The sequence below is a fragment of the Pseudomonas thivervalensis genome (assembly GCF_001269655.1).
GTDB classification, from domain to species: domain Bacteria; phylum Pseudomonadota; class Gammaproteobacteria; order Pseudomonadales; family Pseudomonadaceae; genus Aquipseudomonas; species Aquipseudomonas thivervalensis.
This window is the reverse complement of record NZ_LHVE01000009.1, coordinates 1-56,762: the sequence shown is the minus strand read 5'-3', so window position 1 is coordinate 56,762 and position 56,762 is coordinate 1. Positions and strand designations below refer to the sequence as shown.

The following is a 56,762-nucleotide window of genomic DNA, read 5'->3' as shown; positions in this document are numbered from 1 at the left end:
CTCACTCCGAAGCGGCAGTGGCTGGCTGCGCGAGACGCTGCAGCCCGGTGAAACCGGCAACGATCAGGCTGCCGTCGGCGGCCTCGATCACACTTGAAACAGGTTTGCCCAAGGGCGTTCCCAATGGCAGCAGCGCCGCCCCGGTCTGCTCGCTGTTGCGAAACAGCATGCCGCCCTGGTTGACCAGCAGCAGTTGGCCGTCGGCCAAACGGGTGGCGTCGTTGAAAGAGACGGGTACGTGAACCGACAGACGCTGGAAACGTGCGCCAGCGTCGTGGGAGACAAAGGCATTACCCTTCAGGCCGGCGACCACCAGCGCGCCATCGGCACGGCTCTGCAGGGTGAAGAAGCTGCCTTCGTAAGGGCTATCCAACTGACTGAACGAAACCGCGTCGTCGTCCGAGCGCGCCAGGTAACCCTGCTCGCCAGCCAGGAACCAACGCGTGCCCTGGCGACTGATGGCGTACAGGTGCAAGCCGTTCGGATTGGCGATATGCCCCATCAGCGAGTGCCAGGTGGCACCGCCATCGGTGGTCTGCAGCGCCAAACCGTAGGCACCGACGATCAGCCCGCGGTGCGCGTCGACGAATTCCAGTGCAAGAAAGGGTTTGTCTGGACCATCGGCGACCAGACGCTCGGCATTTTGTACCCGGATCAGGGCGGCATCCGGCTCGGCGGCGGTGGCCTGGTCAGTCTTGGCAGCGTCCAGCTCCAGCTGTGCCACGCGCGCGCCGTCGAGCTGCAGCGTCCAATGCTCACCACCATCCAGCGTCGCCAGCACCACGCCTGCGTGGCCGACCGCCCAACCTTTTTGCGCATCCACGAACCGCACGGCCGTCAGGCTGACCGAAATCGGTACCCAAGCCTGGTGCCAGCTTTGCCCGTTGTCGTCGGAGAACAGCACCAGGCCGCGCTCACCCACGGCCACCAGGCGTGTGCCGGCACGCGCCAGGTCGATCAATACGCCGTTCTGCGCAGCCGGTACCCGCATGGCCGGGGTATTGAGCGGCACGCCCACCGCAGCCGACCCGGCCAGACACTCGCTCGTGGCGAAGGGCAAATACAAGGCCAACAGCAACGCGCTCGCCTGACTGATTCTGTTCATGATCTACCTCGGACAAACACTCGTATCCCAAGGGCAGACCGGCAGGCCTGCCCTTCACTCTCGGCTCAGGTCTAACGCACGCCACGCCCCGCCATCGCCGCGGGCGAGAACTCCGAGGACTTGTAGCGCTCGACCGCGCGATACTGATCCGGCAACCCGGCATAGAGGTTCTGGATAAACCACGCACCGGAGGTCAGGTCATAAAAACCTGAAGAGAGTTGCACCAGCCCAGGCAGGTCGGGCAATACGGAAGGCAGCGACCAGAGGGTCTTGGCCAGTTGGCCGCTGGCATCCCAACGGTCGCCGAGCAGGGCTTGCCAAGTGTCTTCATCGAGGTAGTAACGCCCCTTGGGCAACTGGTGGCGCTTGCCGGCGGCCACCGTCGATTCGAGCACCCAGACGCGGTGCAATTCCCAGCGCACGTAGTCCGGGTTCAGATGGTGCTTGCCCAGCAGGTCCTGCGGCTGGGCAGCGTTTTGCACCTTGTTGGTGTTGTAGGGGACATACATCTCCTGCTTGCCCACCAGTTTCCAGTCGAACCGGTCCGTGCGACCACCCCACACACTCAACTCATCGAAGGACATGACCCCGGCGGTGGACGGCGTCGGCGTATCGCAGCAAGCGTTGGGCAGCGTGCGTACCCGGCGTTGACCGCTCAGGTAGACATGGGCCTGGGATTTGTCACCGTTGATGTTTTCACGCCCCAGGATCTGCTCGCCGGCACGAATCGCCGGGCCGAGATTGACAAAGTGCACCTGCCAGTAGTCGCCCGAATAGTTCTCAGGGCCGCCCTCCTGGAAGTAGTAGGGCATTTCCTGGGTCAACAGGCCGTCGCTGGTCATCACCTGGTTGCCGTCAGCGGTCATCAGATAGTGGCGAAAGTGCCCCGCCACCGAAGTGCCGCGCCAGTTCAGCACATGGTTCCAGATGGCTTCGGTACCATTCTGTGGAATCGGGAACGGGATCCCGCCATAGGCACCGTCGGGGATCAGTCCGGCGCTGCTGTCGACCAGTTTGGCGCGGGTCGCATTCTTGAACGTGTTGTCATAGACCCATTGCGGCGCGGCCGCCGTGCGCCGGGTCGGATAGACATCGATGCGATAGGTGTCCGGAAAACGCTTGAACAGCTCCTTGGTGCCGTCGCTGAGTTTGTCGGCGTACTTGGCCAGGTTCTGGGCGGTGATGCTGTACAAGGGTTTGTCCGCAGCAAATGGATCGCTGCGTTTGCCGCCCGGGACGTAACCTGGATCAACCTTGGTGTAGCCACCGTCCCAGGCCGGAATACTGCCGTCGGCATTGCCGGCTTTCTCGGCACCGAAGGGCGTCAGGGTCTTGCCCAGCGCGGCCGCTTGTTCGGCGCTGGCGGCCAAGGCCATCGGCGCGGCAGCGGCCAGCAGGGTTAAGCACAAGGCCTTTAGAGTGAACTGAATGGTCATGCGCAAATCCTCTTAGAACGTGGTCTTGACGGAGAAAGCCAGGTAATCCCGATCCTTCAGCGACTGCTTGTAATTGAACTGGTTGGCGGCGTTGAGGCTGGTGTCCTCGGGACCGTAGAAGTGGGTGTAGGTCAGCCCCACGGTCACTTGGTCCAGATAGGTGGCAGAGACGCCGATGTTCATGTCCCCGCCCCGGTCGGGCCCGAACCCGCTGATCACAGCCGACTTGCCCATGGGGAAATAGCTGATGCCCAGCGGCAGACTGATATCCACGCCCGGGAAGAACTGGCGATAAGTGGGCGTGTACACCAACTTCAAACCCAGGCCGTCATCGGTGGCATTAGGATCCAGGGCGGCGCGATTCTTGGTCACGGCGAGCAGGCGGTTCCAGGCGATCTCCCCTACCAGGCTGGCTTCATTGGCGACGAAGGAAGGGCCCAGCGATGCCAGGACGTTGAGGTTGACGTGGGCCGTGCGCCCAACGGCGTACAGGGCGTCATCGTTGTTGTCCGCTTCGACGCCCGGCAGGACGGTCTGGGCGTTGGACACCAGCGGCATGTTCCAGCGCATCGATGCCTCGCCGGCAAAGCTGTACTCGTCCACGGAGGTCGCGAAACTGGCGCCCAGGACCCGGATGTCTTCCGGGTAGACCCAGGAATATTCGCCGACTTGCCCGGTACTGAAGTTCGGCCCGGTGGCATTCGGTTTCAGATACAACGTGGGCGTTTTCTCGTGATATTGGAGTGCGTACAGGCCGTAATCCGTCGTCCCGGTGTTGTACTTGAGCTGCAGGCCGCCCTGGCCTGAACTCCTGGCTTTCTTGTCCTTGCCATGGAAAAACGCAGCCGGGCTGTTGGCATTACCGCCGAGGAAATCCGGGAACGGCCCGCCGGTGATCAGCCGTTCATTGCCGTCGCCGATGGTATCGCTGGTGGAGAAATAGCTACCGGCGCCCGGCAAGCGGGTGGCTTCCCACTCCAACTGGTAGAAGGCGCCCAATGACACATCGTCGGTTAGTTGGTAGGCGGTCGAGAGCTGGTTGACCGGCCGGGTGATTTCCTTGAATTGGGTGTTGGGCACCGATTGCGCCTTGACCACGTCCACCGGCGCCATGGCTCCGGCAATGCCGTTGCCGCCGAAGAACAGGCTCTCGCCCCAGATCAGGCCGTGGCGCCCGGCGCGAACCGACAAGGTACGGTCGGCCAGCTCACCGTTCCAGTAGACGAACGCATCCAACAGTTCACCGTCACCGCCGTGCAGTTGACGGGTATCACTGGTGAACTCGTTGAAACCCACCGAACGCTGGTTGGCACTGGCCGCGTCGTTGTTGTCGTTGCGGTCCTGGTAGACAGTGTCGTACCAGGCCGCACCGCTCAGACGGGCACCGAAGTTGTGAAAACCGATGTCCAGTTCGGAAAGAATATCCAGGCGATTGGAGATCAGGCCCTTGCCGAAGTTGTGATCACCATCATTCTGGTTCAGCGCCGTCTGCCCCTCGCTAAGCTTGCTGCTGGGCTCCTTCAGGCGCCAGGCCGCGCTGTACTTCAGCGTGTTGTCCCAGCGCAAGCTGAGATCGGGATTGCCGGTGTCGATCTGAAAGGCCTGGGCAGCCGAAGCGCCAAGCCCCAGGCTGGCCGCAAGGGTCAGGGTGAAGGGGACGCGCCGCGACGCAGCGAACTTGCGAGTAGCCATCGAAGTAACCCTCTTTATTGTTGTTGTATGTCAGCTCTTCTGGTGAAACGGCGCCCGCAGTCGAACCGGGCCAAGCTTGCACAGGCATGAAGCATCCATGGGAGAGCGAATTCAGTTTTGCCGGCGCCTCAGATAGGCGCTGCCGTGACGTCGAGCATCCGCCTGACCAGGCCGATCCGGTCGAAGCTGCTGTCGTGGGCCATTTCCTTGTCACCGGCCAGCACCGAGCTGTCGCTGATGAATTTGCAGCGCTCATAACGGCGCGCCATAAAGCGTTGGAGCTGCTGTTCGACGCTGCCGCCGGCGATCAACTCTTCGCCAAGCACGACAGCATCTTCAATGGCCATGCCGGCCCCTTGGCCCAAGTGCGGCGTCGTGGCATGCACCGCGTCGCCAATCAACACGACACGGCCGCGGTACCAGGGCTCGCTGACGAACACCACCTCCAGCGGCTTGTAGACCACCTGGTCGCTGTCGGTTATTTGCTCGCGCAGTTCGCCGATCAGCCCGGTGAAACCACTCAGGCGCTGGCGCATCTGGGTCGCCAGCGTGGCGGCCTCCATCCTGGGATTGGCGGGTTCATGGGAGGTCACGAACAGGTACATCTGGTCACGGCCCAGCGGCACCAGCCCGGCATTGCCGGCGGGTCCCTGGAAGGTGGCCAGATGATCGATTCCAGCGGCACGAGGAAAGTTGTAGCGCCACACCGATTGGCCGGTGAAGCGCGGCAGGTACTGCTCGCCAAACAGCAGACCGCGCAGGTGGGAGTACAGGCCATCGGCGCCGACGACCAGGTCGTAGCGACCGCGACTGGCATCGGTGAACAGCACATCAACACCCTCGCCCACCTGCTCCAGCGACTCGACACTCAGGCCCAGACGAACCGAGACGCCAAGGGCAGCAACGGTTTCGCTGAGGACTTGATGCAGGGCCAGGCGCGAGATGCCGACGTTGGCTGGATACTCGGGCCCCGCCAGGCGCTGGCCGGGAATTCTCGCCAGTTGTTCACCGGCGGTGGTATTGATGGTCACATCCTCGAACGCGTAGGCGGCATCCAAATAGCCGTCCAACACACCCAGCTTGGCCATCTCACGGACGACGTTACTCTGCTGGATGATGCCAACGCCATAGACTGTCCACTGCGTCTTGAGCTCGACAAGATCGACTTCGATGTCCTGGCGACGCAAAGCGATTGCCGCACATAGACCACCGATACCACCACCGACGATAAGCACCTTTTTCACTGCGTTCATGCTCGTCTCACTCTTATTCTTGTTATTCACGCTAGCGTTCTGCCGGAGCGATCCCAGGCTTCACCACCGGCTGTGTCTGCACGCATTCGCTACCGCGTTGTGTTCACTTTCTCGGCAAAGCAGGCGTTTGACTAATCGCATGTAGGGATACGATGTATCAGCTACCGCGATACGTTAATCAGGATGCATACGCCTCCAACTGATCCGCTTCGAGCACCAGCCAATCGGCCTCTGCATGCCATTGCAATGCGCTCAGGCTGTCCCCCAGGCACGGCCCGTAGACGCACAGACCACTGTCCGGAAGGAACCGGGCACCATGGGCGTAACAGACGATCTGGCGGCCATCGACGCTGAGAAAACGATCCTTGCGGTACTCCAGGCGCACCTCCAGGTGCGGACAGCTGTTGCGATAGACCCGCACTTCGCCGTCATGGCGCAGGGCGAACACACTGTCCTTCCCCGTGCCCAGGGGATCGAACCCGCGGGCCTGCCCTTCCACCAGTTCATCCAGGCGACAGAGCACCAGGGCCTCGTGACTCATGGACAACCTCCACACTCAGGCCTGCTTGGGCGGCGGGCCGCTCGGGAACCACTTTTCCCGGGAGGTGAACAGGAACAATTGCGAGTTATCCGCCGACAACGGCGCCTGGCGCGCTTGCCAAGCGTCATCGTGCTTGTCCATATCGGCGTCGTATTCGATGTGGCAACCCAACGGGCTGTTGAAATACCAGAACCAGTTGGAACCGAAGAGGTGACGGCCCGGCCCCCAGAAGCTGGTCCAGCCTTGCTGCTCGAAGCGACGTCCGGCCAGCAGGACTTCCGTGCCGCTGCCCATGTGAAAGGTGAAATGCTCGCAACCCTTCATGTGTGGCGGCGTCTGGATCATGAACAGGCAGTGATGGTCATCGGAACCGGCCGGCCGCATGAACGGGCCCGCGCCGACAAAGGTGTCGGTGGTCACGAAGCCCAGGCGCTGGTAAAAAACCTCGGCCTTGGCTGCATCCGGCACGAAATACACCACGTGGGACAGGGTACGCGGCAAAGCCTGCATATCGGGGCTGATGCCCGGCTGGTTGACCGGCCGCTGGGGGACATGGCCCGGTGCGTTGGTCAAGTCGGCGGGCGCGCTGTACGCACGCCGCACGCTGATCTGGAAACCAATGGCAAAGCCCATATCGTCCACGCTGTGCACGGAACCATCGGCACCGCGGGTCACCGGGCGGTCGCGCCCCAACTCATCGGCGATGGCCTCGAGGTCAGCCACGCCGGCCACGCCATAAACGGTTTCCCGAATCGAGGGAGCAGGCCCGATGGCCACCGGCAAACGAGCATCGTCTGCATGACGGATAATCACCGCCGTGCCGTCGAGGGCTTCAAAACGACCGCCCTCGCTGTCGACATCGACAGGGCGCAGGCCGTAGTCACGCAGGCAATGCGTACAGGCTTGAATATCGTCGACGCCAAAAATCAAGGCATCAAGGCCAATGATGTTCATTGAGTTACCACTCCATTGTAATTATTCAGCGCAGGCCAGCACCCCGCTTACGGGAACCGTGCCAGGCGGAGCGCTGCCGAGGCGGGTCTTGAAGTCGATGAAGCGTCACGCCAACCGACTGTGGGCCGATACTGAAGGGGCAAAAACTCACTGACTAATCGCTTGTCGGGATGCGACCTATCGGCAAATGCGATACCTGGCTGCGCGGCGCAACTGACATGGAAAATCGAACCAGGCGTCGTTCGATTCATCCATTCACGGGACTTGACGCCGCGATAGGAAGACCGGAAGGTATTTACAAAATAAATACAAAAGTCGAGACCGCCATGCGTTTTAACCACCTGGATCTCAACCTCCTCGTGGCGCTGGATGTGTTACTGGAAGAGCAGAACATCACCCGCGCCGCCGAACGCCTGCACATGACCCAATCCGCCACCAGCGGCGTGCTGGGCAGGCTGCGCCTCTACTTCGAAGACGAACTGCTGGCGCAGGTCGGGCGCAAGATGCAGCCCACGCCCTATGCCCGCGAACTGGCGGCCCCCGTGCGCCAGGTGCTGCTGACGATCCAGTCCTCGATCACCGCCAAACCGGTGTTCGACCCCGCCACCAGCAAGCGCCATTTTCGCCTGATCACTTCGGACTATCTGATCAGCGTCCTGTTTGCCCGGGTAATCCAGAAGATCTCCCTGGAAGCCCCGCACATCACCTTCGAACTGCTGGGCCCCGGCGACACGACCACCGAGATGCTGATGCGCGGCGAGGCCGACATGATGATCGTGCCTGAGCGCTACCTCATCGAAGGCCACCCATCCCAATTGCTGTTCGAAGAAGAACACGTTTGCGTGGTGTGGGACGGCAACACCCAGGTGGGCGACAGCATCACCCTCGATCAGTACATCGAGATGGGCCATGTCTCGGTGATTTTTGGCCGCAACCGGCAACTGAGCGTCGAAGAGTGGTTGATGAGCCAATACGGCTTCACGCGTCGCATGGAAGTGGTGACCCATGACTTCAACACCCTGCCGCAGTTGATTGTCGGCACCCAACGTGTCGCCACCATGCTCCAGCGCATGGCCAGGCTCTACGCCAACTACCTGCCGCTGCGCATCTTGCAGCCTCCGGTGAAAATCCCGGTGATGCGTGAGTTCATGCTCTGGCACCGAACCATGGAAGGAGATCCGATGCACCGTTGGCTGCGGGCGAAAATCAGTCAGATCATCAACGAGCTGGAGCAGTAGTCGCTCCCGCTGCTCGGCGGCGAGCCAGGATTCATGCGCGCGCCGAGACTCAAGCCAATGGCGCATATGCGCCCTATCGCCGTTCGCAATACCTCCCATCCTGACTCGCGATTGGCCAAACAATGGGCCTCCCCTTAGCCTGCTTCGAACCGTCAGGTCTGGCGTACCCCGCTCCGGATTTGGCCGCCTGCCTTTGCTTGCACAAGGACAATAACAATCATGTTTCGCTACTTCCCGACCAACTACGTGTGGAATCTTTCCGTCGACCTGGCCATTGAAATGGGCGCCCGCATCGGCGAAATCGAGGAAATGTGCGCGCCGCTGCAAGAAGCCGCCAAACAGCCGGATGCCGCCGGCAGCAAAGCCTTCCGTGAAACCTGGGCGAACATGGCCGACAAGCTGTGCGGCCTGGCGGAAGAAGACGAAGGCAAGGGTCGACTGTTGTCTGCCGGTGAAAAATACAACCGCGCCGCGACCTATTACCTGAGCTGCGAACGCCTGCAGGCCCACGGTGCACCGGGCCGCACGGAGCTGTACCAGCGCTTTCTGCACACCTTCCAACGGAGTATCGAACTGGCACGGGAAAATTGCGAGCGCGTTGAAATCCCTTACGAAGGCAAACACCTTTCCGGTCTGCTGGTCCGTGCCGAAGGCGTCAGCGGTCCAGCGCCGATCCTGGTGCAGGTCAATGGACTGGATTCCACCAAAGAAATGAAATACCGCGTCGGCCTGCCCGCCTGGCTGGCCAAACGTGGCGTGTCATCGTTGATCATCGACCAACCCGGGACGGGCGAAGCGCTCCGGCTACATAATCTGACTGCGCGTTTCGACAGTGAGCATTGGGCCAGCCGCGTGGTGGATTGGCTGGAAATCCACGACGATGTCGACGCCAAACGCATCGGCCTGGAAGGTGTGTCGCTTGGAGGCTACTACTGCCCGCGCGCGGTAGCCTTCGAGCCACGCTTCGCGTGCGGCGTCGTGTGGGGGGCCAACCATGATTGGCGTGATGTACAGAAACGTCGAATGGAAAAGGAAGGCAGCTTCCCGGTGCCGCATTATTGGTCGCATGTGTCTTGGGTCTGGGGTGCCAAGGACACGGACGAGTTCATGACCATCGCCGAGAACGTTCATCTGGACGGCATCCTGGACCGCATCAAGGTGCCCTTCCTGGTCACCCACGGAGAAAAGGATTCGCAGATTCCATTGAAGTGGGCCCACCGCACTTACGAACAGTTGGTCAACAGCCCCAAACGCGAACTGAAAATCTTCACCGAACGTGAGGGCGGCGTGCAGCATTCGAGCTTCGACAACAGTATCAATGCCGGCCAGTACATCGCCGACTGGGTGGCTGAGGTACTCGGTGGTCGTACTGCATGACTATTCGTTTCAAACTTGAGCAAACGCTCGTTGCGGAAAAGAAACGTACGGAGCTGCTCATCGTTGCGGAAATGCTTCTGTGCCGGGCAGCGCCTATCGCTCTGGAATCGATGACCCGCCACTACCGTTAAAAAAGCTTCCCCGTCTGGCCTGCCGCAAAATCTTCGCAACGGCCAGCTGGGGAAGCACACAGCATGATGGGACAGCTATCGAGTGGATAGATACGACTATCTCGGTTGCTCAGTCACAAAGATCACATCCAAGCACTCCCTTCAGCGCAGCCTGATCAGTGTTTTGATCTGAGCGATCTCCCGCTCAAAGATCATGCTTTTGTTGGCTTGATCACCACGAGACCGCGCCGACTCATTAATCCGTAGTAAGCGCATGCTGGAAACAGCAGACCAACAACCCACGCCAAATCGATCCCTTGCAGGGCGGAGGCGATGGGGCCGACGTAAAGGGAAGTATTCATGAATGGAATTTCTAGCACGATGGTCGCGAGGAACACCCCGATAGCGATCCAGTTCACCCGACCGTAAATGCCCGAGGGGTCAAAGATATCGGCAATCTTGTATACGCCTTTGCGTAGCGCGTAGTAGTCGACCAGGTTTATTGCCGTCCATGGGATGAGAAAGTAGCTCATGAAAAAGATGAAATTCAGAAAAAACTGAATGAAGTCATCCTGGGCCATGGTGCATAACGCAGTGGCAACGGCACAGATAATTAGCATAAAGCTGGCGCGCACCTTCGCAGTGACCTTGAGCGCAGCAAAGGGCTCGATAACGGTAACCGTCGACATAAAGGCTCCATAGAGGTTGAACACGTTGATAGCGATCTGACCATAGAGCACGAATGCCACGGCCAGCAAACTCCCACCCCCTAGAACGCTAAGCAAATGAAGGCCAACATTATCTGAAAAACCTGTGACGCCCTTGGTCAATATCGCCCCCAGCAGCATCATCCAACTTCCACCAATGACCGTCCCCGTATAGCTGTACCAGAAGACCTGGCGCGCGGAAGTATGGGTAGGCAAATAGCGAGAATAGTCAGCCACATAAGGGGCATAGGACAATTGCCAAGTCACCGCAATGCTCACTGAAGCGAGGAAGCTCGCCAAGTTGAAGCCCTGCGTCGTCCATTGTTGCGCATCTATTGGCAGCGCAAGGGCGAACAGGGTCGCGATCCCGAAAAAAACAACCGAAACCAACGACAGCATTTTTTGCAGGCGGTGGATGAGCTTGTAGCCAAACAGGGCTACCAGAAAGCAGAGCAAACCAAGCAGCACAATGTTTGCCTCACTGCTGAGGGGGCTTGAGGCGGCGACTGCTTGGGTGGCCAACAACGTATTACTGACAAAAAACCCTAAGTAAATGAGCATTACGAACAGCAGCGGAACAATGGCTCCAAATACCCCAAACTGCGCACGGCTCTGGATCATCTGCGGGATGCCCAACCTCGGCCCCTGTGCAGAATGCGAAGCCATGAATACCGCGCCGATTAGGGAGCCGAGCAGGATCGACAAAGCGCTCCAGAACAGGTTCAGCCCCAGGCTGACCGGCAGCACCCCGGCCGCAACCGTGGTGATGTTGGCGTTGGCCCCAAACCACACGAAGAACAGAGAACGGGGTTCGCCGTGACGTTCGGTTTCTGGAATGAAATCGATGCTTCTTTTTTCTACGTTCATCATGCTCTCCGCTCTGTCTTGGCAACGAGGCAATTTTCCAGGCGCGCGATAGCTTGCATAAACTCTTCTGGCTGGAAGGCAAGGTGGTCTGGCTCCATCGTGCGAAGTGAAGGTGCTGGCTCGCCCGCCCAGCGCCGCAACAGCTGTTCGGTAGAGAGCATGTCCAGTCCGTAAAGCCAGTTGGAGACAATAAACAAGGCCGAGTAATGGGCTGCGGTAGTCGTAGCCGTACAAGCGTCGGCCACGAGGCTCAAGTGGAAGTCGTACTGATAGGCATCGAACAGACTACTCATCACGCAGACGTCAGTCAGTACGCCCATCACCACGAGATGCTTGATGCCGCGCTCCCTCAGCATCGGAGTCAGCCGAGTGCCGTGGAAGGCACTGTAGCGTTGCTTATCAATGACAACGTCACCGGTTTGTGGGGCTAACGCGTCGATGATCTCTATGGCAGATGTACCTGCGCGATAGCTGGTCGGTTTGCCCTCGGCATCTACGGGCTCGCCCAGCGCCAAGCCGAGACCTTGGGCATCGTTGACATGACGGGTGTAGAACAGAGGGATGTTGTTTTTTCGAGCGCAATCAACCAGCGCTGTTGCGTTTTCAATGACGTGATCGAACCGCTCCAGAGGGAAGCCGTCTTCTTTCTGAAGGTCGATCACGAGCAAAGCCGTGTCTTGGGTCATCAGGTTTCTTCCAATTGCGAAGCACCAGGCGATAGCTGTGAGGCTCGCTGGCAACTAACGAATTCTCAGGCGCAGGCACCGCAATCGCGGGCTACGGAAGGTGCGAGAAAGATTCTCGAGGAAGGGCTACCCGACTATTTGCCAAAAACCGTTTTGCTTGGCGGCAACGCAGGAGGGAAGACGCTGCAGGGTCACGTGCGAAGGCGCAACCGATCGGCGTAGAAAGTTCTTCATGGCTCCGCACGGAAATAACGTTGTCCAGCCAAGCAGGCTGATGCGCGTTATGCCGGGTCGAAATGCGGAACTGACCATGACGTAGACTCTTGGGGTTAGTTCCGTCAGGCAAGCAATATGCACGCCATAGTATCGGAAGGCTCGGAAAGCGGCCGAATAGAGCGATCTCAGGAATCATCGTGATGTCTTATGGCATTCAGTATGCCGTAACACCGCGCTACGGAACGTAGCACGCAACGCCGAAGTGCACCTTTCTGAAACTCCCGTTGCAAGTGGGCAGCTTTGGCCAATTCTGTTCCCAGGCGTTTTGCCAGGCGCCTAGCATTACGCTCCATCCGCCGATAATGTTTTCACGGGACGGCGCGGCAAAAGTCGAAGAAAGACTTTTCTTTGGACGAAAAAAAATGGACCTCTTTTCAGAGGTCCATTTTTAAATACTTGGAGCGGGAAACGAGACTCGTATCTGGTGTCCGACTCGTTGAAATTTAAGGGGTTTCCGTTATTCCTGAAGCAGGAATGGACTTAATTCTGGACTCGTTTCCAGCAGGCATCAAGAGCAACGTGAACGTCCCCTCATAGGCGCGTTAGCGATCTGCGTGATCAACGCGCCAACGCCATCCAATAAAAAAGCCCGAGCTGATTCGTCCCGTAGCTGCCCCTGATCTATTTTGCTGGTCACGTTGCCGATCACGATCTGCGGATAGACAACGTGCACCGCCTGGATCGCCCTGAGCGTTTCATTGAGCTGTTGATGCGCGCGCACCCCACCCGTGAACGCCGGCGAGGCAGTGAAACTCAATACCGGACAGCCCAGCAGCGCCGATTTACCATGAGGACGAGACAACCAGTCCAGTGCATTTTTCAACACGCCGGACATACCGTGGTTGTACTCCGGCGAGCCGATCAATACCCCATCGGCCGCCGCCACGGCGGCGCGCAAGGCGATCACAGCCTGGGGTGCATGAGCGCCATCGTCATCCTCATTATACGGCGGGATACTGTCCAAGCCATGGAGCGTCAACCGGACATGCCCAGGCAATCGTTCGGCCACCGTGCGCAGGATCGCTGTATGCGCCGACTGCCGACGCAGGCTGCCGGACAAGCCCAGGATGTTTATCGTTGCAGTCATTTAGATACTCACAGTCTGTGGCTTGGGCTTGAGGAGAAAATGCGCGAGCGCGGGCACCAGGATCAATGCCCCCACCATGTTCCAGACGAACATGAAGCCCAGCAAAATGCCCATGTCGGCCTGGAACTTGATCGGCGACAGCACCCAGGTGGTCACAGCCACTCCCAAGGTTATCCCGGTCATCACCACCACCTTGCCGGTGGACAACAGCGCCAGGTAATAGGCATCCGACAGGCTTGAACCATTGCGCAGGTTGGCAAGTGTCACGCTGAGAATGTAGAGCGCGTAATCCACGCCGATTCCCACCCCCAGTGCAATCACTGGAAGGGTCGCCACCTTGACACCGATGTTGAGCCCCACCATCAAGGCTTCGCACAGCACGGAGGTGAGCATCAACGGCAACACCGTACAGACCACGGCTCGCCAGGACCTGAACGTGATGAAGCACAGGGCAATGACCGCCGCGTACACCATGAACAACATCTGCACGTTCGAACGCTTCACAACGATGTTGGTGGCCGCCTCGATACCGGCGTTACCCGCCGCGTTCAGGAACTGAATCTGATCGCTGTCATGGCTGGCCGCAAACTGTTCGACCGTCTGCACCACTCGGGTGAGCGTATCGGCCTTATGGTCCGTCAGGTAGACATACACGGTCAGCAGGTCGCAGTTCTGGTTGAACAACTCTCGCGGTGCGCGAGTGATGATCGCGTTCAATAGCCCCTGGTTACGCGGGATCTCATACCAGGTCATGCTGCCTTCGTTCATGCCGGCGGCGGCCTGTTTGCTCAACGCAGCCAGGGAAGTGGTAGAGACCACACCCGGCAACTGTTGCAACTGCGCTTCCAGTGCATCCACCGTTACCAACGTCTGGTAATTGGCGCAGAAGTACTGCGGGGTCTTGACCATCACCACGTACTTGTCGCTACTGGCGGAGAAGTTGCTGACCATGAAGCGGTTGTCGGTATTGTAGCGAGACTCGGGACGCAACTCCGGCGCTCCTGGATTCAAGTCGCCAATCTTGACGTGAAGACTGATGGCAAAGCCCGCCGCCCCCAGCACCACACCAATGAGGATCGCGCCGGTGGCCCATTTGCGTTCGGTGAAGCGATCCAGGAAGGCCCAGAACGGATGCCGTGCGTGATGGGCGTCCAGCCGGGAAAACCGATCGTTGGCCGCTTCTCGTTGCGCCGCCACTTTGCTCACGCCGGTGTATGACAACAGGATAGGTAGCAGGATCAGGTTAGTAAAAATCAGCGTCAGCACACCAACCGTCGCGGTAACGGCCAGGTCCTGGATCACCGGGATTTTGATGATCATCAACACCGCAAAACCCACGGCATCCGCCACCAGCGCCATCAACCCGGTCAAAAACAACCGGCGAAAGGTGAAGCGCGCCGCCACCAGTTTGTCGGCACCGCGCCCGATGTCTTGCATGATGCCGTTCATTTTCTGGGCGCCATGGCTCAAGCCGATGGCAAACACCAGGAACGGCACCAGAATGGAATACGGATCCAGGTCGAACCCCAGGGTCGGCAGCAAGCCCAGCAGCCAGACCACCGCAATGATCGAGCACAGCAGCACCAGCACCGTGCTGCGCACACAACGGGTGTACCAGAACAACACTAGCCCGCAGATCACCAGGGTCGCGGCGAAGAACAGCTGCATCTGCCGCATGCCGTCCATCAAGTCCCCCACGACCTTGGCGAAACCGGTGATGTGAATCTGGATGCTCTGGTTTTCGTACTTGGCTCGGATCTGTTCGAGTCGGTTTGACAGGGCGTTGTAATCCAGTGGGGTACCGTCATCCGAGGTACTTTCCTGAAGCGGCAAAAGCACAATGCTGGACTTGAAATTGGAGGCCACGAGCCGCCCCACCTCGCCCGACCGTTCGATGTTCTGCTGCACCTGTTCCAGGCTGTTGGCTGAACCATCGTAATCGTCCGGGATGACAGGACCGCCATCGAAACCCTCCTCGGTCACGCCGATCCAGCGCGTGGCCGGCGTCCACAGGGACTTCATATAGGAGCGGTCGACACCGGGAAGCAAAAATACTTCGTCGTTGATCTTCTTGACCGTTTCCAGGTATTCGGCACTGAAAATACTGCCCTGCCTGGCCTCGATCGCAATCCGCAAGGTGTTGCCGCCCTCCCCCAACTGACTGCGGTTTTGCAGATAGTTCTGCACATAGGGGTGATCCGTGGGGATCATTTTCTCGAAGGCGGCATTGAGCTTAAGACTCAGCGCCTGATAGCCGAGCACCAGGCTGAGTAGCACACAGATACCCAATACGATGCTGCGATGATTGAACAACAGCCGCTCGACCAGGGTCCCGGAAGCAGGATCAAAGGCAGGTGATGCAAGTGCAGCCGAGTGTTCGGCAGAGTGCGTAAAACTGTTCATTGTGGCGGCTCCGACGATTCCACTTTTATGGCGGACGACAGCATGCCGCGCGTGCTGCTGATGATCAGGTCACCGTTCGCCGCTTGCGTCATGCCCGTGAAGTAACGAGGTTGAGGTATCTGCAGGACAGTGGCTTGTGTGTCTCCATCGGCAAAACGCAACACCCGGCCCGACTCGTCCGCCAGCAGGACCGAGCCATCATCCAGGCGCAAGCCGCTGGTCAACGTCACCGGCTGCAAGGTGTCGAGACGCTTCCAGGTCTCGCCACGATCCCGGGACTCGAAGGCCTTGCCACGCAGTCCGAACGCCAGAATCGAATGATTGTCGGTCGGCGCAAGACCGAAGATCGTGCCCTCATAAGGGGGCGTCAACGCCTCGAAGGTCTGGCCTGTATCGCTGGAACGCAGCAACGTCCCTTGCTCGCCAGCCATGAAGACATCGGTTCCTATCTTTGCAATGCCATAGAGATGCAACCCGTTTGGATTATCGACATGGGCACGAATGGACTGCCAACTGAGCCCGCCGTCATGGGTGACGAAAGCCAAGCCATAGGCCCCCACCACCCAACCGTTTCGCGCATCCAGGAAAAGCAGGTCGAGCAAAGGTTTATCCGGCCCTTCATCCACCAACTGCTGAGCCTGGGACAGACGCTCCGAGGCCTGGTCATCGGTGTCGAGCTCGGCTTGCTTCAGTTCGATGTCGGCGGCCTGGACACCGTCGAGCTGTTTAGCCCAGGTCAATCCGCCATCCTGGCTGTGCAGAACAGTTCCAGCATGCCCGACTGCCCAGCCCTGTCTGTCATCGATGAAACGCACCTTGACCAACGTCACGCTGACCGGCGAGTCGACTTGCTGCCAGGTCGCCCCGTCGTCATCCGAAACAATGATGAAACCTCTCTCGCCCACAGCCACCAACCGCTGCCCAGCCCGAGCAACACTGAGCATGACCGATTGTGTTGCCATCGCGCTGTGGATCGCCGATTGCTGCGCCAATCCTATCGTTTGCGCTACAGCGCCCGGACCATAAAACGTTGTCGCCATCCACAGGCTGGCAATGAAGACCTTTATAGGGCCGGAATAAAAAGAAGACATGTCTGAACCTCGATGATGCCGCTCTCTGGAAGCGATGACCGTGCACCGCCTCCAGAAAACAAACGTATTAATCAACCGTTGCGAGGCTCAGCGAACCGACCCGGATGCCACCGAAGTGCCGGTGAAAAAGTTCTCGGGCTTGCGCGGTATCACGCTATAGGTTTCCCCGTTAAGACCCTGGACGACGCTGTAGGTCTTGGCCTGCAGGTTGTAGATCACCACAGGTTTGACCACCACCGCAGGGATGGCCGGCACCACGAATGGCAGCACCTGGGAGACACGCCAGAGTTTGCCCTCGGCGTCGTAGCCATCCACCAGCGAGATGGTCCAGCTGTCTTCGTCGATGAAGAATCGACGCTTGGGCACAGCATGGCGTTTGCCCGGCGCCACCGTGGCCTCCAGCTCCCAGACACGGTGCAGTTCCCAGCGCACTTTGTCGGCATTGAGGTGGTTGGCGGTAAAGGCATCGTCGCGTTTCTCGGCATGGAACTTGTTGTCGTTATAAGGGATGTACAGTTCTTTCTTGCCCACCAGTTTCCAGTCGTAGCGATCCGGATGACCGATGAAGCCGTGCACCTCATCGAAATAGTTGGCGCCCGAAGCGACGAAATCCGGGGTGTCATAACCCACGGTAGGCGCCCGCCGCACACGGCGTTGGCCGACCAGGTACTGCCAGGCCTCTCGCGGCTGCTGAGCGTTGGTACTGTCATGGGTCACCAGTGATTCCCCGGCCTTGAACGGCGGCTCGCTGGTCAGGAACCGCAGCAGCGCATACTGCCCGGACCATTTATCTGCGGCACCGTCCTTGTAGTAGTACGGATACTGCCAGTTTTCCACGCCCCGGCTGGCCAGCGTCCGAGTCCCGTCGGCGTTGCCGATGATGTTGGAATAGCCCATCTGTATGGATTCGGCTTCAACCCGCAGCAGGAAATTCCAGATGACCTCGTTGCCGTTTTTTGGGATCGGGAACGGTATACCGCCGTAGCAGCCCTCTACCGACAAACCATTGCTGGTGGTCTTGCAGTTGGTGGCGTTGGCGAAGGTGTTTTGATAGACGCTGTCCGGCGCCGCGGCGCTGCGGTGAGTCGGGTAGACATCGAGGTGGAAGGTGTCGGGGAATTTGGCCAACAGGGCTTTGGTACCTTCACTCAACTTGTCGGCGTACTGCGCAGCGTTCTTGGCGTTGATCTGCAACAGCGGTTTTTCGCCGGGGAACGGATCGGCAGGCGCATCGCCGAACTTGGCGCCAGGGACGTCCTTGGTCAAGCCGCCAGTCCAGGCCGGGATCGAGCCGTCGGCGTTGCCGGCTTTTTCGGCCCCCATCGGCGTCAGCGTGGTCTTGAGCTTTGCCGCCTCGTCAGGACTGACCGCCGCCAGCGCGGTACCGACAGACAGGGAAATCGACAGAGTGGACAGCAACAGCAGTTTAATTTTTATCATTATCAGGGCCCGCCTGTTCTTTGCTTAAAAGGTTCGCTGGATCGAAAACGCCACGAAATCCCGGTCTTTCATGTTTTGTTGGTAGGTGAAGGAATTGGCTGAGTTGATAACCGGCCCGGCCTCACCAAAGAAGTTGGTGTAGCTCAGCGAGGCGTACCACTGCTTCTTGTAATCGGCCTTGAGACCCAGCGTCAGGTCGCCGCCATGTTCCGGGCCAAACGCCTGGGGCGTGACGGAAGAACGCCCGGACGGGTTGTAGCCAAGGGTGATCGGCGCTTGGACGTCGATACCGGGGAAGACCTGGAAATATTGCGGTTCAAACGTGAAGCGCATGGCGAAGGCATCACGGGTGGTGTTGGGGTCCAGTTGATCGGCATTTTTGGTCACGCTCAGCCGTCGGTTGAACGCCAGTTCACCCACCAGGGAAGCGCCGTCCCACAGCGCGGATCCCCCATAGACATTGATCATCGACACCTGGGCATGCCACGACCGACCGATGGGGTACGCGGGGTTGGAATCGTTGTCGGCGTCCATGCCAGTGATGATGGTGCCTCCGACGCCCGCCAAGGGCGTATCGAGTCTGATCGATGTCTCGCCGGCGATATTGGCCTCGCCCACCAGCGTGCTGAAGCTGGCACCGAAGACCTTCACGTCCTCGGGATAGACATTGATAAACGAGTCATCGGCCCCCGGCACGAGCGCGGCCGGACGGAAGTAAAACACTGGCGTCTTTTCGTGATATTTCGCGGCGTAGAGACCGAACTCCCAGTCGTCCACGGCAAACTTCAGCTGCGCGCCGAACTGTCCGGAATCCCTCGCGTCCTTGTCCTTGCCATGACGCAGCTCACCGGTTGGAAAGAACACCCGTTCCCCGCCTTCACCCACAAAGTCCGAACCACTGAAGTAGCTACCCGCTGCAGGCAAACGGGTCTTGTTCCATTCGAATTGGTAGTACGCCCCCACGCTCACGGTGTCGTTCAGTTGCCAGTTGCCGGACACCTGCTTGGTGGGCATCAGAATTTCTTTGAACTGCGAACCGGGGACGGATTGAAGCTTCACCAGGTCCACCGTGGACTGGGCGTTGGCAATGCCGTTGGCGCCGAAGAACAAGCTTTCGCCGTAGATCTGCGTGAACTGCCCGAGCCGCCCGGACAGCGAGGTGGTGCCGATTTCCGTCGAGCCATAGACAAACGCGTCGAGGATTTCAGTGCGTTGACCATGGATCCGGCGGGTATCGCTGGTGAACTCGTCGTGGTCGACACTCAACGAGTTGGCAGTGCCCGGCGAATCGTTGTCATTGTCTTGGCTGTAGACGTTGTCGTACCAGGACGCCGCACTGAGGCGCGCACCGACGTCTTTGTACTTGATGTCGAATTCGGAAAGGATGTCCAGACGATTGGAAATGAGCCCCCGATCGAAATTTCGATCGCCGTCGTCCAGGTTGGGGTTGCTGTTGGAGGTCCCAGGGCCCACCGCCACCTTGTGATCGAGTTTATTCACCCGCCAGGCGTTGCTGTACTTGATGGTGTTATCCCACGTCGCCGAAAGGTCGGGGTTGCCGGTGTCGATCTGGAAGGCTTGTGCCTGGGTTGAAAGGCCCAGCAGTACCGTTGCGCTGACTGCGCAAGCAAGGCTGGAGACCGGTAACGGGCAAAATCGCTGGTTGGCTGTTTTCATGGAGATGTTCCTGTTTTTTTGTTTTTGTAAAAGGTCATCCACTCGCAGCCTTGGCCGCGAATACCGCTGGCGTTGAATGCGTGCGCAAAAACACATTTATTGCACTTAAATATATTTTGTGCACAAAAATTATCCCTGCGCAAATTCAAAGTCAAGCGGATTCAGGCGGGTATCGCGCATTGGAGGTGGGTGAGAAGGAACGGAGAGCAGGCAGGGGCCCAAAGGCCTGGAAGATAAATCCATCGACAGGAGGCGTCTAATCAGTCTTTGCACTAAAATTCGTTTTGCGCATAAAATGCGTTTGGTGCAAATTTCAGGACAACCACGACCATGATTCCCTCTCCCAACATTCCGCTGATCGATGTCGCATTGACGAAGATGAAAAAAGCGATCGTCTGTTGTGAGCTGGCCCCCGGCGAAAAGCTCAAGGTCGCAGAGTTGTCCAAGACCTATGGACTCAGCAGCTCGCCGATTCGTGAAGCCCTCAATCGACTGACCCAGGATGGCGTGGTCGAAGCCAGCGATAACAAGGGCTTCAGGGTCGCCCCGATTTCCGTCAGTGACTTTCGCGACATCACACGCATGCGCTGTCTGCTGGAATGCGAAGCCTTGGCCGATGCCATCCAGTATGGCGATGACGCCTGGGAGGCCGACGTGCTAGGGGCCTTTCACCGTCTGAATCTGGTCGAGAAAAAACTCGGAAGCGGCGTGTTGGTGCTCGATGATGAATGGTCGACCCGACACAAGGCCTTTCACTTCGCCCTGTTCGCGGCATGCCCATCGCCGTTGTTGTTGAAGATGATCGATTCGCTGTTTGATCGGGCCGAACGCTACCGGCGCTTTTCCGCCCAACAGCGAATCACCCAGCGGCACAAGGGCAACGAGCATCAGAAGTTGATGGAAGCGGCCCTGGCTCGCGACAGCGAGAAAGCCGTGACTTTATTGCGCAATCACATCCAGGAAACCCTGGGCCGGATCGTCGAAGCCATCGAGCGCCGACAAGCCACGCTTCAATGAGCCTTGCTCAGACATCATGAAAGAACCTCCGCCTGGTACTGTTTTCGTGGACAGTGCCAGGCGAAGGGCATGTTGCCTTTCAGGCGTTAAGCCTGCGCGAACCTGATCGTCTTATCACAAACACCACCTTGGGCCGGCGTGGGTTTCTGCGGCGGCTTGCACCATAGCGCAAGCTCCATGCCCTCGAGCAACTCCATCGCCCAGGCCACCGTGACCGCCCCGCCATACACGTAGTGATCGGGCCGCACGATCACCACATTGCACCCTCGCTGTTCCAACCACTGCGCCAACAGCCCATCGACTTCCCGGTACTCATCGGCAGCGCAGGCCCCTGATTGCTCAGCGTTGACCAACCGCACGACGTGGATAGGCAAGCCCTTAAGCGACTGGCTGCTGCGCAGGCACCTCAACAACGCACTGGCATCGAACCCGGGGGCAACGACCACGCGAAACGCTTGGCCAGTAAACTCATCAAGCAAGGCCTGCTTGCCTACATAGTTGATCACCATTGGCTGGGGAAACAGCTCTCCGGCCGGCGACACTTGCGCGATAAACCCCTGGGACAAACCGGGGATCAACGATTGCCGGATGGTTCCGCCCGGGTTCTCCTTCATATGTTCGATCAACCGTGCATCCCGGTTCGCGGCTCTTTCGCTGTCGCGCTCGCAGATCACTCCGCCGAACTCCTTGGCCGCCAAAGTGGTCTGGCGCACATGAGGGATACGCTCGATCTGATAGGTTTCCAGGAACTCCGGAGCCGCCAACCCTTCTTTCACCAGGGCGATTTTCCAGACCAGGTTCAAGGCATCGCGGATCCCCTGGCACATGCCTTGTGCCAGGAATGGCGGCGTCATGTGGGCCGCGTCCCCGAGAAAGAACACCCGGTCCGCTTTCCACTGCTCCAAGATCAATGCATGGAATCGGTACGCCGAAGCCCGCCATAACTGATAGTCCTGCTCCGGCAACCAGCGGGAAATCAGCTTCTTGATCATTTCAGGTTTTGAGATTTCCGACGGCTGCTCATCCGGATTGATCATGAACTCCCAGCGACGATGTCGCCCGGGGCCGACGACAAAGGTGCAAGGCCTGGCCAATTCGCAGAACTGGACGTTGGTCTTCGGTAGGTCCTCCCCCGCCCCTTCGTTGAGGATCACATCGACCACCAGCCACGGCTCGTCGAACGCAAGGTCGTCCATCTTCAACCCCAAGCGGGTGCGGATCGGGCTGGTGCCGCCATCGCAGGCCAGCACATGGGCCGCCGTGACCGTGCGCTCAGTCCCGTCCTTCGCCTGGATACGCACATTCGCCTGGGACTCGGCGGAGTCAACCGACAGCACCTCAGAGCCCAGCTCAACGGTTACCGATTTGAAACGGGCAATTTTTTCGCGAAGTGCACGCTCCACCGGCGGCTGGGAAAACACATAGTTCGGCGCCCAGCCCAGCGGAAAAGGCGGTTGGGCAGCGTCAATGCGCTTGATCAACTGAGAACCGGTCGTACGGTACTCCGAGGGACGGTACGGCATGACATGTTCGGCAATGCTGTCAGCCAGGCCGATATTGCCGAAGACTCGCATCACTTCATGGTCAAAGCCCATGGCCCGAGGGTTGGCATAGACCGTTTCGGACTTCTCCACCACCAGGGCATTGAGCCCCCACAGACCGGCCAGATTGGCGCACAAGGCGCCCACCGGTCCCATTCCAACAATGATGACATCGTAGTCCATCGTCTACTCCGCTTCTTGTAGTTGTCGATTGCGAGTGCTGGTTGATGCCAATCACAACGTCTGTTCATCAACCAGATATCGTCTTTACCGGATGGAACGATCAGACGATTCGGACCCGCTGCTCCTCAATCTTCGTGCGAATGGAGTCCATCCATTGCGCGCGCGTCTGGAACTCTGGACGGCGCCTGCACATTGCCTCGGTCTGGGCCAGAATGACCTCGGTCGGTAGCTCGAGATCCAGAGGTTCCTTGCACGGCTGAGCGGTATAGAACGGTGTATCGACATACATCTCGACGGGGTTGCCTTCAGGGTCCTTGAAATAAATCGACCAGGCATTCCCGTGGTCCACTTGGGCGATGCCCTCAATGCCGCTTTTTTTGGCGAATTGATAGTACGCCTTCAGGTCATCCAACGAATTGAGCAGGAACGACAGTTGATTGATCGGGTTGAACGGCAGATCAACAGGCTTCCCGTCAAACAGCACGACCTGATGATGCAGCTCTGGATTCTGCGTCATGAAGAAAAGACGATGCCCTGTCGAGGCCACGCCTTTGTCGCTGACGATGAAACCCAGGACGCGACAATAGAAGTCGACCATCCGATCCAAGTCTGAGCAGAACACGCCGGAATGGGTGAAATTGATAGTAGGTAAGGCGGGCATGTGGAACCTCCAGTTTCTTATGATTGTGTAGAGGACAACGCTCAGGCTTCGTCAATGACGCCGTTCGATAGGGTCCCGATTTCAGTGATGACCACTTCGAACACATCACCCGGCTTCAAGAAAATCGGCGGTTTGCGCTTGAAACCGATCCCGCTCGGCGTACCGGTTGCCAGAATGTCGCCAGGGTTCCATGGCAGCGCCTTGGACACGTAGGAGATCAAATGTGGAATGTCGAAAGCCAGCTCCGAGAGGCTGCCTTCCTGCAGTTGCTCACCGTTAAGAATGCCCCGTACCACCAGCGTACGGTAATCGGAAATTTCCGACGCGGGAATGATCCAGGGGCCCAGTGCGCCAGTTTTTCTGAATGTCTTGCCCATGCCGTACTGGTGCGTATGGAACTGCCAATCCCGCACGCTGGCATCGTTAAAGCAGGTGTAACCCGCCACATGGTCCATTGCATCGGCCGGATCGATGTGCGCGCCACCTTTACCAATGACAACGGCCAACTCAGCTTCGAAGTCGAACTGCTCTGAAACTTTGGGCCTGACCAGTGGTTCGCCGTGGGGCAATAGCGTTTCGGCAAATCGCTGGAATATCACTGGAAATTCCCCGACCTTCCGGCCGGCCTCTTCGGCATGAGCCACATAGTTGATGCCCACACAGATCACCTTGCCGGGATTAGGTATGACAGCCTCCAGTTGAATGCTGGAAAACGGATAATCGGCCTGGGCGGTCTCGACGATCTTGCGTGCCTCCTGTACCAGCAATCGATTGGCCAGAAACGAGGCAAGATCCGGAACTTGCGCAAAACGACGGGTCAGCTCGACCACCCCATCACCTGACACGGCGCCAAAATGGGCCTTCCCTTCTTTGCGGTACGAAATCAGCTTCATGTTCCTCTCCTATTTTTTGTGCACAAAAACTAATTTCTTGCACCATACATCATTAAATGCATAATGCAAAAGGTCGCGAAAAAAAATAATGAGCCCCATGAGGCTCCTGGTTCTGGAGGCAAGCATGTCGCTGGTGATGGTTCGTAAGATCAAACTGGACATCGAAGAAATATTCCACGAGGGAGGCCCCCGTATATCAACACCATTGCGCATCGCGGTCGCTACCGCTGTGGTCGCCAATCCCTACGCCGGCAGATATGAAGAAGACCTGCTGCCCTTCATGCAGGAGCTCAGGGGATTGGGCGCACAACTGTCGGAGCAATTGATCCAGGCGCTGGGCGGTGCCTCGCAAGTGCAGGCTTATGGCAAGGGCGCAATTGTTGGTGAAGACGGCGAACTGGAGCACGGTGCGGTCTGGCACGAAGCCGGGGGTTGGGCGATGCGTGAAGCATTGGGCAACCCCAAGGCAATCGTTCCAGCGGGCAAGACTATCGGTGGCCCTGGTTGCCGGGTGATGATTCCGCTGGGACATATCCAGGCAGCTTATGTCCGCAGTCATTTTGGTGTGGCGGAAATGACCGTGTGGGATGGTCCTCGCCGTGGCGAAATCGCTTTTGGCCTGGCCATGGCCACCGGCGGCAGGATTCATGCGCGGCTGGGCGGCCTGAGTGCTGCCGAAGTGAAGGGCGAAGACGGGTTACGTTGATGCCAGGGTTTTGAAGTGTCGCTCCACGGATTACGTACCACGACAAAAATAATATGAGTATCGGAGAACATCATGACTGCAAAAACGATGCGCGCCGCACGCCTGTATGAAGGCGGCAAACCCATGGTCATCGAGCAGTTGCCCGTACCGGGCATTCGTCCAACTGAAGTGCTCGTCAAGATCAAGGCCTGCGGAATCGTCCCCAACCTCCATAACATCCTGACCAACTGGGTTAAATGGTTCCCCCAAAATCCTCTGCCGAAACTGCCGGCGACCTTCGGCCTTGACCCAACGGGAGTCATCGAGGCAGTTGGCGAACAGGTCTACGACTTCAAGGTTGGTGACCGGGTCTACGTCAATCCAGGCCGCCACTGCGGTTCCTGCCGGTCTTGTCGTGCGGGCAATACCATCGCCTGCACGGCGTACACCTTCAATGGCTATTTCGGCTTCACACCAAAAAGCCCGCGCATGTTCGAAGACTATCCCTACGGTGGCCTTTGCGAGTACATCCCTGCGCCGCAATACAGTCTGGTGAAACTGCCCGATAACCTCAGCTTCGAGACGGCCGCGCGACTGGGCTACCTGGGTACCGCCTACAAGGCAATGCTCAAGGCCAATGTCGGGCCTGGCACCACCCTGCTGATCAATGGCATCAGTGGCACGCTCGGCTTGGGCGCAGTGGCACTGGCGCTGGCGATGGGCGTGCGTAAGATTCTCGGCACGGCCCGCAACCAGGAGCTCTTCCAGCGGGTGAAAGACCTCGCCGCGCCAGGTCGGATTGAAATCCACACCCTGGGCACGCTGCCGACCAACGAGTGGGTCAGTGAAATCACCAATGGTGAAGGCGTTGATGTGGTGATCGATGCTCTGGGTCCAGGTGCGCCACACGAGACCCTGACCCAAGCCCTCAAGTCCATCCACCGCGGCGGGCATCTGGTCAACATCGGTGCCATCGCCGGTGACGTCCCGATCGATCTGCACTGGATCATGGACAACGACATCCAGATCAGCGGTTCGGCCTGGTTCACCGCTGGGCAAGGACAAGCCATGGCGGACATGGTGGAATCTGGCACGCTGGATCTTTCATTCTTTGAAAACACCGCTTTCAGCCTGGAAAAAGTGAACGACGCGATTACCGGTATCGAAAATCGACATGGCGGCTTCAGCAATTACGTCATCTGCCCCTGACATTAACGAAACCCGTTCACCACAACGGCGGGCACTGTAATGCCCGCCCACACTTCCAGGGGAATGCTATGAAAATCCGAAGAGTCGTCACGGGCCTGGATGCCGCAGGCCAATCCGTATTTATCAGCGATGACGCTGCTCCACGCGCGTGCTCCTTTGAATCCATTCCCGGCCATGCCATGGCGCACCTGTGGTCCACCGGATCAACGGCCGGAACGTCCGTCGCACAGCAGGACCCCACCCTGGGGCACCCCTCCCTGGTGCCCGGGCCGGGCGAAACCAGCCTGGCAATCTATGATTTTCCGCCGGACACCGTGATGCAGAACCCGACGGATGTCGGACAGATGATCGAGGAATTGGGCGGTGCCCTGCCCGGCTTGTTCGAATGCTTTGAACCGGACCATCCGGGCATGCACACGACCCCGACCATCGACTACGGCATTCTGCTCCAGGGTGAACTCTGGCTGGAGCTGGACAATGGCGAACAAAAGCTGATCCGGCCCGGAGAGATTGTCATCCAGCGTGGAACCCGACATGCCTGGCGTAACAAGAGCGATCAAATCGCCCGCGCGCTATTCGTGATGATCGGCATGAAGCGTGACTAGTCGACACACACTTTCCCCCGAACCTTAGGTGCTCAACATGACCCTGCAGCACATTGCAGTGATTGGCGCCGGCACGATGGGCAGTGGAATTGCCCAAACCTGCGCGGCAGCCGGCCATACGTTATTGCTCATCGATATCAATGAACAGGCGCTCGGCCGGGGCCTGCAAATCGTGCAAAAAAACCTGGACCGGCAAGTTGAAAAAGGGACACTCCTCCCCGCGCAAGCCATCGAGACCCTGCAACGTATCCATACCTCGACCCATTACACCGACTTGGATGAAATGGACGTAGTGATCGAAGCGGCCACGGAGGACTTGATACTCAAGCGCAAGATCTTGCAGCAAGTTGACACCCATGCTCGCCTGGATTGCCTGATCGCCAGCAACACTTCATCGCTATCGATTACGGAATTGGCGGCGAGCATCGAGCACCCGGAACGCTTCATGGGGATTCACTTCTTCAACCCTGTGCCGATCATGGGCCTGGTGGAGCTGATCCGTGGCTTACAAACCAGCGACGCGACCTGCTCCACCGCCGGGGCACTGGTCGAACAGTTGGGCAAGACCGCAATCCACACCCAGAATCGCCCGGGCTTCATCGTCAACCGAATCCTCATTCCGATGATCAATGAAGCGATCTTCGTCCTTCAGGAAAACGGCGATGCCCAGGCAATCGACGCCAGCATGCGCCTGGGCTGCAACCAACCGATCGGACCGCTCGCATTGGCTGACCTAATTGGCCTGGATACCGTGCTGGGAATTCTGGACAACCTGCAAATAGGTTTTGGCGATCCGAAATACAGGCCCGCCCCGCTGCTCAAAGAGATGGTCGCTGCAGGATTGCTAGGCAAAAAATCAGGACGTGGCTTTCATGTCTATAGCTGAAACTCGCGGTGGGTATGACACGATCCGGGAACGGGCCCTGGAGCTTTTCGTCAGCAAGGGATTCGGACAGGTCAGCATGCGCGAACTGGCTCGCCACGTGGGTATCGCCCCTGGCTCGCTGTACAACCATTTCCCCAGCAAACAAGCCCTGTTGTTCGATCTGATCGAAGAGTTCTACGAAGAACTCCTCATGCTGGTTCAGCCCGTGCGGCAACGAACGGCTGGCGCCCACCCACTGTTGGACCTGATTGCCGCCCACTTACAGCTGCACCGTGAGCGGCCCCTGCATTTTCGACTGGCATTACAGGGTTTTGCCTACCTCGACACCGCTCAGAAGCAACGCATCACCCTCAAACGCGTCAGCTATGAACACGCGTTTCTGCGCGCGGTATTCAGCGATACCTTAAGTGCACAAGAAACAGCTGCAGCGGTCGGGCATGTCATCACGCGTTTTCTCAACTGCCTGCCGGGTTGGCTCGAGGGACACCCGCTGGCTGATGAGGTTAATACCCACCTGATCGAGCGGCTGATCAAAGGGGCTGTGCAAGAATGCTCGGCACAGCCTCAGATCAGCGCCCCGCCTGACACTCATCCCAAACACCACGCATCAGTTCCTTCAGCATCAGCGCCTCGCCCCAGCGATCCGTTATATCGCGCCCATCATGCCTCGTGATCGCATAGGGTGGCGGGCCAAGCTCGCAGGTGAAGGAGAGGATCGCGGGTGTGTTCGGTCGCGCCTGCCAATCCTTGATTCCGTAACGCCACCAGCCTAGAAACCGGTCCAGCCAGGGGCGATGCTGGGCGAAGGTCAACGGCACTTGGAGCTGCTCACTATTAGCGACCCGCCCGTGAAAACCCCAACTGTGTCGCAAGGTGGTGTGAATCTGTTCGTCGTCTTCGGCAGTGGCCGACTCAGGCAGTTCGTGGCCCACGACGTAATGGGAACCAGTGCCCAATATCGTCTCGGATTGATTTACGCGATGCTATCTTCGAGCGAAGTGATAAAAGAGAAAGCTTGCCCTTTGTTCGAACGAAGCCTCGCCCAAGGCTTCGCTCCGCCAGCACTTGAAATTGCCTCTTGGTGCTTGGCGTTACCGATACACCCGAGTACCAAAAAGCCTTGCAGGCCATAGAAACCACCATGCCGCTCTACGAAAAATATTGTCCACAGCCTGTTGTTCGGCTTGAGTGCAAGCCTGAGGAACCCGTGGGCTTCGCCATGCAGTGGGGCAACGGTCGTGATTATCAAGCTTAAATCTAACGACTACAGGGTGATAGCAATCGTGCGCGGCGCTTAGAGTATTACCAGAAGGTCATCGATACCAATGACTGTTACAAGGCCAAACGACGCATGGAATATCTTAAATAGCCCCCGCCTAGTACTGGCTCCAATGCATGACGGTTGCTTCAGAGACAAAGACGTTATCGGGCTTCGGCTGCAGGAAACCGGCTCGGCTCCAGGCATCATTCTTCATCATTAATGCGATTGCTCCCAGCCTTCATATCGATTCGGGGTGGCCATCATCTGTTTTCTGAGTGCTAAGCTGGAAATTTTCAGAGGAAGGCGAAAACAAATGCGTGAAGCGTATTCGCTGACGAATGTACTAGAAAGAATCTACCGGAACCAGGTCAAGCTAGAAGCAGCGATAATGGAGCTTACGCTCCATATCGAAAAGCGAGACGAAGAAGAGGTCGGACGCAATGTCCGTAGAGCTTTGCAAACGATCAAGGAAAAAGCCGGCTTCATCAAACAGGGTTTAGCTCGATTCAAGAAACGGGAAGCCGATTAAGTGATGCTCCTACCGTTTCGAGCGCATCAGCAACTGGGCAAGCGGAAACAACACAGACGATCGTCACACAATCACTGACACTGGGAAATTCCAGACACAAAAAGAGCCACTGATCTGAGCGGCTCTTTTTGAATCTTTGAACGAGAAACGAGACTCGTATCTGGTGTCCGACTCGTTGAAGTCCAAGGATTTTATTTTCTTGCCGGAGCAGGAAAACACTTAATTTTGGACCTGCCTCCAGAGTACATCAAGCGGTCATGGTGCCTGTGTGAGGCATTGCTTTCTTACCGCTGACCTGCCGCCGATGACCCGATTGCCCGCATTATCGGCGATTGGCTTTATTGTCCGTTTTTTATCCGGCTCCAGACACGCGTGCGCAGTCGGTCGGTCTCTAGCGGCATCGCTTCCAGCACAAAGAGTTTCTTCATCACGCTTTCAGGCGGGTACACCATCGGGTCGTTGAGAATGGCCTTGTCGACCATGCCCTCAGCGGCAGCGTTGCCGTTGGCATAGTGCACGTAGTTGCTGATGTCAGCCATGACGCTGGGGTCCAGCAGGTAGTTCAGAAACGCGTAACCGGCCGCTTCATTCGGAGCATCGGCAGGCATGGCGACCATGTCGAACCACATCGGTGAGCCTTCCTTGGGAATGGCGTAGGCAATCTGCTGGCCATTGCCGGCCTCATTGGCTCTTGCTGCCGCCTGCATCACGTCGCCGGAAAACCCTACGACCAGGCAAACGTCACCCGTTGCAAGATCACTGGTGTATTTGGAGTTGTGGAAATAACTCACATAGGGCCGCACGTTGAGCAGCAGGGCCTGGGCCTTCTCGTAGTCGGCCTTGTCCTTGCTGTGATGCTCAAGCCCCAGGTAGTTCAAGGCGATGGGAAGGATCTCGGGGCCGTTGTCGAGCATGGCTACGCCGCATCGGGCGAGTTTTTTCATGTTCTCCGGCTTGAACACGATGTCCCATGAGTCTATCGGTACATCGCCCAGGACTGCCTTGACCTTGGCGACGTTGTAGCCGATGCCGGTGCTGCCCCACAGGTACGGGAAACCGTATCGGTTGCCCGGATCGTTGGCCTCCAGAACTTTCATCAGCGTCGGGTTGAGGTTCTGCCAGTTCGGCAGCTTGCTACGGTCCAGCGGTTTCAGCGCACCGGCCTTGATCTGCCGGGCCATGAAGTGGTTGGAGGGAAACACCACGTCATACCCGGAACGGCCGGCCATCAGTTTGGCGTCGAGGACCTCGTTGCTGTCGTACACGTCATACTGAGTCGGGTGCCCGGTATGGCTGGTAAAGTTTTGCAGGGTATCTGGGGCAATGTAACTGCTCCAGTTGTAGATCCTGACGGTGTCTGCCGCCTGAGCGGTGGACGCGATCAACAGTAGCGGAACGATCGACTTCAACATACGAGACCTCAACCTTTGTTCTTTACGTTATGGGTGAAGGCAGTTCAGAAAATCAGCACGTAGCTTTTGCGAACGGTTTCTTGTATATCCCAGACTCCCGTGGTGTTCGCAGGCAACATCAATGCGTCGCCGGCCTGGATATGAAGGACCTCACCGCCATCCGGGGTGAAGGTGCAGCGCCCCTGGATGAAATGGCAGAACTCCTGTTGCACGATCTGGCGCCGCCAGCGGCCGGGGGTGCATTCCCACACGCCGGCTTCGACGCCGTCATCGCGTTCAACGCTTGTCGTGGCAACCTGTGAAACCGGCTCACCCAGCGGTACGCCAACAGCGCTCGATTCCCCGAGAGGCAAGTGTGGGGTGTCGCGAAAATGATCGATCTTCATGCGAACGGCTCCTTGGACTTCATCAATCGTTCCATGCAACCCGCCAGACCCTCGGCCATCCGGCGACGCCAGCGCGGTACATGGAGGTTGGCCAATATCCGATCCTCGTGAACAAAGCTCTGGATAATGGCGTTGTAACCCAGCCAGCGCAGGGGCTCTGGCTCCCAGCGTGGCAACGAGGCCAGCGGACGGTCGGCCCACACCCAAGGCTGGCGTGTCAGTTCGTTGTCCTGACCAAGAATCAGCGCGGCCACGGTACGGCCACCCAGGTTGCTGGCGCCTACGCCTTCACCGCCATAGCCACCGGCGAGTGCGATCTTCTGGCGACGGTCGGCCAGCATGTGCGGGTGAAAATGCCGGGCGACACCCAGGTTGCCGCCCCAGGCGTGAGTCAGGCGAACATTGCGCAACATCGGAAATAGCTCGCTGAACAGGTACTGGCGCAACTCACGTTCGGCCTGACTGAGGTTGAAGTCACTGCGCAGGCGACCTCCAAAGCGATAGCCACCGCGGGCACCAAATACCAAGCGGTCATCGCGGCTGCGCTGACCGTAGGTGACTTGTCGGCTGTTTTCGCTGAAAGCCTGGCCACGGTTGAGTCCGATTTGGGCCCATACGTCGGCCGAGAGCGGCTCAGTCGCAACGATCAGGCTCTGCGCGGCCAGTTGATATTTGTTCAGCGGGGGCAAGGCACTGGCATACCCCTCGACGGCCGGCACCACCCAATCGGCGCTCACCCGACCGTGCTCGGTTCGAACTTGGCCTGCCGTCCAGTCGAGCACAGCGCTTTGCTCGAAAATACGCACCCCCATGCGCTCCACGACTTTGGCTAGCCCCCGTACCAACCGGGCAGGTTGAAGGGTCGCGCAGTGAGGTGAATACAGGGCGCCGTACGCCTGGGCCACATTCAATTGTTCGCGCAAAGCCTGAGGGCTCAGCCAGCGATAATCGTCTTCACCCAGGCCTTGCGCACGGGCGGCAGCGAGTTGTTCGCGCAGGCGCCGTTCTTGCTCGGGATACCGCGCCGCGCAGTACAGCACGCCACCTTTACGCAGTTCGCAATCGATGCTTTCGACATGGCACACCCGCGCCACTTCATCGGGAATTCCGTGCAGCAGTTGATATCCTGCATGACGTTGGGCGGCGGGCAAGGGCCCCAGGAGTCGGTCTTCGCCGAGCAGATTCCCCATCAACCAGCCGCCATTGCGGCCGGAGGCGCCGAAACCGGCAATCTGTGCTTCAACTATGACGATGTCCAGGTGCGGTGCTTGCTGCTTGAGGTAATAGGCCGTCCAAAGGCCGCTGTAGCCGGCACCGATGATCACCACATCGGCTCGCAGATCCTGATGCAACGCCGGACGCGGCGTCAGCGCCTCGTCGACTTGCTCCATCCACAAACTCACACCACCCCAACCAGCCATTACCTGCTCCATCGTTTGATTGCCGACAGAGCTTAATGCGCAGCGAAGGGGCCTGTGTTATCTGCGGGTACGCGCGCAATTGGCCTTCAACCAGGCTTTTGGTGTGCAGCCGGTATGGCTGCGGAAAGCCTTGTAGAACGCCGAGGTGGAATTGAATCCGGCAGCCACTGCGAGGGCATCGATGGGTGCGTTTTCGTCGTAACTGGCGAGGCGTTCAAGGAGGTAGGCCAAGCGAGCCTGAGTCACGTAGCGATAGAAGCTTTGCCCGAGCACTTGATTCAATAAGTAAGACAACTGATTACGGCTGTACCCGGTGGCGCTGGCGATCCGTGCAAGATCCAGGTCAGGGTCCAGGAATGGCTGCTGGCGGGTAAAATAATCGGCCAAGTCTCGCGCCATGAAGCTCAGCTGGCGCGCCGAGAGCCCTAGCTTACTGATGGCGGGGGCGCGACGCCCGGCGTGGGGCTCGCCGTCGCGCACGAGTGACGCGTATTCGTTGACACGCAGGATCTGACCCTCACATACGGTGATCGCTTCGCTGGTGCGAAAAACCACCCGCTCGCCACTGCCCTTCAGAGCGGTCTGGTACTGGATGAATGCCGTGCAGCCGTCAGCGCGGATGCGGTCATTGTGCTCAAGATACTCATCGGGATGGCGCGGCAACGTGCCGGTGATGTAGGCGCGCAGCTCGGTCAGCCCCATGCTGCGGTTCTGGAAAAAATCGTTGTATTGCACTTGCGGGTGATAGAGCGCAAGTATCGCCTCCAGGTCGCGGTGCTTCCAGGCCATGTGATAGCGCAGGACCACCTCGAGGGTGAGCTTTGTCTGTTCGGCGGTATCTGACGGGACGAGGAGCATGGGTTGACGGGCCTTATGACTGGGCGGCACCAGTCTAGTCCTTGAGTGGTTGAGCGAACAAACTCAGGCACGCCCAGGCGCACATGATTGAGAGAGCGGAGCCTCTAGCTGCCTGTGGCTCTGCCATGCTTGCCACCCAGCACCAACGCAACGCCGCCCAGTACAGCAATGGATGCCAACACCATCCTTACGCTCAGGCTTTCCCCCAGAAAAACGATGCCCGCCAGCGAAGCCAGGATGGGCACGCTTAGCTGCACCGTCGCGGCTTGAAACGCTGCAAGATAACGCACCGCGACGTACCAGACCGCGTAGCCAACCCCTGACGCCAGCGCACCGGAAAGCACCGCATAAAGTATCCCCTGCGGATCCCAACGCAGCGCTGAGAGAAACGGCACGCTTGCCATCAAGACCAGGGGAATCGAGCGCAAGAAGTTGCCGGTTGTGGTGGTCAGCGGATCGGCGACAGTTTTGCCAAGCAGTGAGTAGATCCCCCATGCCACCCCCGATAACAGCATCGTGAGTGCGCTAACGGGGTCAGGTGCTGCGGCACCTGGAAGCAGCAGGCTAACCAAGCCAACAATCGCCAGCACAAACCCAACGACTGCCAACGTGTGCATCCGCTCGCCTTTGAACACGCCGTACAGAACCATGCTCAGTTGAACCGCGCCAAACAACAGCAGCGCCCCCGTCCCGGTCTCCAAATGACGGTACGCGAAGGAAAAAGCGAAGACGTAAACGAACAAGGCTGCGGCGCCCTTCCAACTGCCTTTGATCGTGCTGGAGGACCGTCTCAAGGCACATATCAGCCATAACACCAAGGCCCCGCTGGCCAGCCGGACCACGCTGAAACTCGCGGCATCGATGTTGGTGTGCTTAAGCGCCAGGCGGCACAGCAGCGAGTTCGCGGCAAAGGCGAGCATGGCGAAACAGATCATCGCGATCAATCTTGCCGAAGCTGACGAGCTGGACGCCTTCGTTACGGAGTTGCTTATTGTCATGGTCGATCCCAATGCCCAGGCAGGCTCTCAGAACGCTCGACGCCACCGCGCCCTTGAAAATACGTTAAACGCCTCTGTACCGATCGGTCAATACAACTATCTTCCTGCGACCTTGGGATGAGCTTCTCCCGTCTGTATCCTTCAGCGCGCACGCATGGGTATGATTGAAGCTCAACCGGTTGGAATCGACCCATGGGAAAAAAGAAAGCCGTCGTCGCTGCCGAACCTGCTGAAACAAGCACCAAGGAGCGAATACTGAAAATCGCCGCGCAGTTGTTTTCGACGCGCGGGTTTCACGCGACCGGCATGGCTGAGTTGGAAAAAGCCACTGGCCTGGCTCGCGGCGCGCTGTATTACCACATCGGCAGCAAGGAAGAACTGCTGTTCGAAATCACCAGCCGGTATCTGCGGGTGCTCATCGCAGAAGGCACGCCCCTGTGCGAGAGCGATTTGGCTGCGGAAGATAAATTTCGCCAGTTCTCGGCCATCGTGATGCGCACGATTGTCACCCACCTGGCCGAAATGACGGTGTGTTTCCGCGAAGTGTATTCCGTCATTGGCGAGCGCCAGACCGAGCTGCTCGATCTGCACCGACAGTATGAAAAGCTCTGGTCGCATATCCTCAAGGCCGGCGTGAGCGAGGGGACCTTCCGCACATCGGACTCGTTGGCCGTGAAAGCTATCCTTGGTATTCATCATTACAGCTACTTGTGGATCAAACCCGGAGGCCCGCGCTCGCCGGAATCCATCGCGACGTTTTTCTGCGACACCCTCCTGCCCGGACTGAAGGTTGAGCCACCCCTGGCTTGACTGTCATCAGCGGCGCTTCAAATGCGCCGCCGCCCTCGCCCCTCATTCACGCGCCATTACCGATGGTTGTCCTGGCGACTGGACCACGCGCGTTTTTCGTTCTAGGCTACCTACAGACCGACCGATCGGTCTATAGACTTGCCGTTGGGTCCATCCCGACAAAGAACCAGAGGGAACAACAATGACAAAAAAATCCATGGTCCCCACCAAGCAAGACACGTCTCAGACATCTTTGGCTCGCAGGGATTTCCTGATAAAAAGTGGGGCCGTTATTGGCACTGCCGCCGTTGCTCTGGGTGATAGCGCCCTGGTCAACGCAGAGACGACCAACATCGCCCCGCTTGATCCGAGCCAGCCCCTTGAAGTTCCACAATGGACCCGCAGTCTTGGCGCCCCGACGGCAAGCCCTTATGGAAAACCTTCAACGTTCGAAACTAAAGCCGTCAGGAATCTGTATCCCGGCCTGAAGGACACGATGTCCGCCTACAGCACCTCGCCACTTCAGGAGCTGGACGGCACCATTACCCCGAACGGCCTGTTCTATGAGCGTCATCACGCGGGCGTCCCACAAATCGATCCGGCGCAACATCGGTTGGTAATTCACGGCCTCACCGAAAACGCCTTGATCTTTACCGTGGACGAGATACGCCAGTTCCCCGCCGTGTCACGAGTGCACTTCATGGAGTGTTCGGGCAACCCATCGTTTCTACCTCCGTGGGGCAAAACGGCCGCCGAAGTCAGTGGCCTGGTCAGCTGTGCTGAGTGGACTGGCGTTACCTTGAAGACACTGCTGGATGAAACCGGGCTCAAACCGCAAGCCAAGTGGATCATTGCCGAAGGTGCGGACGGCGCGGCAATGACGCGCAGCATTCCCATCGAGAAATGCCTGGACGATGTGATGGTGGTCTACAGCCAGAACGGCGAGCGTCTAAGGCCGGAACAGGGCTACCCGCTGCGCCTGTTTGTTCCCGGCTACGAGGGCAACACCCACATCAAATGGCTGCGCCGACTGCACGTCACCGATGCGCCCGCCTACAGCCGGGAAGAAACCGCCAAATACACCGACTTAATGGCCGACGGTAAAGCTCGGAAGTTTTCCTTTGTCATGGAATGCAAATCACTGGTGACCTACCCTTCCGGCACCCAGAAACTGACACGCAAGGGCCTGCATGAGATGCGTGGCATCGCCTGGAGCGGCCACGGCAAAATCACCCGTGTCGATGTCTCCGTCGATGGCGGCAATACCTGGACGCAAGCCAGGTTACAGGAGCCCATTCTGACCAAGGCGCTGACCGCCTTCAGGGCGCCTTTCGAATGGAACGGCCAAGAGTTGATGATCATGAGCCGCGCCATCGACGAGACCGGATATGTTCAGCCGATGCTGGAACAGCTGATCGATGAACGCGGCAAGGTCTCTTTCTACCACAACAACTCCGTGCAACCGTGGCGCGTGTCCAGCAGTGGGGAGGTGACCAATGGACGGGCTTAAAGGTGGTTCGTTTTTCATCGGCTTGCTGTGCGCCTTTGCGCTGACCCACGCCTCGGCACAATCCCAATACGGTTTGGGCACCAAGGCTACCGAAGCGCAGATCGCCAGTTGGAACATCGACGTGGCGCCCGACGGCAAGGCTTTGCCTCCAGGGCGCGCAACGGTGGCGGACGGGGAAAAGGTCTACATGAACAGTTGCGTCAGCTGTCATGGGGTGAAACTCGAGGGCGGCGTCGGTCCTGCGTTGGCGGGCGGCGAAGGAACCCTGACTACTGACAAACCTCTCAAGACAGTCGGCAGCTATTGGCCCTATGCAACGACGCTTTTCGACTACATCCGCAGAGCCATGCCCTTCCAGGCGCCACAGTCATTGTCCAACGAACAAGTCTATGCAGTGACCGGCTACATCCTGCACATGAACAAGCTGCTGGACGCCAACGCGACCGTGGAAGCATCGACCTTGGTGGATGTAAAGATGCCGAATCGAGACGGTTTTTATACCGATGACAGACCGGACAGCAAGGCTGTTGCCTGTATGTCGAACTGTTTAAAAGCTCACTGACGGATCAAAAAATGTAAAATCCGCTCGCCGATAAACCGTTCCTTCTCAACGAGCTTTGCTGATGAAGCTGGCCAGCCGCGAAAAATCGATGATTGCCTGGTTGCTGTACTTCAGCATCCTGTTCGGTTCGTTGCTGTGCGCGATGGGCCATGGACAAATGGCCGGCTTGCGATTGAGCGGTTTGGACGGCGGACTGTTTTGCTCTACTAACGGCGGGGCAATATTCGAGGGCCAGCAGGATGTGCCCGCCCCTTCGCTGCCCGTCGTCGGTGATTGCGTCATTGCAAGCCTGTTCGGTGCGATCCTGCTAGCAGCGTTTTTCGGGCTGCTCGCCCTGCTTGCCAGCGAGCCAGCCTGGCCCTTGCCCGCACAACCGACCCGTTGCCTACCCAGGCAGCGCTGGCCCCTGATCAATCCTCGCGCCTCCCCCGCCCCGCTTCCCGCGCTCTGACCTCTTCACCACCCGCCGCTGCATGACGCGCGGCCGGTGTGTGCTCATTGAATTAAGCCAGGAAGCTCTTCATGTTTCGCTTGACTACTTTGGCGCTGCTCGCGGGCAGCACCTGCGCGTGGGCGCAAGACACTGCCCTGAACTTACCCACCAGCTACATCAACGCCTCGGCCAACCAGCCGAAACCGGCCACCAGCCTGGACCTGGATACTCCCATCGAAAGCGGCTCGCGCCTGAATCTCAGTGCCCGGGAAAATCCCGCCTCTGTAAGCGCGGCCGATCGCAAGACGATGGAACGTATCGGCGCACGCAACTTTCAAGACGCGGCGAACGCTCTGCCTGGGGTTAACGCTTCTGCGCCACCCGGCTGGGGCGGCTATGTGTCGTACCGTGGCTTCAACGGTGCCCAGATCAGCCAGCTGTTCAACGGCATCAATCTGCAATACGGTGGCGCGGCCCGTCCGGTCGGCGCCTGGATTTATGACCGGGTGGAGTTGCTCGGCGGCCCTTCCTCGTTCCTCAACGGCAGCGGTGCCGTGGGGGGCAGCCTGAACGTGATCACCAAGCTTGCCAACCGTGAGGAAGATACCTTCGAGGGCCGAATGAGCTACGGTCGCTACGACACCTGGGAAACCGCGGTCGGCTTCAATAAAGCGCTCAACAGCGGCGATGGCCCGCGCCACTATGCGCGCCTCGACTACAGCCGCACCAGCAGCAACGGCTACATAGATCGCCAGGAGAACGGTGCGGGCAACCTGGCCTTCTCGCTGCTCAGCGACATCAACGACCGACTCTCCCATACGCTGGCGATCGAATACCTGGAAGAGAAGGAAGACAGTCCTTACTGGGGCACGCCGGTACTGCAACCGCTGACCGGCAAGCTGCAGATCGACAAGCACAACCGCTTCAACAACTACAACGTTGAGGACGGTCGCTACGAGCAGCGCACCCGCTGGATACGCTCGATCACGGACTACCAGCTGGACGACAATACCCAGTTGCGCAATACCTTCTACCACTACGATGGCCAGCGCGATTACCGCAACCTTGAGGTCTACCGCTACAACAGCGACAACAGCGCCATCGCCCGCTCCGGCGGTTACCGCCAGCGGCACGACCAGGAGGTCAACGGTGACCGAATCGAGTTGACTCACCAGGCTCAACTGTTCGGCCTGGCCAGCGATTGGGCGCTGGGCGTGGATTACAACACCAACCAGCAAACCAATTACCCGTTGTCCAAAGGCGCCTTCGACACCATCGATCCAGATGGCTTCGAGCCGGGCCACTTCCTGGACATTCCGGGGATGGATGCACCGCGCACTAAAGGTCGCAGCACGTGGACCGATACCTCGTCGGCGTTCGTCGAGAACCGCACGCGCCTGACCGAGCAACTGGCGCTGATCACTGCGCTGCGTTATGACCATATCGATTTCGAGGTGGTCGATCATGCGGCGCAGGCCAGACTCGACAAGCGTTGGGATGCAATCACGGGACGCCTGGGCCTGGTGTACGACCTGACGTCGAATGTCAGCCTTTATACCCAATACAGTACCTCGGCCGAGCCGCCGGGAGGGACGCTTACCAGCGCCTCCATTGCCCAGGTGAGCGACTTCGACTTGAGCACCGGTCGCCAATTCGAGGTGGGCAGCAAGTTCGATTTTCTTGACGGTCGCGGCTCGGCCACCGCCGCGGCCTACCGCATCGTGCGCAAGAACATCTCCGTCCCCTCCTCGACGGTGCCCAACACCACCGAACAAGCGGGTCAACAAACCTCCACCGGCATAGAGCTGGCCGCTTCATTCAAGATCACGCCCAAGCTATTGGCGGCTGGTAACTTCAGTTGGGTAAGGGCTGAGTACGACGAGTTCAATGAAACCATCGCCGGTGTTGTGCTCTCGCGCAAAGGCAAGAATCCGGTGAATATTCCCGACCGCGTAGCCAATCTCTGGCTGACCTATGACGTGGCTCCTGACTGGCAGCTCGGGGCTGACGTGCGCTATGTGTCGTCGGTCTACGCCAACACCGCCAATACGACCTGGGTGCCCTCGTACACTGTCTATGGTTTGTCCATGACCCACGATCTGGACAAACACGTACAGGTCAGCGCGCGCCTGCGCAACCTGACCGACGAGGTCTATGCCCGTTTCATCCACCAGAGCAACACCCAGTATTACGTGGGCGAGCCGCGCAGTCTGGAAATCGCTGTGCAGTGGAAGTACTGACGACCCCGAACGGAATGCAGCACACGGTCTGGCGACCTGACAGGTCTAATCATGATTCGGAGCGCAGTCCTTCCCGCGTTGATCAGCCTGTTTGAATGGCCCGCTGGACGGGACCGCCAGGGACGGCGGCTTTCACTGTTTTTTCTCTGGGCTCAACGCTCACGGGGCTTACCCTCTAATCGGCAATTGAGCGTCCATTGTTCGTACGGACTAAAACTTGAAGCGCCCGACTAATCCTTGAAGCTGGCCAGAAATGGCCGTCATTCGCCCCGATCCGGCATGGGCTGAATGTGCGAACTCCTCTACCATCTGCGCATCGGCGTGGATCTGTGCGATGTGCCGATTGATCTCCTCCGCCACTTGATGCTGCTCCTCTGCCGCCGTGGCGATCTGGGTGTTCTGGTCGCGAATCGAGTCCACTGAAGCGCGGATCTTGTCAAAGCTGTCGCGGGCCCGCTGGATCCGCTGCACGCTAGCCTGGGACGCTTGCAGGCTGCCTTGCATCTGCTGGGTGACTTCCTGGGTACGGCGAGCGAGGTTACCCAGTAGGCTGTCTATTTCGCCGGTAGAGTCGGAGGTGCGACGAGCCAGGGCGCGAACTTCATCCGCGACCACTGCAAAGCCACGCCCTTGATCACCCGCGCGAGCGGCCTCGATGGCGGCATTGAGCGCCAGCAAGTTGGTCTGCTCGGCAATCGAGCGAATGGTGTCGAGAATCGCATTGATGTTATTGCTGTCTTGCTCGAGCAGCTGCATGGTCTGGGTCGATACCTGCAGCTCCTCACTGAGCTTGAGCACGCTGCCGGTGGCTTCGCTGATTTGCTTCTGGCCATCGTGCACGTCGCGGTAGCCTTCGTCAGCACTCGACGCCGCGGCACTGCAGGAACGTGCGACCTCATTGGCAGTGGCGAGCATTTCATTGAAAGCGGTGCTTACCAGTTCCACCGCCTCACGTTGGCGGCCGGCAGCCAGGTTCATGTTATTGGCGACTTCGTTGGTGTCAGCGGCAGCGACTTGCAGATCGGACGACGCATTGCCAATACGCTTCACCAACTGAGCGATCATGCTTAGAAACTGATTGAACCAACCGGCCAGGTTGGCAGTTTCGTCCTTGCCCCGTACTTGGAGTTGACGTGTAAGGTCACCTTCACCTTCGGCAATCTCTTGCAACCCATCAGCCACGCCACGAATCGGGCGCACGATCACGCTGGCAAAACCAGCACCAACGATGGCGAACACCACGGCCAATGCAACAGCGATGGCTGCAATCAACCAGGTCAGGCTCATGGCGACGGCCATCACTTCATCACGCTTGATCAGGCCGATAAAACGCCATCCCAGGCCATCGGAACTCAGGACGTTGACCATGTATGGCACACCATCGATCTCGACTTGAGTCACCCCATCAGCGCTTTTGGCCAATTCGGCATAGCCGGGTCCTAGCTCACCTAACGGCTTGAAATTGTTTTTGGCATTTGCGGGATCGACCAAGACATTGCCATTGGCCTCGACCAACATCAGGTAACCACTCTTGCCCAACTTGATGGCTTTGACCAATTCAGTCAGTTGCTTGAGCGATACGTCCACGCCAACGACGCCCACCGCGGCACCGCTCGCGTCATTGATCGTGCGGACCGTGCTGACCAGCACCATGTCATCGGGTGCCCAGTAATACGCGCCCGTCCTTACGGTTGAGCCTCGTGCGGCTTCCATGGCAGCCTTGTACCAAGGTCGCACCCGTGGGTCGTAGCTGGCCATTGTCTGGTCATCGGGCCAACCTGCAAAACCTCCGTCATTGAGTCCAAGGGAAATGGAAGCCGTGGTTGGGTGGGTTTCTGCGAAACTGTCGAATACCACCTGGATCTGTCGATCGACCTTCGTCACAGGCGTTTTCGGGGCGTCAGCGGCCGTATAGTTCTTCAATCCCTGAACGTTGGCGATCCGAGGGTCTTTGGCAAGGTATTCGACGTTTTGGCGGATGCTGTCGAAAAACTGCCGCATCCCGCGGTCAATCTGCCTGATTTCGCGGCCACTGCTATCCAGGAAACTGGCTTGCGCTGCGCTACGCAAGTTCAGTACGACAACCATTGCGACCAATATGACTGGCGCGCAGGCGATAGCGGCAAACGCCCACGTGAGTTTCTGTTTGATGTTCATGAGTATTCCTGGGCAGGCAGATGGAACGTGGGCGCCCATGGGTAAAAGCGCCCGCGGCGAGTGCCGTAAATGTTGCTCACACGACGTGGAAACGAGACAACTCGGTCGTCATTTTTCTTTCAGATAATGCCTGCCCTCCTCTCAAGAGGAGGGACGAGAAGGCCGACGCATCGTCAATTCAGAAACGCCCAGGAGCGAAGGGTGCCGGCTCGACCACTGGTGTTTCTCCCATCATTAATTCCGCAAGCAGCCGGCCACTGACCGGACCTAGCGTAAAACCTTGATGAGCATGGCCGAAGTTGAACCAGAGCCCCTTATGCGACGGCGCGGCACCAATGACCGGTTTCATATCAACGGTACAAGGTCGCGCACCGCTCCATGGCGTCCGCTCAACCTGAGATCCCAATGCCAAGAGTTGTCGGGCCGCGCTTTCGGCCTTCCCTAGCTGCACTGGGGTCAGAGGCGCATCGAGACGGGCGAATTCGGCCCCCGTTGATAGACGCACACCACGCTTCATCGGCGCCAACATGTAGCCTTGCTCGGTATCAAGCACCGGGCGACTCAAGTTTGCCCCGTCGGCGAAATGGGCGTGATAACCACGCTTGATAAACAACGGGATGCGGTAACCCATGGGCCTCAGCAACTCTTGGGCCCAAGGACCAAGCGCCACGACGACCTGTGATGCTTCGACCGGCCCGGACTCGGTGGAGACTCGCCAGCCAGCTCCCGCTTGGCGCAATGAACGGGCATCGCCGCGTTCAAACTGTCCGCCCTCACGCAAGAAGAGCTCGGCATAGCGTTGCACCAGCTCTCCCGGATCAACACAGGTCCAAGGTTGAAGCCAGTGAATCCCCCCAACGAGAGCTTCACCCAAAGCGGGTTCTGCGAGCCTGAGCCCGGCGCCGTCCAACGCTTGCGACAATACACCGTGCGCACTCACACGCTGGGCGCTCTCCATCGCCTTTTCATATTTTTCCGGGGTTCGAAAAGCTTGAATCCAACCTTTGCGCACGATCAGGTGTTGGGCCTCGCTTTGCTCGATCAACTCGGAGTGCTCGCTGATTGAATGCTCGACCAAGGTCCGAAAGGCGTCCGCAATAGCTTGGTAATGCCTTGGCGCTGAGTTGGCCCAATACCTGGTCAGCGTAGGCATGTACTCCGGCAGCGCACGCAGATGATAATTGACGCCGATATCGCGCTTGGTCACCACTCTCATCAGGCTCGCCAGGTCCCTTGGGAACCCGTACGGTTCAACGGCCTCGCGCTGGATGATCCCGGCATTACCGTATGACGTCTCGCGCCCGGGCGCCCCCTTGTCTACCAAGGTCACCGCACAGCCCCGGCGTTGCAGATGCAGGGCCGTGCTTATACCAACGATGCCGGCACCCAGTACTACTACTTGTTTGTCGTTCACGCTGCCTCCAACTCAAGCACGCTGCTGCGCGATGACACTGATTTCAACCAACGCATCCACCACGAGGCCGGCACAGACGGTAGCGCGAACAGGCAAATTGGCCGTGAAAAACGAAGCATAAATCCTGTTGAACTCGGCGAAGTTACTCCGCTCGGTCAAGTACACCGTGACGCTCACAACGTCATCCAACGACAGTGACTCAGCTTCCAGTGTTTGAGCAATGCGCATCAAGGTCAGGCGCGTTTGTGCCTCGATACCCTCCGGGAAGCTGCCATCCTCATTGAACGGCAACTCTCCAGACAAAAACACGAGACCTTGGCTGTGGCGGACTTTTGAAAAGGGCAGATTGCTAACCGTCATTGTGGTGATTCTCTCTAAGCGGACTTATGAACGCGCCTATAACAGGCGCCATTTTTAGCCATCGACTCGACCGAGCGTGTCACAGCAGATCGGAAATCGGTCTACAAGCTTTACCGATGGATAAGTATATACAGGACTAAGCATTTAACGTGCCTGTTAGACAAGGACCCCCTTCAGACCCCTGATCCGAAGTGGATCGAGCACTGCTTCTGTCCAAAATACTGTCCGCAGAAAGGCTTACCATGCGCTTCCTTTCGACTCATCAATGAGATACCGGAAACACTCCGATGCAACCTTCAGTTACACCTGAAAAAATATTCATGTGAGCACCCCCTGGCCTGGAAGGCGTTTACGAGCAGCGATCAACAGAAAAGATAAGGCTTGGCCTGAACATTGCGTTACCTATATATACAGGATCATACAGCACCACTTCCTTGTGGCCCTGCACCTAAGAGGTAATCAATGAAAAAACTGCACCAGATGACTGCCGCGACTACCGAAGGGATGAGCCTCGCAGACCGGATCGCCGAATTGGCGACACTCTTCCACTACAGCCTCCCGCACGAAATCCTTCAAAGCGCTGAACAGCCGAGCCCGCAGCGTCCCCTGCGGCACCATCCAGATCGCAATACCTTCCAGCAAAATTCCCGAGAGGTTAGCCTTGTATGAACGCCAACGACCTGACCCTGCTTGCTCGCGCTGAAGTACGCGAATTGGCCAGTTACAACGCCGGCCTCGCCGCTGATGCAGTGCGCAAACGCTTCGGTCTGACACGCGTCGCTAAATTGGGCAGCAATGAAAACCCAATGGGCACCGCCCCCGCTGTCAACGCCGCGACCACCCAAGCCTGCCATGAGATTGCGCTGTACCCCGACTCTGGCTGCCAGGCACTACGCTCCGCACTCTCGGAAAAACTTGATGTTCCGGAAGATCGCTTCGTGTTCGGCAACGGTTCTGAGGATTTGCTGAGTGTCATCAGCCGAGTGTTTCTGGACCATGATGATGAAGTGGTTACCGTAGTGCCCTCCTTCGGCTTGCATTTTATTTTTCCAGTGGCAGCCGGCGCTCGGGTAATCGGTGTCCCCATGACCGACCAAGGCACTTTTGACGTGGCGGCCATGATTTCCGCCCTTACACCGCATACCCATGTGCTGATGTTTTCCTGCCCCTCCAATCCGGTTGGCTGCACCTTGAGCGCAATCGAATTGAAGCAATTGCTCGATGCATTACCTCCGAAGTGCTTGCTGGTGTTTGACGAAGCCTATTACGAATACGCCCAATGGGAGCCTGAGTACCCAGACTGCCTCGGCTTGATCCAGGCCAGCGGCAAGCCGTTTATCCTGCTTCGAACCTTCTCCAAGGCCTATTCATTGGCAGGTTTACGCATCGGCTATGGCATTGTCAGCGACCCGCTACTGGCCGATTTGATCAATCGCCTGCGCACCCCCTTCAACGTAAACCGAGTGGCCCAAGCCGCTGCGGTCGCCGCGCTGGCCGATGAAAATCATCTGAATGCCGGCCTCTCCCACGTCGCCAGCGAACGCCGACGACTGGAGATCGCACTGCAAGAGCAAGGCATCACAACTGCCCCCTCCATGGCTAACTTCCTTTTTTTCAGCACCCCTTATCCTGCCGAAGTCATCAACCAGGCATTGCTGCGCGAAGGGGTCATCATCAAGCCTTGGCGCGAAGCGGGATATACTCAGTACTTGCGGGTATCTATAGGAAGCTGTGAGGATAACGATCTTTTCCTCCATTCCTTGGCAAGAGTCCTTGCCGCACAAGAGACACGGACCGACTGATGATCAAAAATGCACCACAAGCGCTCTACCGACGCGCGAAGGAATTTGTGCTGGACCAACTTCGAGCGGGCGTTTGGAAACCTGGCGACCTGATCTACTCAGAGAACCAGTTGGTGCAAGAGCTGGGCATCTCGCGCATGACCGTCAATCGAGCCCTGCGCGAGCTGACCGAAGAAGGTCTATTGGTGCGGATTTCAGGTGTTGGAACATTCGTAGCCGAAAGCAAGCCGCAATCGAACCTGTTGCGCATCACCAACATCGCTGACGAGATTCTCGCTCGGGGTCATAGTTACGGCTGTCGCGTCCTGCACCTGGGACGCGAATCCGCATCGATGTCAGTCGCTTCCGCCCTGGGCCTGCCCACGGGCTCTTCGGTTTTTCATCTGGTTTGTGCGCACAGCGAAGAAGACGTGCCAGTGCAGCTCGAGGATCGTTACGTCAATCCCGAGCTGGTGCCAGAGTTCCTGAAACAAAAATTCGGCGAACACCTGCAACCGGCCAAATACCTTTTGCAAGTCATCAAGCCCGACGAAATGGAACATATCGTAGAGGCCTGCCACCCCAGCACAGAGGAGAGCAAACATCTGCAAATCGATGCAACCGAACCTTGCCTGGCCCTCATACGCCGGACTTGGAGCCAAAACAAAATTGTCACCTTTGTGCGGCTCGTCCATCCCTCCTCCCGCTATCGACTGGGTAGTCGCTTACCCATGAATGCAGCGCACAGAGACGTCTGACTCTTCGACACATCTGCCGTAAAACTTGACCAGCGCCGCTTCCAAAGGGCGTCGGTCGCTTTCTGATTCATACATCACAATAGACCCAGGCCCTACGCCCGTAGTGACCGGAAAAAACGAAACTGATCACCCCCTCCCCTCAGCGTTTCCAGCCCTTTTTCCACCCATACACATCCGAGCAGATAAATGGCTGCTTGATTGGCTATGCCTGTATGTACAAGTATGTATTTACGCGGTAAAGTCGATCTGTCACCTCGACACGCTTAAACGAAAAAATGGGCTCTGTGTACCACTCCCATAGCGACACACACGAGCTCCGTACCGCATCCGTGCGCTCAAGCGCTCTTTGGTCCTTAGGAATAAAAACAATGAAAAAATCTATTTTGACCCTCTCTGTACTGGCGTTGTGTGTGGCTGGCAGCTTTGCCTCGGCCAAGGAGTACAAGGAGTTGCGGTTCGGCGTTGACCCCTCTTATGCCCCTTTCGAGTCCAAAGCTGCCGACGGTAGCCTGGTGGGCTTCGATATCGACTTAGGCAATGCGATTTGTGCTGAATTGAAAGTGAAGTGCAAATGGGTCGAGAGTGATTTTGACGGCATGATTCCCGGCCTGAAAGCCAACAAATTCGACGGTGTGATCTCCGCCATGACCGTGACATCCTCGCGCGAAAAGGTCATCGATTTCTCCGATGAGCTGTTCTCCGTTCCCACCTCCTTCGTTTTCAAGAAAGGCTCCGGGCTGACCGAAGATATCAAGACGCTCGTCGGCAAGACGGTTGGTTATGAGCAAGGCACCACCGAGGAAGCTTATGCCAAGGCCGTACTGAACAAAGCCGGGGTCAAAACCCAAGCCTATGCCAACCAGGACCAGGTCTATTCGGACTTGGTGACTGGCCGTCTCGATGCCTCGATCCAGAATATGTTGCAAGCCGAAATGGGCTTCTTGAAGTCGCCGCAAGGGGCGAATTTTGAGGTAAGTAAAGCAGTCGAGCATGAACTGTTGCCCGCGAAAACCGCGGTAGGTCTCGCCCAAGGCAACGCCGACCTCAAGGCCCTGCTAAACAAAGGCATCAAGGCACTGCATGAGGATGGCAGCTATGTAGCCATTCAGAAAAAACACTTTGGTGATCAGAATATCTACAGCGGTAAATAACACGCTGCGCCCATTTTCGGATGGGCGTTTTTCTTGATTGACGAAGGGCTGTCCAATGCTAGAAAACCTATTGCAGACTCTAGGCTTCAGCCTAAAGGGTTTCGGCCCGCTGTTGCTGCAAGGCTCCTGGATGACTGTCAAATTGTCCGCACTGTGCTTGTTGCTGAGCGTGGGCCTGGGATTGATCGGTGCCAGCGCGAAACTCTCGAAGTCAGCCTTGCTACGCATCCCTGCGCAAGCCTACACCACGCTTATCCGCGGCGTGCCCGACCTGGTCTTGATGCTGCTGATCTTCTATAGCCTTCAGACGTGGCTGACGAATCTGACCGATGCCTTTGGCTGGGAATATATCGAAATCAATCCGTTCAGCGCAGGGGTCATCACCCTGGGCTTCATCTACGGTGCGTATTTCACCGAAACCTTCCGCGGAGCGATTCTCGCCGTTCCAAAGGGGCAATTAGAAGCAGCCACGGCCTATGGCCTGACCCGCGCCCAACGATTCCGCCTGGTGCTTTTCCCGCAAATGATGCGCTTTGCATTACCGGGCATTGGCAACAACTGGATGGTGATCCTGAAAGCGACTGCACTGGTCTCGATCATTGGTCTGGCTGACTTGGTCAAGGTTGCCCAGGATGCAGGAAAGAGTTCCTATCAACTGTTCTTCTTCTTGGTCCTTGCAGCGTTGATCTATTTGGTTATCACCACCGCATCAAACTATGTCTTGCGCAAGCTGGAAAGTTTTTACGCCGCAGGAACTCGGGAGGCCGTGCGATGATCGAGCTATTGCAAGAATATTGGAAACCCTTCCTGTACCACGATGGTTATCACATCACGGGCTTGGCGATGACACTATGGCTGCTCAGTGCCTCGCTCTTCTTCGGCTTCTTGATGGCGGTCCCGCTGTCGATTGCCAGGGTATCAAGCAACCTTTTCGTGCGCTGGCCCGTGCAGTTCTATACCTATTTGTTCCGTGGCACACCTCTGTATATACAGCTACTGATCTGCTACACCGGCATCTACAGCCTCGCTGCGGTGCGCTCCCAACCGCTGCTTGATGCATTCTTTCGCGATGCATTGAACTGCACCATTCTGGCCTTTGCCTTGAACACTTGCGCCTACACCACGGAGATCTTCTCCGGGGCGATTCGCAACATGAATCATGGTGAAGTCGAAGCAGCGAAGGCCTTTGGGCTTCGAGGATGGAAGCTTTACACCTATATCATCATGCCGTCTGCATTGCGTCGCTCACTGCCGAACTACAGCAACGAAGTGATACTGATGCTGCATTCCACCACGGTCGCTTTCACCGCCACGGTACCGGACATCCTCAAGGTTGCCAGAGATGCCAATTCAGCAACATTTCTGACCTTCCAATCGTTCGGCATCGCCGCAGCGATTTACCTCACTATCACTTTCTCTCTGGTCGGTCTGTTCCGTCTGGCTGAGCGCCGTTGGCTGTCGTTCCTCGGCCCAGCTCATTAATTCAGGGTGCTTGAATATGTACAAACTGACCGTAGAAAACCTGCATAAAAGTTATGGCGACCACGAAGTCCTCAAGGGTGTTTCACTGAACGCAAAGGCCGGCGACGTCATTAGCCTGATCGGTGCCAGCGGGTCGGGCAAAAGCACCTTTTTGCGCTGTATCAACTTTCTGGAAATCCCTAGCAACGGCGCCATGAGTCTCGACAATCAGCCGATACGCATGATCCATGACCACCACGGCATGCGCGTTGCAAACGCAGATGAACTGCAGCGGCTGCGCACGCGACTGGCGATGGTATTCCAGCATTTCAATCTGTGGAGCCACATGACCGTGCTCGACAACATCACAATGGCCCCTCGCCGAGTGTTGGGGGTCAGCAAGAAGGATGCAGAGGAGCTGGCTCGGCGTTACCTGGACAAGGTTGGTTTACCATCGCGAGTTGCCGATCAATACCCGGCCTTTCTCTCGGGCGGCCAGCAGCAGCGCGTCGCGATAGCCCGGGCGCTGGCCATGGAACCGGAAATCATGCTGTTCGACGAACCGACGTCTGCCCTGGACCCTGAACTAGTAGGAGAAGTGCTGAAGGTCATTCAGGGCCTCGCCGAAGAAGGCCGAACCATGATCATGGTGACGCACGAAATGAGCTTCGCTCGTAAGGTATCGAACCAGGTGTTGTTCTTGCACCAAGGGCTCGTAGAAGAGCAAGGACCGCCTGAGGAAGTGCTGGGGAACCCCAAGAGCGAGCGTTTGCAGCAATTTCTCAGCGGCAATCTGAAATAACCGAAGTGCCTTAAGCCGGCTGGTCGCTTACCGCGCCTGAAAAATGTTCTCAGGCGCGATTGAGGCCGAAATGGTTCGCCGTTCTGTTGACTAGAAGAGCCCCGTGCGAGAGCAATCCCAGCGCCTTGCTATGGCTCAGCTCATGATCCCTGGCTGAAACTGTCACAGCGCGCCCAGTGCGCAAAGCTTGATGGCAAAACCTGCATCAATGCCATTCGAACGAAAAAACTAATCACGTGAAGATATTCATGCCGACAACAATAGCGGTCAAAAATCTGCTTGATTAAGCTTGTATATACATGATTATATTTACTCGCCAGATGTAGCGAAAACCAACAATAAGCTGCAAGTCATTTCGAGAGGATTACCGGTGAGCAAACCACTCCATTTCCGCAATATCGAAATCCGCGCCCCTCGCGGTAACACGCTGACCGCCAAGAGCTGGCTGACCGAAGCGCCGCTGCGGATGTTGATGAACAACCTCGATCCGGAAGTGGCCGAGAACCCCAAGGAGTTGGTGGTCTACGGTGGCATCGGCCGCGCGGCGCGCAACTGGGAGTGCTACGACAAGATCGTCGAAAGCCTCACCAACCTGAACGACGACGAAACCCTGCTGGTGCAATCCGGCAAGCCGGTGGGCGTGTTCAAGACCCACAGCAACGCCCCGCGCGTCCTGATCGCCAACTCCAACCTGGTGCCGCACTGGGCCAGTTGGGAACACTTCAACGAACTCGACGCCAAGGGCCTGGCCATGTACGGCCAGATGACCGCCGGCAGCTGGATCTACATCGGCAGCCAGGGCATCGTCCAGGGCACGTATGAAACCTTCGTCGAGGCTGGTCGCCAGCATTACGATTCCAACCTCAAGGGCCGTTGGGTCCTGACCGCCGGCCTGGGCGGCATGGGCGGCGCACAACCGTTGGCCGCGACCTTGGCCGGTGCGTGCTCGCTGAACATCGAATGCCAGCAGGTGAGCATCGATTTCCGCCTGAAAACCCGCTACGTCGACGAGCAGGCCAAAGACCTCGACGACGCCCTGGCGCGCATCGAGAAATACACCGCTGAAGGCAAGGCGATTTCCATCGCGCTGTGTGGGAACGCGGCGGAAATCCTGCCGGAAATGGTCCGTCGTGGTGTGCGTCCGGACATGGTCACCGACCAGACCAGCGCCCACGATCCCCTCAACGGCTACCTGCCGGCCGGCTGGACCTGGGACGAATACCGTGCCCGCGCCAAGACCGAGCCCGCCGCCGTGGTGAAGGCCGCCAAGCAATCGATGGCCGTCCACGTCAAAGCCATGTTGGCCTTCCAGAAAATGGGGGTGCCGACCTTCGACTACGGCAACAACATCCGCCAGATGGCCCAGGAAGAAGGCGTCGAGAATGCCTTCGACTTCCCGGGTTTCGTCCCGGCCTACATCCGTCCGCTGTTTTGCCGCGGCATCGGCCCGTTCCGCTGGGCGGCGCTATCCGGTGACCCGCAGGATATCTACAAGACCGACGCCAAGGTCAAGGAACTGATCCCCGACGACGCTCACCTGCATAACTGGTTGGACATGGCTCGCGAGCGCATCAGCTTCCAGGGCTTGCCCGCACGGATCTGCTGGGTTGGCCTGGGCCAGCGCGCCAAGTTGGGCCTGGCGTTCAACGAGATGGTACGCAGCGGTGAGTTGTCGGCGCCGATCGTCATCGGCCGCGACCACCTCGATTCTGGCTCCGTGGCCAGCCCGAACCGTGAAACCGAATCCATGCAGGACGGTTCCGACGCCGTTTCCGACTGGCCACTGCTCAATGCCCTGCTCAACACCGCCAGTGGTGCGACCTGGGTGTCACTGCACCACGGTGGCGGCGTCGGCATGGGCTTCTCCCAGCATTCGGGCATGGTGATCGTCTGCGACGGCACCGACGAAGCGGCCGAGCGGATTGCCCGCGTGCTGCACAACGACCCGGGCACTGGCGTGATGCGCCATGCCGATGCCGGTTACCAGATCGCCATTGATTGCGCGAATGAGCAAGGCTTGAACCTGCCAATGATCACTCTTGTTAAAGGAGCCAAAGCATGAAAACACTTAACGTTATCCCAGGCCAATTGAGCCTTGCTCAACTGCGTGCCGTTTACCAGCACCCGGTAAAAATCACCCTCGACCACAGTGCCTCTGCGCAAATTGAAGCCAGTGTCGCTTGCGTGGAGCAGATCCTCGCCGAGAATCGCACCGCCTACGGTATCAATACCGGTTTCGGCCTGCTGGCCTCGACCCGTATCGCCAGTGAAGATCTGGAAAATCTGCAACGTTCGCTAGTACTGTCCCACGCCGCTGGTGTGGGTGAGCCGATCAGCGATGCGCTGGTGCGGTTGATCATGCTGCTCAAGGTCAATAGCCTCAGCCGTGGTTTTTCCGGCATACGCCGCGTGGTGATCGATGCTCTGATAGCATTGATCAACGCCGAGGTGTATCCGCATATTCCGTTAAAAGGTTCGGTCGGCGCATCTGGTGACTTGGCACCTTTGGCGCACATGTCCCTCGTGCTGCTGGGAGAAGGCAAAGCCCGTTATAAGGGCGAATGGCTGGAAGCCACCGAAGCCCTGAAGGTGGCCGGTTTGGCGCCGTTGACGCTGGCTGCCAAAGAGGGCTTGGCGTTGCTCAACGGTACCCAGGTCTCCACTGCTTATGCTCTGCGCGGTTTGTTCGAGGGCGAAGACCTGTTTGCGGGCGCCTTGGCCATTGGTGCTTTGACGGTCGAAGCTGTCTTGGGCTCCCGCTCGCCGTTTGACGCACGCATCCATGCCGCACGCGGCCAGAGGGCTCAGATTGATACTGCTACTGCCTATCGCGACCTGCTGGGCCAAAGCAGTGAGGTCGCCGATTCGCACAAGGACTGCGGCAAGGTCCAAGACCCCTACTCTCTACGCTGCCAACCTCAAGTCATGGGCGCATGCCTGACCCAGCTCCGTCAGGCCGCGGAAGTATTAGTCGTCGAAGCCAATGCCGTATCCGATAACCCGCTGGTGTTTGCCGTTGAAGGTGACGTGATCTCTGGCGGCAACTTCCATGCCGAGCCAGTGGCCATGGCCGCAGACAATATGGCATTGGCCATTGCTGAAATCGGCTCCCTGAGCGAGCGCCGCATTTCGTTGATGATGGATAAACACATGTCACAACTGCCGCCGTTCTTGGTAGCCAATGGCGGCGTGAACTCGGGTTTCATGATTTCTCAAGTAACAGCAGCAGCGCTGGCCAGTGAAAACAAGGCGCTGGCTCACCCCCATTCCGTAGACAGCCTGCCCACGTCCGCGAACCAGGAAGATCACGTATCGATGGCACCTGCGGCTGGCAAGCGATTGTGGGAAATGGCTGAAAACACCCGTGGAATCCTGGCTGTGGAGTGGCTAGCGGCCTGTCAGGGCCTGGACTTGCGTGACGGCTTGAAGACGTCGCCCAAGCTGGAACTGGCCCGGAACAGTCTGCGAAGCAAAGTGGCCTATTACGAGAAGGATCGCTTCTTCGCGCCGGATATCAATGCGGCCAGTGAGTTATTGGCTTCCGGCTGCCTGAACGACTTGGTATTGAATAAGTTGTTGCCCAGCATCTGATAGATGATATCCACCATGAACACGTGAGTTATTCTGGCTGATATCCCGTATACGTTAAATGTCCAGGCAGTTTTTTGCTCCACAGCTATGACGATAGATTCTCGTTTTGGCTGTGGAGCTTTTTATTGCTTCCCAGTAATAGCCTTATGTAAGTGCGCGGGAAAATTAGCTTGACAACAGCATTACATCCCTAAGGCTCCTTATGCGCTCAAAATTCTGATACCAGCAGCATTCCCTGATCACGCGAACTCCGCTCAAGTATCTCCTGATTCTGAGCCGGGAGAGCTCATCACTACAAGTAAGGCATTAACGCCAATGCCCTCTCACCACACCAGCTCACCCCTTCTACGTCGACCGCATGATCAAGCCATTTGTAGGACACACTTGCATACCTACCAACTGGATGGTATGTTTCGATCAGTTTCACACCTCCCCTACACCTACAGGGCACCGCGCCCAAAGTGGAATATCCCATGCAAGATTGGAAGCAAACTCGAAAAGACGTCAGCGCCCGCCTAGTGCAACTGAATGGCCTATCCCCAGAGACCATGAAAGGTATGGCTTCTTTAGGGAGCGCCGGCGAAAGAACAAACCACCTCGACGCTAAGACTCGTGAACTGATCTCACTCGCAGTTGCCGTCACCACCCGTTGCGACGGCTGCATCGCTTTCCACGCAGCTGAGGCCAAAAAGCTCGGCGTAACGACTGAAGAGGTCTCAGAAGCTTTGGGCGTTGCGATTAATATGAACGCTGGCGCTGCATTGGTTTACAGCACTCACGTTTTGGATGCATTCGATAAATCTTGATACCCAGCAGTGCGGAAGGATCAATAATAGTAGAGGCTTAGCTACCCCCGTCGCCAATTAAATCTGAGAAGTCGCTAAAGCCCTATAAGCTGTTCTGCATGCCATTAGCCAACCACGTCGTTGTGCTGATGGCCTGCCGATGAAATCAAAGTCTTTACATTATCCGAACTTCGTTATCGCTGATACTCCGGCTGAAGCGTAACTGTGTTCAAGCAAAGGCTACGCTGGGCTAAACATGGCCTGGCCGGTCGTAAAGCGGAGCTTAGCTTGCCTATACGCCAGTCGGACACTTAGCCCAGCAACATCCTGACGCGCTTCCTACACTCATTCGGACAGTCAATTTGAGAGCGCATTGCAATTTTAGACCGACCTACAGAACATCCTTTAAGTCAGCTAAGATTGCTTTCTTCAACGCGGCAGCCGATCGAGAGCCGGCCAAAACCAAACGTAATCGCCCTTCGTGGAAAATCGCCAAGGATGGAACCGACCGGATACCATACATCTGGGAGATCGTGGGCGAAACAGCCACATCAATCTTCCCGAATGCGGCGCACGACTGCAGCTTTTCTGCCAGTTCATTAAAAACCGGTTTCATTTCTTGACAGGGCTTGCACCAGGACGCCGAAAACAGCACAGCGCAGCTACCTTTTGCAACGAATCGGGCGAACTCTCCGGCTTTCACGTCTACAATACGGCTCATCTGCACTTCACCCACAACATCATTCCAAACCCAGGAATTGCGGCACCAACAGTGCCGAAGCATCTCTGGTACTAATTACATCCATCAAGCCCGCAAACTTGACTGCTGGACGACTCATGTCCGTCATTTGGTTCGAAATACATTTGATTGAGTGCTTGGGAAAATATCTCTTGAGGCTGAGCCCCTGAAATAGAAAATGAACTATTGAAAACAAAAAACGGGACGCCCGAGTGAAATTGGCCCATAGCACGCTCGTCTTCCTGCATCCGGTGAAACAATTCATTAGATGACCACGCGAGTCGAATCAACTCATCAGAAACACCTACAGATTTTGCAATCGACTCTAAACTACCTCGGTCAAATAGTGACTTACCCTGGGTAGTACTTTGCTCATAGAGCGCCTCCATCAAGTGCGTCTTCAATACTTCATCGTCAATCGCTTTGACGAGGACATGCGCATCCGCGGTGTCACCAAACATCATGGTTTCGAAACGGTAATCAAGCCCTGAAGATTGGCCATATTGCTTTACCGTACTCATCATATTCAAAGCAGCGATTGAACTACCTAATTTGACTTTAAGGGCTCTCACCATAGGCTCAGCAGCATGGTTAGGGGCAAGACGATACGCTCTCACGTTTACCTGAACATCGTCTTTGTACGGAAAGTCCTCAAGCGCATTCTCAAAACGACGCTTGGCGACCCAACACCAAGGACAGACGAAATCAGACCAAACATCTACTACAAACTTTTTCGAAATAGTGCTCATACACCCCTCTATACTGAAATAAATAAAAAACGCTGCTACCCCAATGAGCAAAGTTAAAAAACCGTTTAAAAACAAAAAGCAACGAGCTCAATTACAATAGCAAAGGTAGCAACGCCAGTAGGCCTTACCTACTGGCGCTCTCAAGGTTGTAAAGATGTAAGATCTGATGATTATCAGTCCTCACGAACCTCGAGGGTTGGCACCATGCGGATGGTTTTGGAGAAATTCGCGTAATTAACTGATGTTTTAATTACATTTTCGTGCAGTTCTTCTACACGCTCACGAGGCGCATCGGTGTGAAGACGGATTACGACCCGCACTTGGTCGTACCCTGGGTTTACGCTCTCGTCGATGCCCAGAAAACCACGCAAATCAAGAGTGCCGTCGGTCTCAATTTCCAGACTGTGGATTTTAATGCCCATCATGGCTGCGTTAGCTGCGTAACCTACCGCCATACAGGCGTTCAGCGCGGCCATCAGCAGCTCTTGAGGATTTGGCGCCGAGTCCTGACCTAACAGTTCAATTGGCTCATCGGCGACGATTTCGAAATCACGCGAATAGGTTTCACCGGCTAAGCTGTAACGGCTGACTTTCGCCACAGAGCGCGTCTGGCCTTTCCACTGGGTATTGACGTTGAAGCTCGCGTGACGCTTATTCGCATCCTCCGCAACACCTTGAGCAAACTGCTGCAGAGCTACGACATCAATACCATTCAGATTAGTTGTCATTAAAAAACCCTCTATTGAACGCATTTTTTGGCTGGATAAATGTTACGTACAGCAATCCTACCTATTAGTAGGTTTGCTAGCAATAAAATTCTTTGACCTGGTACCCCACCTCCCACGTGCTAACAGTGCGATCAGCTCCTATCCCTGATTAAACGTAGCTCATGGCGAAGTACCGCCTGTCCGATCTGACAGGCGGAGAAACGCTTGGAAGGTGTGCGCGAACCGAAATCCTATTTGTGGGATTAGATCAGCTGTAGCGGTGGACTG

The 56,762-nt window shown here is 57.6% G+C and carries 53 protein-coding genes and 2 pseudogenes; 26 read left to right on the top strand and 29 right to left on the bottom strand.

All coding sequences use genetic code 11. The features are described 5' to 3' along the window. Window position 1 precedes the first annotated feature (1 nt). From AD659_RS12650 to AD659_RS12625, 6 genes are all read right to left on the bottom strand, one after another. Window positions 2-1,105, bottom strand: a complete 1,104-nt coding sequence (locus tag AD659_RS12650) for a WD40/YVTN/BNR-like repeat-containing protein (RefSeq protein ID WP_053121656.1) — start codon at window positions 1,103-1,105, stop codon at window positions 2-4. A gap of 71 nt (window positions 1,106-1,176) precedes the next feature. Then, window positions 1,177-2,541, bottom strand: a complete 1,365-nt coding sequence (locus AD659_RS12645) for a DUF1329 domain-containing protein (RefSeq protein WP_053121654.1) — start codon at window positions 2,539-2,541, stop codon at window positions 1,177-1,179. Window positions 2,542-2,553: 12 nt separating this feature from the next. Next, a complete protein-coding gene (locus AD659_RS12640) occupies window positions 2,554-4,233 on the bottom strand; it encodes a DUF1302 domain-containing protein (RefSeq protein ID WP_053121652.1) in 1,680 nt (559 codons plus the stop codon). 128 nt (window positions 4,234-4,361) lie between these two features. Beyond that, window positions 4,362-5,486, bottom strand: a complete 1,125-nt coding sequence (locus AD659_RS12635) for an FAD-dependent oxidoreductase (protein WP_053121650.1) — start codon at window positions 5,484-5,486, stop codon at window positions 4,362-4,364. 178 nt (window positions 5,487-5,664) lie between these two features. Next, a complete protein-coding gene (locus tag AD659_RS12630) occupies window positions 5,665-6,027 on the bottom strand; it encodes a Rieske (2Fe-2S) protein (protein ID WP_053121648.1) in 363 nt (120 codons plus the stop codon). Window positions 6,028-6,042: 15 nt separating this feature from the next. Beyond that, window positions 6,043-6,981 (bottom strand): VOC family protein, encoded by a 939-nt coding sequence (locus AD659_RS12625; RefSeq protein WP_053121646.1) that lies wholly within the window; start codon window positions 6,979-6,981, stop codon window positions 6,043-6,045. Window positions 6,982-7,307: 326 nt separating this feature from the next. Between AD659_RS12625 and AD659_RS12620 the strand changes: the two genes are divergently transcribed. From AD659_RS12620 to AD659_RS30365, 3 genes are all read left to right on the top strand, one after another. Then, a complete protein-coding gene (locus AD659_RS12620) occupies window positions 7,308-8,219 on the top strand; it encodes a LysR family transcriptional regulator (RefSeq protein WP_053121644.1) in 912 nt (303 codons plus the stop codon). Between the two features lie 219 nt (window positions 8,220-8,438). Beyond that, on the top strand, window positions 8,439-9,596 hold the full coding sequence (locus AD659_RS12615; RefSeq protein ID WP_053121642.1) for an alpha/beta hydrolase family protein: 1,158 nt from the start codon (window positions 8,439-8,441) through the stop codon (window positions 9,594-9,596). Then, window positions 9,593-9,727, top strand: a complete 135-nt coding sequence (locus tag AD659_RS30365; RefSeq protein WP_269457823.1) for a hypothetical protein — start codon at window positions 9,593-9,595, stop codon at window positions 9,725-9,727. Before AD659_RS12615 ends, AD659_RS30365 begins: the two co-directional genes overlap by 4 nt. 191 nt (window positions 9,728-9,918) lie before the next feature. On the opposite strand, the gene AD659_RS12610 is transcribed toward AD659_RS30365, so the two are convergent. The 7 genes from AD659_RS12610 to AD659_RS12580 form a co-directional block, all read right to left on the bottom strand. Continuing rightward, window positions 9,919-11,280, bottom strand: coding sequence for a purine-cytosine permease family protein (locus tag AD659_RS12610; protein WP_053122484.1), 1,362 nt, complete (start codon window positions 11,278-11,280; stop codon window positions 9,919-9,921). After that, complete coding sequence (locus AD659_RS12605; protein ID WP_053121637.1) at window positions 11,280-11,966, bottom strand: cysteine hydrolase family protein; 687 nt, start codon at window positions 11,964-11,966, stop codon at window positions 11,280-11,282. The genes AD659_RS12610 and AD659_RS12605 overlap by 1 nt, the downstream gene beginning before the upstream one ends. A 784-nt stretch (window positions 11,967-12,750) precedes the next feature. Then, on the bottom strand, window positions 12,751-13,329 hold the full coding sequence (locus AD659_RS12600) for an NADPH-dependent FMN reductase (RefSeq protein ID WP_053121635.1): 579 nt from the start codon (window positions 13,327-13,329) through the stop codon (window positions 12,751-12,753). Beyond that, window positions 13,330-15,732 carry an efflux RND transporter permease subunit gene (locus tag AD659_RS12595; protein ID WP_053121634.1) on the bottom strand — a complete coding sequence of 801 codons (2,403 nt, stop codon included), beginning with the start codon at window positions 15,730-15,732 and terminating at the stop codon, window positions 13,330-13,332. Further along, entirely contained in the window at window positions 15,729-16,823 is a 1,095-nt protein-coding gene (locus AD659_RS12590) for a WD40/YVTN/BNR-like repeat-containing protein (RefSeq protein ID WP_053121632.1), read from the bottom strand. Before AD659_RS12590 ends, AD659_RS12595 begins: the two co-directional genes overlap by 4 nt. Window positions 16,824-16,910: 87 nt before the next feature. Then, window positions 16,911-18,263, bottom strand: a complete 1,353-nt coding sequence (locus tag AD659_RS12585; RefSeq protein WP_053121629.1) for a DUF1329 domain-containing protein — start codon at window positions 18,261-18,263, stop codon at window positions 16,911-16,913. A gap of 24 nt (window positions 18,264-18,287) precedes the next feature. After that, window positions 18,288-19,940, bottom strand: a complete 1,653-nt coding sequence (locus tag AD659_RS12580) for a DUF1302 domain-containing protein (protein WP_053121619.1) — start codon at window positions 19,938-19,940, stop codon at window positions 18,288-18,290. Between the two features lie 330 nt (window positions 19,941-20,270). On the opposite strand from AD659_RS12580, the gene AD659_RS12575 reads away from it, so the two are divergent. Next, window positions 20,271-20,957 (top strand): GntR family transcriptional regulator, encoded by a 687-nt coding sequence (locus tag AD659_RS12575; protein ID WP_053121617.1) that lies wholly within the window; start codon window positions 20,271-20,273, stop codon window positions 20,955-20,957. Window positions 20,958-21,043: 86 nt separating this feature from the next. On the opposite strand, the gene AD659_RS12570 is transcribed toward AD659_RS12575, so the two are convergent. From AD659_RS12570 to AD659_RS12560, 3 genes are all read right to left on the bottom strand, one after another. Further along, window positions 21,044-22,681, bottom strand: coding sequence for a bifunctional 3-(3-hydroxy-phenyl)propionate/3-hydroxycinnamic acid hydroxylase (locus AD659_RS12570; protein ID WP_053121615.1), 1,638 nt, complete (start codon window positions 22,679-22,681; stop codon window positions 21,044-21,046). 100 nt (window positions 22,682-22,781) lie between these two features. Further along, window positions 22,782-23,342, bottom strand: a complete 561-nt coding sequence (locus tag AD659_RS12565; protein ID WP_046061934.1) for a VOC family protein — start codon at window positions 23,340-23,342, stop codon at window positions 22,782-22,784. Between the two features lie 41 nt (window positions 23,343-23,383). After that, window positions 23,384-24,235, bottom strand: coding sequence for a fumarylacetoacetate hydrolase family protein (locus tag AD659_RS12560; protein ID WP_046061935.1), 852 nt, complete (start codon window positions 24,233-24,235; stop codon window positions 23,384-23,386). Between the two features lie 124 nt (window positions 24,236-24,359). Between AD659_RS12560 and AD659_RS12555 the strand changes: the two genes are divergently transcribed. The 5 genes from AD659_RS12555 to AD659_RS12535 all read left to right on the top strand — a co-directional run bounded on the left by AD659_RS12555 (window position 24,360) and on the right by AD659_RS12535 (window position 28,293). Next, window positions 24,360-24,941 (top strand): amino acid synthesis family protein, encoded by a 582-nt coding sequence (locus tag AD659_RS12555; protein ID WP_046061936.1) that lies wholly within the window; start codon window positions 24,360-24,362, stop codon window positions 24,939-24,941. Between the two features lie 72 nt (window positions 24,942-25,013). Then, window positions 25,014-26,129, top strand: a complete 1,116-nt coding sequence (locus tag AD659_RS12550) for an alcohol dehydrogenase catalytic domain-containing protein (RefSeq protein ID WP_046061937.1) — start codon at window positions 25,014-25,016, stop codon at window positions 26,127-26,129. A 68-nt stretch (window positions 26,130-26,197) separates the two neighbouring features. After that, entirely contained in the window at window positions 26,198-26,734 is a 537-nt protein-coding gene (locus AD659_RS12545; RefSeq protein WP_053121614.1) for a cupin domain-containing protein, read from the top strand. Between the two features lie 37 nt (window positions 26,735-26,771). Beyond that, the gene (locus AD659_RS12540; RefSeq protein WP_041020392.1) at window positions 26,772-27,620 is read left to right on the top strand and encodes a 3-hydroxyacyl-CoA dehydrogenase NAD-binding domain-containing protein; all 849 of its coding nucleotides are present in this window, start codon (window positions 26,772-26,774) and stop codon (window positions 27,618-27,620) included. Further along, window positions 27,607-28,293 carry a TetR/AcrR family transcriptional regulator gene (locus tag AD659_RS12535; RefSeq protein WP_082343550.1) on the top strand — a complete coding sequence of 229 codons (687 nt, stop codon included), beginning with the start codon at window positions 27,607-27,609 and terminating at the stop codon, window positions 28,291-28,293. The genes AD659_RS12540 and AD659_RS12535 overlap by 14 nt, the downstream gene beginning before the upstream one ends. Here AD659_RS12535 and AD659_RS30215 read toward each other — a convergent pair. Continuing rightward, window positions 28,190-28,579, bottom strand: a pseudogene (locus AD659_RS30215) (sugar phosphate isomerase/epimerase); the annotation flags it as partial. The gene AD659_RS12535 and the pseudogene AD659_RS30215 sit on opposite strands and share 104 nt — an antisense overlap. 615 nt (window positions 28,580-29,194) lie before the next feature. Here AD659_RS30215 and AD659_RS12530 point away from each other — a divergent pair. Beyond that, window positions 29,195-29,410, top strand: coding sequence for a hypothetical protein (locus AD659_RS12530; RefSeq protein ID WP_041020391.1), 216 nt, complete (start codon window positions 29,195-29,197; stop codon window positions 29,408-29,410). Between the two features lie 338 nt (window positions 29,411-29,748). On the opposite strand, the gene AD659_RS12525 is transcribed toward AD659_RS12530, so the two are convergent. The 5 genes from AD659_RS12525 to AD659_RS12505 all read right to left on the bottom strand — a co-directional run bounded on the left by AD659_RS12525 (window position 29,749) and on the right by AD659_RS12505 (window position 34,422). Beyond that, window positions 29,749-30,822: a polyamine ABC transporter substrate-binding protein gene (locus tag AD659_RS12525; RefSeq protein WP_063680200.1), complete on the bottom strand. Its 1,074-nt coding sequence runs from the start codon at window positions 30,820-30,822 to the stop codon at window positions 29,749-29,751. A gap of 44 nt (window positions 30,823-30,866) precedes the next feature. After that, window positions 30,867-31,208, bottom strand: coding sequence for a cupin domain-containing protein (locus AD659_RS12520; RefSeq protein WP_039011379.1), 342 nt, complete (start codon window positions 31,206-31,208; stop codon window positions 30,867-30,869). After that, window positions 31,205-32,629: an NAD(P)/FAD-dependent oxidoreductase gene (locus tag AD659_RS12515; RefSeq protein WP_041020390.1), complete on the bottom strand. Its 1,425-nt coding sequence runs from the start codon at window positions 32,627-32,629 to the stop codon at window positions 31,205-31,207. The genes AD659_RS12520 and AD659_RS12515 overlap by 4 nt, the downstream gene beginning before the upstream one ends. A 57-nt stretch (window positions 32,630-32,686) precedes the next feature. Then, complete coding sequence (locus AD659_RS12510) at window positions 32,687-33,487, bottom strand: helix-turn-helix domain-containing protein (RefSeq protein ID WP_030141819.1); 801 nt, start codon at window positions 33,485-33,487, stop codon at window positions 32,687-32,689. Between the two features lie 104 nt (window positions 33,488-33,591). Beyond that, window positions 33,592-34,422, bottom strand: coding sequence for a DMT family transporter (locus tag AD659_RS12505; RefSeq protein ID WP_245224356.1), 831 nt, complete (start codon window positions 34,420-34,422; stop codon window positions 33,592-33,594). Here AD659_RS12505 and AD659_RS29970 point away from each other — a divergent pair. The 6 genes from AD659_RS29970 (at window position 34,406) to AD659_RS12480 (ending at window position 40,019) form a co-directional block, all read left to right on the top strand. After that, window positions 34,406-34,606 carry a hypothetical protein gene (locus tag AD659_RS29970; protein WP_162276479.1) on the top strand — a complete coding sequence of 67 codons (201 nt, stop codon included), beginning with the start codon at window positions 34,406-34,408 and terminating at the stop codon, window positions 34,604-34,606. The two genes, AD659_RS12505 and AD659_RS29970, sit on opposite strands and share 17 nt — an antisense overlap. A 71-nt stretch (window positions 34,607-34,677) precedes the next feature. Beyond that, entirely contained in the window at window positions 34,678-35,295 is a 618-nt protein-coding gene (locus AD659_RS12500) for a TetR/AcrR family transcriptional regulator (RefSeq protein WP_053121612.1), read from the top strand. 181 nt (window positions 35,296-35,476) lie between these two features. Beyond that, a complete protein-coding gene (gene soxC, locus AD659_RS12495) occupies window positions 35,477-36,784 on the top strand; it encodes a sulfite dehydrogenase (RefSeq protein WP_231987723.1) in 1,308 nt (435 codons plus the stop codon). Then, entirely contained in the window at window positions 36,771-37,346 is a 576-nt protein-coding gene (locus tag AD659_RS12490) for a c-type cytochrome (RefSeq protein WP_027912464.1), read from the top strand. The genes soxC and AD659_RS12490 overlap by 14 nt, the downstream gene beginning before the upstream one ends. Before the next feature lie 61 nt (window positions 37,347-37,407). Next, entirely contained in the window at window positions 37,408-37,797 is a 390-nt protein-coding gene (locus tag AD659_RS12485; protein ID WP_027912465.1) for a DUF2946 family protein, read from the top strand. Between the two features lie 71 nt (window positions 37,798-37,868). Next, window positions 37,869-40,019: a TonB-dependent receptor gene (locus AD659_RS12480; RefSeq protein ID WP_053121608.1), complete on the top strand. Its 2,151-nt coding sequence runs from the start codon at window positions 37,869-37,871 to the stop codon at window positions 40,017-40,019. A gap of 210 nt (window positions 40,020-40,229) precedes the next feature. Here the strand turns inward: AD659_RS12480 and AD659_RS30480 are convergent, their stop codons facing one another. The 4 genes and pseudogenes from AD659_RS30480 to AD659_RS12465 all read right to left on the bottom strand — a co-directional run bounded on the left by AD659_RS30480 (window position 40,230) and on the right by AD659_RS12465 (window position 43,950). After that, window positions 40,230-40,997, bottom strand: a complete 768-nt coding sequence (locus tag AD659_RS30480) for a methyl-accepting chemotaxis protein (protein WP_374046025.1) — start codon at window positions 40,995-40,997, stop codon at window positions 40,230-40,232. A 96-nt stretch (window positions 40,998-41,093) separates the two neighbouring features. Continuing rightward, window positions 41,094-42,107, bottom strand: a pseudogene (locus AD659_RS30475) (HAMP domain-containing protein); the annotation flags it as partial. A gap of 247 nt (window positions 42,108-42,354) precedes the next feature. Continuing rightward, window positions 42,355-43,590: an NAD(P)/FAD-dependent oxidoreductase gene (locus AD659_RS12470; protein WP_025214424.1), complete on the bottom strand. Its 1,236-nt coding sequence runs from the start codon at window positions 43,588-43,590 to the stop codon at window positions 42,355-42,357. 12 nt (window positions 43,591-43,602) lie between these two features. Then, a complete protein-coding gene (locus AD659_RS12465) occupies window positions 43,603-43,950 on the bottom strand; it encodes a RidA family protein (protein WP_025214425.1) in 348 nt (115 codons plus the stop codon). Window positions 43,951-44,412: 462 nt separating this feature from the next. Between AD659_RS12465 and AD659_RS12460 the strand changes: the two genes are divergently transcribed. From AD659_RS12460 to AD659_RS12415, 10 genes are all read left to right on the top strand, one after another. After that, window positions 44,413-44,619: a hypothetical protein gene (locus AD659_RS12460; RefSeq protein WP_025214426.1), complete on the top strand. Its 207-nt coding sequence runs from the start codon at window positions 44,413-44,415 to the stop codon at window positions 44,617-44,619. Beyond that, a complete protein-coding gene (locus AD659_RS12455) occupies window positions 44,616-45,752 on the top strand; it encodes an aminotransferase class I/II-fold pyridoxal phosphate-dependent enzyme (RefSeq protein WP_025214427.1) in 1,137 nt (378 codons plus the stop codon). The genes AD659_RS12460 and AD659_RS12455 overlap by 4 nt, the downstream gene beginning before the upstream one ends. Continuing rightward, window positions 45,752-46,489 (top strand): histidine utilization transcriptional repressor HutC, encoded by a 738-nt coding sequence (gene hutC, locus AD659_RS12450; protein WP_053121604.1) that lies wholly within the window; start codon window positions 45,752-45,754, stop codon window positions 46,487-46,489. Before AD659_RS12455 ends, hutC begins: the two co-directional genes overlap by 1 nt. A gap of 368 nt (window positions 46,490-46,857) precedes the next feature. After that, window positions 46,858-47,640 carry a transporter substrate-binding domain-containing protein gene (locus tag AD659_RS12445; protein ID WP_043042098.1) on the top strand — a complete coding sequence of 261 codons (783 nt, stop codon included), beginning with the start codon at window positions 46,858-46,860 and terminating at the stop codon, window positions 47,638-47,640. Window positions 47,641-47,695: 55 nt separating this feature from the next. Continuing rightward, a complete protein-coding gene (locus AD659_RS12440; RefSeq protein ID WP_053121603.1) occupies window positions 47,696-48,415 on the top strand; it encodes an ABC transporter permease in 720 nt (239 codons plus the stop codon). After that, on the top strand, window positions 48,412-49,122 hold the full coding sequence (locus tag AD659_RS12435) for an ABC transporter permease (RefSeq protein WP_053121601.1): 711 nt from the start codon (window positions 48,412-48,414) through the stop codon (window positions 49,120-49,122). Before AD659_RS12440 ends, AD659_RS12435 begins: the two co-directional genes overlap by 4 nt. Window positions 49,123-49,138: 16 nt before the next feature. Beyond that, a complete protein-coding gene (locus AD659_RS12430) occupies window positions 49,139-49,903 on the top strand; it encodes an ABC transporter ATP-binding protein (protein WP_025214432.1) in 765 nt (254 codons plus the stop codon). Between the two features lie 370 nt (window positions 49,904-50,273). Beyond that, complete coding sequence (gene hutU / locus AD659_RS12425) at window positions 50,274-51,965, top strand: urocanate hydratase (protein WP_053121599.1); 1,692 nt, start codon at window positions 50,274-50,276, stop codon at window positions 51,963-51,965. Then, window positions 51,962-53,494: a histidine ammonia-lyase gene (gene hutH / locus AD659_RS12420; RefSeq protein WP_053121597.1), complete on the top strand. Its 1,533-nt coding sequence runs from the start codon at window positions 51,962-51,964 to the stop codon at window positions 53,492-53,494. Before hutU ends, hutH begins: the two co-directional genes overlap by 4 nt. Before the next feature lie 473 nt (window positions 53,495-53,967). After that, a complete protein-coding gene (locus AD659_RS12415) occupies window positions 53,968-54,300 on the top strand; it encodes a carboxymuconolactone decarboxylase family protein (protein WP_039011348.1) in 333 nt (110 codons plus the stop codon). A 370-nt stretch (window positions 54,301-54,670) separates the two neighbouring features. On the opposite strand, the gene AD659_RS12410 is transcribed toward AD659_RS12415, so the two are convergent. The 3 genes from AD659_RS12410 to AD659_RS12400 all read right to left on the bottom strand — a co-directional run bounded on the left by AD659_RS12410 (window position 54,671) and on the right by AD659_RS12400 (window position 56,495). After that, a complete protein-coding gene (locus AD659_RS12410; protein ID WP_039012784.1) occupies window positions 54,671-55,000 on the bottom strand; it encodes a thioredoxin family protein in 330 nt (109 codons plus the stop codon). 71 nt (window positions 55,001-55,071) lie between these two features. Further along, window positions 55,072-55,767 (bottom strand): DsbA family oxidoreductase, encoded by a 696-nt coding sequence (locus tag AD659_RS12405; RefSeq protein WP_053121595.1) that lies wholly within the window; start codon window positions 55,765-55,767, stop codon window positions 55,072-55,074. A 173-nt stretch (window positions 55,768-55,940) separates the two neighbouring features. Continuing rightward, window positions 55,941-56,495 (bottom strand): OsmC family protein, encoded by a 555-nt coding sequence (locus AD659_RS12400; RefSeq protein ID WP_053121591.1) that lies wholly within the window; start codon window positions 56,493-56,495, stop codon window positions 55,941-55,943. Window positions 56,496-56,762 lie beyond the last annotated feature (267 nt).

What these genes read in the sequence shown, in the direction of transcription:
- AD659_RS12500 (WP_053121612.1), top strand. Translation starts at nt 34,678, where the DNA reads ATGGGAAAAAAGAAAGCCGTCGTCGCTGCCGAACCTGCTGAAACAAGC.
- hutC (WP_053121604.1), top strand. Translation starts at nt 45,752, where the DNA reads ATGATCAAAAATGCACCACAAGCGCTCTACCGACGCGCGAAGGAATTT.
- AD659_RS12645 (WP_053121654.1), bottom strand. Translation starts at nt 2,541, where the DNA reads ATGACCATTCAGTTCACTCTAAAGGCCTTGTGCTTAACCCTGCTGGCC.
- AD659_RS12545 (WP_053121614.1), top strand. Translation starts at nt 26,198, where the DNA reads ATGAAAATCCGAAGAGTCGTCACGGGCCTGGATGCCGCAGGCCAATCC.
- AD659_RS12540 (WP_041020392.1), top strand. Translation starts at nt 26,772, where the DNA reads ATGACCCTGCAGCACATTGCAGTGATTGGCGCCGGCACGATGGGCAGT.
- AD659_RS12505 (WP_245224356.1), bottom strand. Translation starts at nt 34,422, where the DNA reads ATGATCTGTTTCGCCATGCTCGCCTTTGCCGCGAACTCGCTGCTGTGC.
- AD659_RS12510 (WP_030141819.1), bottom strand. Translation starts at nt 33,487, where the DNA reads ATGCTCCTCGTCCCGTCAGATACCGCCGAACAGACAAAGCTCACCCTC.
- AD659_RS30365 (WP_269457823.1), top strand. Translation starts at nt 9,593, where the DNA reads ATGACTATTCGTTTCAAACTTGAGCAAACGCTCGTTGCGGAAAAGAAA.
- AD659_RS12415 (WP_039011348.1), top strand. Translation starts at nt 53,968, where the DNA reads ATGCAAGATTGGAAGCAAACTCGAAAAGACGTCAGCGCCCGCCTAGTG.
- AD659_RS12445 (WP_043042098.1), top strand. Translation starts at nt 46,858, where the DNA reads ATGAAAAAATCTATTTTGACCCTCTCTGTACTGGCGTTGTGTGTGGCT.
- AD659_RS12575 (WP_053121617.1), top strand. Translation starts at nt 20,271, where the DNA reads ATGATTCCCTCTCCCAACATTCCGCTGATCGATGTCGCATTGACGAAG.
- AD659_RS12580 (WP_053121619.1), bottom strand. Translation starts at nt 19,940, where the DNA reads ATGAAAACAGCCAACCAGCGATTTTGCCCGTTACCGGTCTCCAGCCTT.
- AD659_RS12435 (WP_053121601.1), top strand. Translation starts at nt 48,412, where the DNA reads ATGATCGAGCTATTGCAAGAATATTGGAAACCCTTCCTGTACCACGAT.
- AD659_RS29970 (WP_162276479.1), top strand. Translation starts at nt 34,406, where the DNA reads ATGGCGAAACAGATCATCGCGATCAATCTTGCCGAAGCTGACGAGCTG.
- AD659_RS12600 (WP_053121635.1), bottom strand. Translation starts at nt 13,329, where the DNA reads ATGACTGCAACGATAAACATCCTGGGCTTGTCCGGCAGCCTGCGTCGG.
- AD659_RS12525 (WP_063680200.1), bottom strand. Translation starts at nt 30,822, where the DNA reads ATGTTGAAGTCGATCGTTCCGCTACTGTTGATCGCGTCCACCGCTCAG.
- AD659_RS12615 (WP_053121642.1), top strand. Translation starts at nt 8,439, where the DNA reads ATGTTTCGCTACTTCCCGACCAACTACGTGTGGAATCTTTCCGTCGAC.
- AD659_RS12640 (WP_053121652.1), bottom strand. Translation starts at nt 4,233, where the DNA reads ATGGCTACTCGCAAGTTCGCTGCGTCGCGGCGCGTCCCCTTCACCCTG.
- AD659_RS12400 (WP_053121591.1), bottom strand. Translation starts at nt 56,495, where the DNA reads ATGACAACTAATCTGAATGGTATTGATGTCGTAGCTCTGCAGCAGTTT.
- AD659_RS12405 (WP_053121595.1), bottom strand. Translation starts at nt 55,767, where the DNA reads ATGAGCACTATTTCGAAAAAGTTTGTAGTAGATGTTTGGTCTGATTTC.
- AD659_RS12625 (WP_053121646.1), bottom strand. Translation starts at nt 6,981, where the DNA reads ATGAACATCATTGGCCTTGATGCCTTGATTTTTGGCGTCGACGATATT.
- AD659_RS12595 (WP_053121634.1), bottom strand. Translation starts at nt 15,732, where the DNA reads ATGAACAGTTTTACGCACTCTGCCGAACACTCGGCTGCACTTGCATCA.
- AD659_RS12650 (WP_053121656.1), bottom strand. Translation starts at nt 1,105, where the DNA reads ATGAACAGAATCAGTCAGGCGAGCGCGTTGCTGTTGGCCTTGTATTTG.
- AD659_RS12620 (WP_053121644.1), top strand. Translation starts at nt 7,308, where the DNA reads ATGCGTTTTAACCACCTGGATCTCAACCTCCTCGTGGCGCTGGATGTG.
- AD659_RS12465 (WP_025214425.1), bottom strand. Translation starts at nt 43,950, where the DNA reads ATGACGGTTAGCAATCTGCCCTTTTCAAAAGTCCGCCACAGCCAAGGT.
- AD659_RS12555 (WP_046061936.1), top strand. Translation starts at nt 24,360, where the DNA reads ATGTCGCTGGTGATGGTTCGTAAGATCAAACTGGACATCGAAGAAATA.
- AD659_RS12565 (WP_046061934.1), bottom strand. Translation starts at nt 23,342, where the DNA reads ATGCCCGCCTTACCTACTATCAATTTCACCCATTCCGGCGTGTTCTGC.
- AD659_RS12460 (WP_025214426.1), top strand. Translation starts at nt 44,413, where the DNA reads ATGAAAAAACTGCACCAGATGACTGCCGCGACTACCGAAGGGATGAGC.
- AD659_RS12570 (WP_053121615.1), bottom strand. Translation starts at nt 22,681, where the DNA reads ATGGACTACGATGTCATCATTGTTGGAATGGGACCGGTGGGCGCCTTG.
- AD659_RS12430 (WP_025214432.1), top strand. Translation starts at nt 49,139, where the DNA reads ATGTACAAACTGACCGTAGAAAACCTGCATAAAAGTTATGGCGACCAC.
- AD659_RS12455 (WP_025214427.1), top strand. Translation starts at nt 44,616, where the DNA reads ATGAACGCCAACGACCTGACCCTGCTTGCTCGCGCTGAAGTACGCGAA.
- AD659_RS12635 (WP_053121650.1), bottom strand. Translation starts at nt 5,486, where the DNA reads ATGAACGCAGTGAAAAAGGTGCTTATCGTCGGTGGTGGTATCGGTGGT.
- soxC (WP_231987723.1), top strand. Translation starts at nt 35,477, where the DNA reads ATGACAAAAAAATCCATGGTCCCCACCAAGCAAGACACGTCTCAGACA.
- AD659_RS12515 (WP_041020390.1), bottom strand. Translation starts at nt 32,629, where the DNA reads ATGGCTGGTTGGGGTGGTGTGAGTTTGTGGATGGAGCAAGTCGACGAG.
- AD659_RS12610 (WP_053122484.1), bottom strand. Translation starts at nt 11,280, where the DNA reads ATGAACGTAGAAAAAAGAAGCATCGATTTCATTCCAGAAACCGAACGT.
- AD659_RS12530 (WP_041020391.1), top strand. Translation starts at nt 29,195, where the DNA reads ATGCGTGAAGCGTATTCGCTGACGAATGTACTAGAAAGAATCTACCGG.
- AD659_RS12560 (WP_046061935.1), bottom strand. Translation starts at nt 24,235, where the DNA reads ATGAAGCTGATTTCGTACCGCAAAGAAGGGAAGGCCCATTTTGGCGCC.
- AD659_RS12605 (WP_053121637.1), bottom strand. Translation starts at nt 11,966, where the DNA reads ATGACCCAAGACACGGCTTTGCTCGTGATCGACCTTCAGAAAGAAGAC.
- AD659_RS12480 (WP_053121608.1), top strand. Translation starts at nt 37,869, where the DNA reads ATGTTTCGCTTGACTACTTTGGCGCTGCTCGCGGGCAGCACCTGCGCG.
- AD659_RS12490 (WP_027912464.1), top strand. Translation starts at nt 36,771, where the DNA reads ATGGACGGGCTTAAAGGTGGTTCGTTTTTCATCGGCTTGCTGTGCGCC.
- AD659_RS12535 (WP_082343550.1), top strand. Translation starts at nt 27,607, where the DNA reads ATGTCTATAGCTGAAACTCGCGGTGGGTATGACACGATCCGGGAACGG.
- AD659_RS12410 (WP_039012784.1), bottom strand. Translation starts at nt 55,000, where the DNA reads ATGAGCCGTATTGTAGACGTGAAAGCCGGAGAGTTCGCCCGATTCGTT.
- AD659_RS30480 (WP_374046025.1), bottom strand. Translation starts at nt 40,997, where the DNA reads ATGAACCTGGCTGCCGGCCGCCAACGTGAGGCGGTGGAACTGGTAAGC.
- AD659_RS12550 (WP_046061937.1), top strand. Translation starts at nt 25,014, where the DNA reads ATGACTGCAAAAACGATGCGCGCCGCACGCCTGTATGAAGGCGGCAAA.
- AD659_RS12585 (WP_053121629.1), bottom strand. Translation starts at nt 18,263, where the DNA reads ATGATAAAAATTAAACTGCTGTTGCTGTCCACTCTGTCGATTTCCCTG.
- AD659_RS12440 (WP_053121603.1), top strand. Translation starts at nt 47,696, where the DNA reads ATGCTAGAAAACCTATTGCAGACTCTAGGCTTCAGCCTAAAGGGTTTC.
- AD659_RS12485 (WP_027912465.1), top strand. Translation starts at nt 37,408, where the DNA reads ATGAAGCTGGCCAGCCGCGAAAAATCGATGATTGCCTGGTTGCTGTAC.
- AD659_RS12630 (WP_053121648.1), bottom strand. Translation starts at nt 6,027, where the DNA reads ATGAGTCACGAGGCCCTGGTGCTCTGTCGCCTGGATGAACTGGTGGAA.
- AD659_RS12590 (WP_053121632.1), bottom strand. Translation starts at nt 16,823, where the DNA reads ATGTCTTCTTTTTATTCCGGCCCTATAAAGGTCTTCATTGCCAGCCTG.
- AD659_RS12520 (WP_039011379.1), bottom strand. Translation starts at nt 31,208, where the DNA reads ATGAAGATCGATCATTTTCGCGACACCCCACACTTGCCTCTCGGGGAA.
- hutH (WP_053121597.1), top strand. Translation starts at nt 51,962, where the DNA reads ATGAAAACACTTAACGTTATCCCAGGCCAATTGAGCCTTGCTCAACTG.